The organism is Desertivibrio insolitus (assembly GCF_017355965.1).
GTDB lineage: Bacteria > Actinomycetota > Actinomycetes > Actinomycetales > Microbacteriaceae > JAFIQW01.
This window is the reverse complement of record NZ_JAFIQW010000002.1, coordinates 207,170-264,840: the sequence shown is the minus strand read 5'-3', so window position 1 is coordinate 264,840 and position 57,671 is coordinate 207,170. Positions and strand designations below refer to the sequence as shown.

Here is a 57,671-nt window from a genome sequence, read left to right as displayed (position 1 = left end):
CCGATCTCGCGAAGCGTCTTGACCCTGAAGGTTGCAGCCGTGCCAGTAACGACCAGACACTTGCCCCGCAGCCGTCGAACGTCGCGGCCGTATCGTGCGTACTCGTTGCGCTGAAGGTGCCCCAGGAAACCCGCGCCCTCGCCGCCTCGGAAAGTACCTCCGATCGCGCCGAAACGGCGGTCGTGCAGGTAGCCCTCCGCGCATTCGAGAAAGCCCTCGTCGAGCGCCGAGTCGGCGTCCTGCACGAGAACCACATCGTCGTCCGCCAGCGTGGGCAGGAGTGCCTCGAGAGCCTGATTCAAGGCGCCCGCCTTCTTGTGACGGTTGCCCTTCGTCTCGACGATCTCGGCGCCCTCTGCCAGCGAGATGGCGATGGTTCCGTCCGTGCAGTTGTCCGCGACCACCACGATCCGGTCCGGCGGCCGCGTCTGATTCCGCAGTCCGCGGATGGCGTCCGCAATACCGTCTTCCTCGTTGTGCGCCGGAAGCAGAGCGACGATGGTCGCAGCACGGTCACGGGTGCGAGCACTGCCGTCGGCGACCTCCGCCAGCCAGGCGGTGAGCTCGGCGTCGAAGTCGGCGGGGTCGCCGAACCAAGGGCCGGGGCGGTCGAAGCCGTTGACCACATCGCGGAGGACGGATCCCCGGATCGCCTCAGCGCCGCCGACGCCCGACCAGGTGCTGTGTTCGCTGCCGAGGAGCTCGCGCACGCATTCTTCGACCGAGTTCGCGGGCAGCGCGACGTCCTCGGGCACGGTCAACACGACATCCGCTACTGCCGCGTACTGCGCCCACGCCTGATTGAACGCGACGGAGGCGTCGTCGCCGGAGGCGAGAGCGACGTCCACCACATCCACGGGGTAGGAAGCGACGAGTGAAGCGGCGCCCGCTAATCCGGTGGGCACGACGACGACCTCGGGCACGAAGGTTTGGTCGATCATCGCCTCGATGGTTCCGGCGATGCCGGCAGCCTCGTCGTGCGCGGGGATCAGTGCGACGACTCTCGGTCGAGCGGGGAGGAGTTCGAGGTCGACGGCCTCGGTCTTGGTGCTCAGCATCGGGTCTGCTTCGGGTAAGCGTGTGGGCTACGGTCGCGTCCGGCGGAGGCGATCGCCCGTCGATCCGCCGGCGGTGCGTTCGGGCGCACCGCCGGCGGAAGAGCGTGAAGTTCGGCATTCGGGTTCCGCGCACTTCACGACTGGTCCTCAGGTCCCGCTCCGCGTGCTCCTCAGGCGGTTGGGGGGAGAACCGTCTGAGGAGCTCGGGCAGCGTGACCTGCGACCGGGCCGCCGTTCGGGTCGGCGACGGGCTCAAGCATGCCGGGCCGGGGAGCGCCGGAGAAGCGAAAACGGGCTTTCCTGCGGCCGCGCGCAAGCGGTTTGCGGAGGTGCGGATCCCCGCATCGCCGAGGTGCCCGGCGCGGAACAGCGGGGGTCCGTTCCGCGCCGGGACTGATGGCGCCCGAGCGCCGAGGGAGGGTCGGACCGGGGAGGTGGTTCTCCCCGGTCCGGCACGGGTGCCGTCCCGCAGCCCGTGGGACACGCGGTCCGCGGAGCTCCTCAGGCCCGGGGGGAAGCCTGAGGAGCCCGCGCACATCGCGCGTACCGGCGAGCAGTGCCGGCGGGCGGTGCCGTTCGGGTCGGCACCGCCCGCCCCGAGCGCCGACGCGGTTCGGGTCCGCGTCGGTTCTCGGTCGGACTGTTCTCAGTGGGTGGAGGCGGTTCGGGTCTCCGCTTCCTTGGGCGTCGTCTCGACGGGTGCCGAGGCGAAGTCGATGGTGAGCTTGTCGGCGACGCGCACCTTCGTGTAGTCGCCGGTGCCCTCCGCGGTCTCCATCGAGATCTCCATCTCGACGATGAGCTCGAGACTGTCGGATGCCGTGGGGCCGACGACGATCGTCGTGAAGTACGAGAACGGCGGGGTGATCTCGTAGTTCCCGATGTCCGACACCAGCTGGGCCTCGGTGGTCTTCGCCGAGAACGCGTTGATCGTGTAGCGCGCCTTCGGGCCGGCGTCGCCGATCGTCACGTTGAGGTACACCGGCACAGAGAGGTCGTTCGTCCACTCGGCGGGGTTCTGGTTCGTCCAGTAGTTGAGGTGGACGGTGCCGCTGCCCGCGGGGATCGTGTGGGCGACGGAGCCGCTCGCCAGGTCACCGGTCGGCGCCTGCAGCGCGACGAGCGCGTTCTCGGTGGCCTGCGCCGCCGGGGTCGGCTCGGGCGCCGTCTCCTCGGACGTCGCGTCGGTCGCGGACTCGGCGGTCTCCTCGGCCGTGGGCTCGGCCGAGGGCTTCTGCTCCTCGGCGACCGCGTCGAGCGCGGCCTGAGCCTGGGTGATGCCGAGCACGTCGGCCGCGGAGCATCCGGTCATCGTCAGCATCACCAGGGTGCCGGCGGCGGCCAGGGCGATGCGCTTCTTCTTGTTGAGCATGAGGTTCGGGTTCTCTCAGACCTTGAAGCCGCGGTGGCGGCGAACGAGCAGACGGAACATCGAGACGGTGAGTCCGACGGTGAAAACGCTGAGCAGGGGCCAGCCGAGGGCGAGGATGAGCGACCGCGTGAAGAGGTCCATCATGTTCCAGCTGATGATGGCGACCGCGGCGGTCACGACCGCCCCGATGATCGGCCAGGTGAGACCGTTCGAGCCGCTGCCCGACTCGGCGGATGCCTGGGCGCCCCAGTTGTCGTGCTCGACGCGCGCCAGCGACCGGTACCACGACGTCACGAAGTGAGTGATCCTGAGCCACATGTAGAGCTCCGCGGGGAAGAACAGCACCGCGTAGATCACGTCCCAGGCGGAACGGTTCTGCATCGACAGCATCGTGCGGATGTTCAGCAGCCACGCGATCACGGGCGGCACGAGCCACACCCAGTTGAAGACGAAGGCGTTGATCGACAGCGAACCGACGAGCAGCAGGGCGAACATCACGCGGGTCGAGATGTTGAAGAGCATCTGGAAGTTCTCACGCCAGCGCAGCCGCAGGTTGGGGTGGAACGGCTTCGCGCGCATGAGCTCGATCGCGCCGACGGTCCACTTGATCTGCTGGGCGTTGAGCGCGCGGACGGTGGTCATCGCGCCGACGTTCGCCCGGGCGTGGGCGCTGATCTTGGTGAGGAAGCCGACGGACTTGATCTGCAGCGACAACAGCGAGTCCTCGACCTCGGAGTCACGCACCCAGGGGTAGTCCTGGCGGTAGTGCTCCATCGTCGACTTCAGCGCCGTGGTGCGGAACAGCGAGCACTGGCCGCCGAGCACCGCCATGTCGCGGTTGCGGACCAGGTTGTCCATGTTGAAGCTCGCGAACTGGGCCTTCTGGCCGGCGACCAGGAAGTTGGCGCCCCAGCCCTTGATCTTCTGATCGTCGATCGAGTAGATCGCGGAGAGGCCACCGATGCGCGAGTCATCCGTCATCTCGTCCTCGAGCCACTGCACGCACTTGGGGTCGAGCGTCGTGTCGCCGTCGACTCCGAGGATGAAGTCGTACTCGCGGGAGAGCTCCCACCCGAAGTTGAGCGCGCCGACCTTGCGGTCCGCGTTCTTGCCGATGTCGTGCACGTGCACGTGAGTCACGTAGTCGGTGCCGCGGTAGTGCAGCTTGTGCTCGCCCTCGAACTGGCGGGCCTCGTAGACCGTGTTGTCGGTCGTGTTGTTGACGATGACGTGGATGACCTCCGGCGGCCGCGTCTGGGCGAGCAGACTGCGGAGGACTTCGGCGATCGTCTCCTCCTCGTTGTAGGCGGGGATGATGCAGGCGATCGTGGCGTGGCGGCGCTGGTAGGTCGTGACCTGCTCGATCTCCGCGAGCGAGTGGCTGCGGGGAACGAACACGTCGATCGGATCGATGACGGTGCTCATGGGTGGCTAGGTCTCCTTCGGATCGGGCGACTTCAACCTCCCGTGCCGGCCGGGGGACGGTCAACGGAATCCGCGCCTTCGTGCGGGTGCCTGCGGGCTTCTGGCGGATGCTGCGGGAGTCCGCAACCCCGCGAGCGATCGGCCGACGGGCGCGACCGCATGCCGGGACCACCGGCGAACGCGCGCGACACGGAGAAGCTGCCAGCAACCGCGACGAAGGAGGGCGGCAGACAGCGGGGCGAACGCCGCGCGAGGGCGACTCCGGGCGCGCAGCTACGCGGGGGTCCTCAGTGCGAGCGGCGCGCGTTGATGGCCGTGAAGCCGAGGAGGCCGAGTGCGAGCACCGAGCCGCCGACCACGGCGTCCCGCACGACGGCCTCGGCCTCAGCGGCGGAGGCGGCCTCGACGTGCTGCGTGATCACGACGGCGTGCGCAGGAGAGGCGAGCGCGAGAGGGGCGGCGATCGCGACCGACGCCGCACCGAACGCGAGGGCGCCATAGGCGAGGGCGGACCGTCTGCTCATCATTCCTCCGACGTTGGTGGTGTGCACCAAAGATGCAGTCGATGCAGCGGTCCCGGCAAGCTGGATCGCGGGTTCGTGCGGCATCCGTCGGGTTTTGCGGCGACCCGCACTCACTGCACCCCGCTCGTCGTCACGATCCTCGTCCAGGGCCCCTCGGGCACGTCACTCTCGTCGACGAACCGCCAGTGCACTCGGTCGTTCTGGCCGTTCAGGTCCTCGAAGCCGAGACAACCGTTGAGCGCGGGTGAGACGTCGAGCCCGGCGTTGTTGAAACGCGTGCTCGCAGGGCGCGCATCGTCGTCGCCGAACACGTACTGGGCGTCGTCGTACACGGCCGGACCCGCGTCCTGGATCTGCCCGAAGCAGACCGCGTCGCCCTTGCGCAGCTCGACCCACCGGTTCTTCATGAGGCTGAAGCCGCGGTCCGCGACGCGCGATGCGTAGGGCTCCTCCCCCGCCCACGGCACGACGTCCCCGCGCATGGCGAAAGCGGCATCGTTGTTGACGTCGTCGAAGGGGAGGTCGAGATAGAAGGGATTCTGCAGCGGCGTCATGCTCGTCGGGAACCACCCGTTCTCGGCCGAGCGGGCCTCGGTGCCGCAGACCCCGTCGACGACGATCCCGTCGCACCCGCCGTAGCTCTCCATCCACCGGGAGTCGTAGGCCGAGATCTCCTGGCTGCCGTCGGACGCCGCCGGATCGAGGATCTCCCCGACCCAGAACGTCGTGGACACGATGTCGGTGTGCCACGGGTAACGCCCCTCAGGCAGTTCCTCGGTCACGCGCTCGACCTCGGGCTCCTCCGCCGAGCATCCGGCGATCATCAGCGACGCGAAGACGATCGCGGTGGCTCGTCGACGCCCGGTCATGCCCCCGAGTCTGCTCCCTCTCCCCCTCCCGGCGCAGCAACCGAGATCGAGTGATCGTCGACGGTGAGCGTGCCCACCTGCGCCAGCGAGAGTCCGAAGCTGATGCCGGTGAAGCCGGGCGGGATCTCGGGCGTCGTCCACTCGGCGCGGCGCCAGTCCTCCGACGCCGGCAGGGGCGGGCCGTAGGCCCAGGGGAACCAGCGGCCGTCCTCATGCCTGAGATAGACCGAGAAGCCGGTCTCCGCCGTGGAGCGGTACCAGGCGCCGAGCTCGTAGCGGCGGCCGGGTTCGACGGCGGGGGCGCATGCGCCGACGTCGAGATCCGGGACGACGTTGGCGGCGCCGTCGGAGTACTCCTCGATCTCGACCGTGACACCTACGTCGCTCCGACGGCCCTCCGTGAAGGTGATGCGCCCGTCGTTGTCACCGTGCACGCCCTGGGTCCAGCATTCGACGTCGCCGTCGACGTCCTCCTGCTCGAAGCCAGGGTTGCGGACGCCGTTGGAAGCGGACGAGACGGGCTCGAGCGCGTACGACGCCTCGTCGACGAGTGGCTGCACGTCGCCGCCCACGACCTCGTCGACGGTCTGTACGACGGTGCCGTTGCTACCGGCTCTGGGCTGCAGCCAGTCGAGGAACGCGTCGAACAGCTCGACCGTGACCCCGATGTCGCTGCACCCCTGCTGCTCGCACAGCTCGTGGAAGGTGATCGGCACCCAGCCACCCACGGCCTCGGCGTCGGTGACGAGCTTCTGCAGGTCCTCGAGCGTCCACTGGTCGCTCACCTGCGCCGGCGCGCGGATGAGGAACGGGTCGGGAGGGGGCACGCTCTCGGCGGCGCCGCAGTCCGCGCACCCCTCCCGGCTCGCGAGGTCGCCGAGGTCCCGCGCGCTGTTGTAGCCGCATTCGCGCACCTGCTCGCGGATCTCCTCTGTCCAGCCGGCGAACGGGTACGCGAAGCTCGTGACCTCGTAGCCCCAGCGCGTGAGCGTGGCGCGTGACGAGCAGAGCTCGAGCTTCGCCGCCCGCGGCTCCATCTCCCTCAGGTCGGCGTGGGTCACCGTGTGCCCACCGACCTCGTGGCCGACGTCGTGGATGGCGTCGAGTTGCCCGCGGGTCAGGTAGCGATCGAGGCCGATCAGCCCGGATGAGATGTAGAACGTCGCAGGCATTCCGTGCTCGTTGAGAGCGTCGAGGGCGAGCATCTGCGACGCCCAGCCGTCGTCGAAGGTGAGACTCACGCGCGTACGGGGAGCGTCGGATGTCCCGCGGGGCGCCATGGCGGGCAGGGTGACCGTCTCGTCCGAGCCGTCGCTCACCACGGGAACCGGCGGCGCCGAGGGCACGGTGTCGGCAGGCTGCTGCTGCGTCGCCGTGAGGACGGCGCCGCCCGTGATCAGGAACACGACCGCCACGGAGGCGGCCGCGAGCCGGAATCTCATACCGGCACCGGCGACTCAGTCCGGGTCCGGAGGTCCTCGGCCACGGCGTCGATGATCGCGTCGATCGAGGTACGCGGGACGAATCCCACGAGGCTCCCCGAGCGGGTGTTGTCGGGCACCCGGCGCCGCATGTCCTCGTACCCCGGTCCGTATGCCTGCTCGTAGGGCACGAGCATGATCTCGCTCGTGCTGCCGAGGCGTGCGACGATCCGTTCCGCGAGCTCGAGGATCGACACCTCTTCGGCGCCGCCGAGATTGAACACCTGCCCGTACGCCTCCGGTCGCTCGGCGATCGCGACGAGCGCGGGCACGATGTCGCCGACGTACGAGAAGCACCGGGTCTGCAGGCCGTCCCCGAAGACCGTGATCGGGTCCCCTCGCAGGGCCTGACCGACGAGGTTCGGAACGACCATCCCGTACCTGCCGGTCTGGCGCGGTCCGACGGTGTTGAAGAGACGCACCATCCCGACGCGGAGCCCGTGCTCGAGGTGGTAGGCGTGCGCGAACGACTCGTCGATCCCCTTCGCCGCGGCGTAGGTCCATCTGGACTTGAGCGGTGACCCGAGGATCCGGTCGGAGTCCTCGTGCAGCGCGTCGGAGGTGTTCTTGCCGTAGATCTCGCTCGTCGAGGCGAGGAGCAGCGAGGCATCCGCCGCGAGGCACGCGTCGAGCACGTTCTCGGAGCCGTGGATGTTGGTGCGGAGGCTGTCGAGCGGTTGCTCGATGATCCGGCGCACCCCGACGGCGGCGGCCAGATGGAAGACGCGGTCGGCGCCGTCGATCTCGCCCAGCACGGCGGCGCGATCGAGAATGGATGCCTCGACGAACCCGAACCGAGGATGCGCGACGACGCCGGCGAGGTTCGCCATGGATCCCGTCGAGAGGTCGTCGATCACGACGACCTCGTCGCCACGGTGCAGCAGGTATTCGACGAGGTGGCTGCCGATGAAGCCGGCGCCGCCCGTGACGACGGAGCGGATGGGGAGTTCGGTCATGGGACTGCCGCCTCTCAAGGAACGATTCGCTGGCCGACGCCGACCTCGCGGTAGGTCGCGTCGAGCACGAGCTGGTCCGGTCGCACCCAGCTGAGGTCGGCGTCCGAGTGCCGGGTGTGCAGCAGCACGAGGTCGGGATCGAAGGCGACCGGATCGTCGACCCTCTCCACCACCGTGCCGTCGTGCAGTTCGAGAGCCGAGGCGTGCGGATCGAGGAACGCGACCACGGAGCCCTCGCTGTGCAGCCCGGCGAGGATCTCGAGCGCGGGCGATTCGCGCAGGTCGGCGACGTCGGGCTTATAGGTGACACCGACGACGAGCACGCGCGCGCCGGCCGGTGGCACTCCGATGCCGGCCAGGCTCTCCTTGGCGCGCGCGACGATGCGATGCGGGCGCGCCGCGATCTCCGTCATCGCCGACGTGATGACGGGAGCAGCGACTCGCTGCTCGCGGAGCTGCCAGAGCAGGTAGTGGGGATCGCAGGGGATGCAGTGGCCGCCGACCCCGGGGCCGGGCGAGAACTTCATGAAGCCGTAGGGCTTGGTCGCCGCCGCGTCGATCACCTCCGTGACGGGGATGTCGAGCGTGTTGCAGATGTCGGCGAACTCGTTCGCGAGAGCGATGTTGACCGCCCGGAAGGTGTTCTCGAGCAACTTGGTCATCTCCGCCGCTGCGAGCGAGTGCACCCGGTGCACGTTCTTCGTGCTCCTGCTCAGAAGATCGAAGGCGAGCTCCTCGCACTGGGGCGTGGCCGCTCCCATGACCCGTGGGACCTCGTCGTGATCGAAGCGGGCGTTGCCGGGGTCGATCCTCTCCGCACTGAAGGCGACGAAGACGTCGTGCCCGATCTCGTGCCCTCTGCTGCGCAGCGGTTCGACGATGAGATCCTCGGTGCTACCGACGTAGGTCGTCGAGGTCAGCATGATGAGCTGACCGCTGACCGCCACGTCGACCACCATCGCGCAGGCCGACTTCAGCATGGTCAGATCGGGCGTGAGGTGACTGTCGACCGGAGTCGGCACGCAGATGACGATGGCGGCCGCGCGCACGAGCTCGGCCGGCTCGTCGGTGAGCAGCCACCCCTCTTCGTCGCCGACGGTGGCGGCGAGGCGCCGGTGATCCACGTCGAGCAGGTCGACGTCACCGGACCTGATGGCGGAGATCCGGCGCTGCGAGATGTCGAGGGCGAGCACGCGGCTGCCGGTGGAGTGGAAGGCGAGCGCGGTCGGGAGTCCGACGTAGCCCAGCCCGACGATCGCGACGTCGTAATCGAACTGACGCCGGCTCGTGGGGATGTGGAGGGGTTGGGTGGCGAGCGTGGGTTGCGCGTCGCCAGGTCGCGTCGTGAGGGTCACGAAGAGACTCCTTCGAAGGTCGTGTTCGGGTCCGACGATCGGGCTCGGGTCTGTCGACACCAACCGTCCGGGGGCGGAGCGACCTGGTCAACGGGCAAAACCGCAACATGCGGGCGGGTTTGCGGGCTCGGATTTTCGTTGCGGTTAACCGCAACGAATCTTGCGGGCCGGACGCCGGACCCGTGGTTACGGTGGCCGGAGATCAACGAGGGAGACCAATGCTCACCGCGCTCGTGGTGCTGGTGCTCGTCATCGGCCTGAACACGCTCTTCTGGGGCGCCGTGGGAGTGGTGCGCCTGTTGGCGGACCGCCGACCGCCGAGGACCGGCGGCGTGCCGCTGCATGCCGTCGCCGTCGTGATCGCCGCGCACAACGAGGAGGCGGTCATCGCCTCGACGCTGAAGTCCGCGGCGCGGCTGCTGCCGGTCAACCAGATATTCGTGGCATCCGACGGCTCGACGGACAGAACCGCGGAGTTGGCCCGCGGCGCCGGGGTGAACGTGCTCGAACTGAACCCGAACCGCGGCAAGGCGGGGGCCCTGCTCGCGGCGCTCGAGCACTTCGACATCTACTCCCGCTTCGAGGTGGTCACCTTCCTCGACGCCGACACCCGTCTCGCCTCCGACTACTTCGAGACCGGTCTTCCCCTGTTCACCGACGACGTCGTCGCCGTGGCGGGGTGCGCCCGTTCGCAGCTGGACCCGGCGCCGCGCACGCTTCTGGGCCGGATCCTCGTCGCGTATCGCGAACGCGTCTACATCGTCATGCAGTACTTCCTGAAGTTCGGTCAAGCCGCTCGGGCTCTCGACGTGATCGCCATCGCGCCCGGCTTCGCCAGCATGTACCGCACGAGGGCGCTCAAGCACATCGACATCGCCGCCGAGAACCTCGCGATCGAGGACTACAACATGACGTTCGAGGTGCACGCGAAGCGTCTCGGTCGGATCGCGTTCCACCCGCGTGCGGCGATGGCGTACACCCAGGACCCCGACACCCTGCGCGACTACGCCAAGCAGGTGCTCCGGTGGAACCTGGGGTTCTGGCAGACCATCCGGCGGCACGGCTTCCGGCGTGGCCGGTTCTGGGTAGCACTCGCGGTGTTCACCTTCGAACTCGTGGTCTCGAGCGCCATCCTGCTCGCGCTGATCCCCGCCATCCTCATCACGGGCGTCGCGGCGGTCGTCGCCTCGACGCCGGGAGTCGGCACCGCCGACCTTCTCGTGACCGCGCTCCCTCCGCTCGCGCTTCTCGTCGGCCTCGTGCTGCCGGACTACGTGCTGACCGTCATCGCCGCCGTCGTGGCGAGACGACCGTCGTTCCTGCTGCTCGGGCTCGCCTTCCCCCTGACGCGGATGCTCGACGCGTTCCTCTGTCTGGGCGCGCTGGAAGAGGCCTTCACCCGCACGTCCTCCGGGCGCTGGACGAGCCCGACGCGTCGGCCCGCAGAGCTGACCCGGGCGACGTGACGGCGCGGTCAGGCGGAGCGGTGCAGCAGCGGCTTCACCCGGATGTCGAACAGGGTCGCCTGGATGAACGCGTCCACGGCCGTGCGGGGCAGGAACTCGTCGACATCCGGCCGGCGCTCGATGGACGTCACGACCGTGTCGGCCCCTTCGCCACCGAACACGATCGTGCTGCGGCTACCGGTGTAGGCGACGACCCGCTGCGCCAGGGCGATGACCGAGGTCTGCTCCTCGGTGATCAGGTACGGGGTTGCCGCGGCCTCCCCTCGCTCGGCGACGGCGACGATCACCGGCACGACGTCGTGCAGGCACGAGAAGCAGACCGGCTGCGTCGCGTGCCCGGGCAGCAGGATGTCCTCGTGGCGCAGGGCGCGCTGGACGAACAGCGGCAGGAGGGTTCCGAGGCATCCGACCCCGGTGCACGCCGAGAGCTCGGGCAGCGTCACGGTGGCGACCGCGAGCCCGTACTTCTCGTGATACCGGCGGACGCTCGACGCCGCGAAGCGCTGGAGCGCGGTGCCTGACCTGTAGCTTCTCGGGTCCTCGGGGATGTCGGCACCGGAGGGGGTCACGACGACGAGGGTGGCGCCGGCCTCGAGGCATCCGTCGAGCACATTGATCGTGCGGCGGACCACCCCGTCGAGCCGCTCGAGCGCTCCTTCGGCGCTCACCGGAAGACGGCGAGCCCCGGAGACGAGGAAGACGCGATCGATGCCCGCGAGTTCGGCGAGAGCCTCGGTGCGCTCACGCAGGGCGGTGCGCACGAAGGTGAAGCGGTGGTGCCGAACGACGGCGGCGCGCTGCTCCGCTTCGGGCGGCAGCGTCTCGCCCAGCAGGATGACGTCGTCGCCCTGCTCGAGGAGCCGCTGCGCGAGCTCGATGGCGAGTTCACCGAGGTCACCGGTGACGACGGAACGGACGGGGAAGGACATGGGGCCTCGCTAGGGAACGCCTGCTCGTCGGGACGAGGCAGACGGGTGATTCGGGTGTCACCACGTTCCCGCCAGGTCGGCCGCCCGGTCAACCGCCGCCGCACCTTCGTGCGGACCCTTTGCGGACCCCTCGTGCTTTGCGGGACCCCGCAGCCGGCTCAGGCGCTCTGCGAGGCGCTGAGCACGGCGACCAGGTGGGCCCGCGACTTCACGCCGAGCTTGCGGTAGACGCGGGTCAGCCGGAGCTCGACCGTGCGCAGGGAGATGAAGAGCGCGGCGGCGATCTCCCCGTTCCTGTGGCCCAGCCGTACCCGTTCGACGATCTCGCGCTCCTCGTCGGTCAGCGCCGCGAGAGTCGGAACGACCGCCTGCACCCGACGCACGGCCGTCGCCGGAACGGACGCCGCCGTCACGAGCGAGGCCCATCGAGGGGCGCCCGCTGCTTCGAAGGCGGCGCGGGCCGCCGCGTAGGTGCGCTCCGCCTCGGCGGCGACACCGAGCGACTGCAGGCGTCGGGCGTAGGCGAGGAGCGTGCGTGCGTACTCCAGGGGCGAGTCCTGCGGCTGGAACTCGCGCACCGCCGCGCGGAACGCCGACACGGCCTCGAGATCGCTGCTCACGATGGCGCGGGCTCGGGCGAGCGCGAGGGTCGCCCAGCGGGACGGATGCTGGGTGACACTCTGCTCGAACTTGGCCAGCAGCCCCCGAGCGTCGTTCATCCTGTCGAGCCCGGCGTACGTCTCCACGAGGTCGGCACGGTGCCGGAGCATGTTCGGGTCGGGGTAGTTCACGACGAGCGATTCGAGCCATTCGAGGGGCTCGAGCGCGTCGTCGAAGCGCGCCCCCAGCACCGCCAGCGTCGCTCGGAGCGACAAGGCCCGCGCGATGACCTCCGGGTTGTGCTCCGCGGTGGCGTGGCTGTGGCTCACGTCGAGCAGGTCGGCGACCAGCGCGCCGTCGGCGAGGGACGCGGCGGTGGCCCGCAGCAGGGCCCGGCGCGAGCCGTATCGCGCGGTGGCGCGGGTCGGCCAGTCGGCGTCCACCGCCAGCACCCGGTGCAGCTCGCCGGCGCGGATGTCGTTCTCGATGCCCACGAGGTTGACGAAGTCCGACCACAGGGGCGCGACCGAGCGGTTGCGGCCGAGCACGAGCGAGATCACGCGTCGCGCCTCCGTGTAGCGCTCCTGCAGCGAGAGGAACTGAGCCAGCACCAGCAGTTCGACGGTCGGCCGGCGCACCAGGTTCGTCGCGTCGACGGGATTCGTGAGCGAGGAGGTGCGCCCCTGCAGACGGTCGACGAGAGCCGTCGTGACGGTCCACAGCGAGGTCGGCTTGAGGCCGGCGTCCTCCATCAGCACGCTCGCGCGGGCGAGGTTGTACTCCGCGTCGTCGGTCCGCCAGCGCACCGCGTGCAGTGCGGCGGCGAAGGTGAGCAGCTTCGCCGAGGCGACCGGGTCGAGGTGCTGGTGCAGGTCGACTGCGGTAGAGATGTCGTCGTCGGGCGCCACTCCGGTGCGGACGAACTGGGCCGCCGCGCTCGTGAGCAGCAGCCCGATCGCTTCCGCGGGAGCGAGGTCGTCCATGCGGGCGAAATACAGGAGTCGCTGGCCGAGCGCGGCCTCCCCGGCCTTGAGCAGCTGCTGGGCGAGCCGGATGACGGCGGCGGCGTCGCTGCGGCCGCTCTCCATCGCGATCAGCGCGCGCTCCGCGTACTCCGCGGCGGGGCGCTCGAGCCCGGCGGTGAACAGCACCTCGGCCGCCCGAGCCAGTTCGGCGGCTCCCCCGTGCCCCGCGGCATCCGCGTGCCAGGCGGCCACGACGTCGTCACCGCCGACCCGCTCGAGCATCTCCTCGTGCATGCGTCGCCGATCGGCGTGCCGGATGCCCCAGTACAGGACGGAGCGGACGAGCGGATCCGCACACGAGACGAAGCGGTCCTGCCGCTCCAGCAGTCCCTGGTCGAAGAGCTCCTCGAGCGCATCGACATCGTCGTCGCTGCGCTCGAGGAGGTCGTCCCAGTCGGACACGGGCGACAGCGCGACGGCACGCAGCAGCTCGAGTTCGCTCTCGCTGCGGCCGGCGAGCCGGTGGGCGACGATCGCCTTCACGGCCGACCCCGGTCGCATCGGCAGCTCGAGCGGCGCGCGACCGGCGAGCTGTTCGCCGCTGATCTTGCGCAGGGCCGTGACCAGGGCGAGCGCGTTGCCGCCACCCTCCTGCGCGATCAGCTGCAGCGTGCCCTCGTCCGCACCCGGCCCCGATGCCGCCGCGAGCAGCTCCATCGACTCGAGCGGGGTCAGCGGCTCGAGTGTGAGGGAGGTCATGCCGGCCAGCACGCCCTCGGCAGCCGTTGCCGAGGCGATCAGGCGGATGCCGGTGCCGGCGACGCGGCCGGCGATGAAGCCGAGGATCTCGCGGCTGTCGGCGTCCATGCGGTCGACGTCGTCGATGAACACCACGGTGGGCAGGAGGTCGAGGGAGCGCAGGCGCGCGAGGAACTCGTTCGCGGCGCCGAAGAGCGCCGTGCGGTCGGGCGCGCCGATGGCGAGGTCGGCGGCGGCCTGGGTGATCTGCGGGTCGCCGACGGCGCTGAAGACCGCGGAGAAGCCGCTGAGCGGCACGGCCGCTTCGGCGGGATTGGCGCGCACGAGCACGGGCCGGATGGCGGAGCGGGTGTAGGCCGACATCAGGGCGTTCGACTTGCCTGCGCCGCGCTCACCCAGGATCAGCAGCGAGCTCTCGGAGCCGTGGGCCGCGACGGCGGTGATGGCGTCGATCGCGCTCCGGCGGTCGCCGGTGACGGTGGTGGAGCGGCTCTCGACCACGACCTGGGTCGGTGCGGTGGCCGGGCTCTGCTCGGCGAGGGAATGCAGGAAGGCAGGGAGAGGAATCTCGCCTGTTTGCGGGCGCGCTAGGGACACGGTCGGATCCGTTCCGTCCTGCGAGGCCGGGTCACCCCGCAGACGACACCATCGCCTTGATCCGGAGGAGGTCGAATGGCTTTCGGGTCGCCAGCTCGCACCCCCCGGAGCGATCTGTGTCGTCTGTCATTGTGGCGGAAATACGGCGGATTTCACAATGACGAAATCGCCCCCGTTCGAGGGTCAGGCGAAGGGATTCGGCGTCATCGTGTACTTGGTTTCGAGGTATTCGTTGATTCCCTCGAAACCGCCCTCGCGCCCGATACCCGACTGCTTGACCCCGCCGAACGGCGCCGACGCGTTCGAGACGACGCCGATGTTGAGTCCCATCATGCCGGTCTCGAGGCTCTCGATGAGCCGCTGACCGCGTGCGAAGTCCTCGGTGAAGACGTAGCTGACGAGGCCGTACTCGGTGTCGTTCGCCTGCCGCACGGCATCCGCCTCGTCGGTGAACGTCGTGATCGAGATGACCGGTCCGAAGATCTCCTGCCGCAGGATCTCGCTGCCGGGGCGGATGCCGCTGAGCACCGTCGGCTCGAAGAAGGTGCCGGGCCCCTCGACGCGGTCGCCACCGGTGTGCAGCGTCGCACCGCGGTCGAGCGCGTCGCGGATGAGCGAGCCCACCTTGTCGATCGCGGCCTCGTTGATGAGCGGCCCCACGGTGACGCCGTCCTCGGTGCCGCGGCCGATGCGCAGCGACTCCACCCGCTCGGTGATGCGACGGGCGAACTCCTCGGCGACGGACTCGTGCACGAGGAACCGGTTGCCCGCGGTGCAGGCCTGACCGATGTTGCGGAACTTGGCGAGCATCGCGCCGTCGACGGCCTTGTCGAGGTCGGCGTCCTCGAACACGAGGAACGGCGCGTTGCCGCCGAGCTCCATCGAGGTGCGGAGCACGTTGTCCGCCGCCTGCTTCAGCAGCTTGACGCCGACCGGCGTGGAGCCCGTGAAGCTCAGCTTGCGCAGCCGCGGGTCGGCGATGATCGGCTCGCTCACGGCGCCGGACGAGGTGGTCGTGACGACGTTGAGCACGCCGTCGGGAAGCCCGGCCTCCTGCAGCAGCTTCGCGATGTACATCGTCGTGAGCGGCGTGAGCTCGGCCGGCTTGATGACGACGGTGCAGCCCGCGGCGAGCGCGGGGGCGATCTTGCGGGTCGCCATGGCGAGCGGGAAGTTCCAGGGCGTGATGAGGTAGCACGGCCCCACGGGGCGCTGGCTGACGATCGTGCGGCCGGTGCCCTCCGGGTTGATGCCGTAGCGGCCGTGGATGCGGACGGCCTCCTCGCTGAACCAGCGGAGGAACTCGCCGCCGTAGGCGACCTCCCCGCGGGCCTCCGCGAGCGGCTTGCCCATCTCGAGCGTCATCAGCAGGGCGATGTCGTCGGCCCGCTCCTGCACCAGGTCGAACGCGCGGCGCAGGATCTCGCCTCGCTTGCGCGGCGGCGTCGCGGCCCACTCGGCCTGTGCCGCGACTGCGGCGTCGAGCGCGCGGATGCCGTCCTCGGGCGTGGCGTCGGCGACGGTCTTCAGTACGGCACCGGTCGACGGGTCGAGCACGCCGAACGTGGCATCCGTCGTCTCCCAGCGTCCGCCGATGAAGAGTCCCTCGGGGACATCCGCGAGCAGTTCGGTCTCGGTTCTCATCGGTCCGCCGCCTTCCGTGCCACGTCTGCGCTCGATGCGAGTTCTCCCCCGGCGGCGCCGACCTCGTCGAGAGCGCGCTCGCTCGACTCCGGCGCGACGCCGGCCACGAGGTCGGTCAGTACGCGCACGGTGCGGTCGGCGCCGAGCGCGTCGAGGGCGGATGCCCGCACGCAGTAGTCCGTGGCGATGCCGACCACGTCGACGTGCGTGACGCTCAGGTCGTCTAGCACCCGGGGAAGGGTCGCTCCCTCGTCGGTCGTGCCCTCGAAGATCGAGTAGGCGGGGCGCCCCTGCCCCTTCTTGATGTGAACGTCGATGAGCGAGGTGTCGAGGGCGGGGTGGTACTCCGCCCCTGAGGTGCCGGCGACGCAGTGCCGGGGCCAGGTGTCGACGTAGTCCGGCTCGCCGCTCGCGAAGTGGCCGCCGTTGTCGTTCTCGCCGTCGTGCCAGTCACGGCTGGCGATGACGACGTCGTAGACACCGGGGTTGTCGCGGAGGTAGCCGGTCACGTGCTCGGCGACGGCTGCTCCGCCGTCGACGCCGAGAGCGCCGCCCTCCGTGAAGTCGTTCTGCACGTCGATGATGAACAACGCCTTGGTCACGCGGTCAAGCCTAGGACGGGCGGCGGTCAGTTGGCCGCGAGGTTGGCGCCGCAGCGCCACACCCCCGTGGCGAGGTTGTCGAGCGCCTGGCGGGCCGAGTCCTGCACGCCGTCCCCGACGGCGTAGAAGGCGAAGGACAGCGTGCTGCCGTCCTCGGCGTGGACGATCCCGGCGAGCGTGTACGCGGTGTCGATCCAGCCGGTCTTCGCGTTGATCGCGCCGCGGGCCACCGCGTTGGGGCCGGTGAACCGCGAGGCGAGAGTGCCCGTCTGACCGGACACGGGCAGGGCGTCGTAGACGACCCCGAGCCCGTTCTCGCCGTTCAGCACCTTGACCATGAGCTGCGCGACGTACGACGGCGGCACGCGGTTGAACTCGCTGAGTCCCGAGCCGTCGCGGATGACCATGCCGTCGGTCGGGATGCCGTAGGTGTCCGCCAGCACGCGCGGGATCGTCTGCGTGAGCGAGGCGAAGCTGCCGTCGCCGCCGGCGTCGAGGGAGACGAGGCGGGCGAGCTGCTCGGCGAGGGTGTTGTCGCTCGTGAGCTCCATCTGCCCGATGAGGGTCGACACCGGCTGCGAGAACACCTCGCCGAGCACGGCGGCGTTCTCGGGGGCGGCGGCGCGGGTGATCGTCGCGTTCGGCACCCCGAGGGCGTCGGCGAAGGCCTGACCGGCGCGGCCGACCGGGTCGGTGCTGCGCGGGCTGGTGCCGACCGAGGGGTTCTGCCGGTCGCCGTCGACCTGCAGCGCCGTGACGAGGGAGCTGTAGCCGATGGTGCGCTGGTCGGCGTCCCAGCTCTCGTCGTAGTTGTCGTCGGGGTTCCACAGCGTCGCGTCGAGCACGAGCTCGGTGATCGGCTGCCCCGGGTTCGCGGCCTGATAGGCGGCGAGGGCCTGCGCGGCGAGGTCGGAGAGCTTCGGCGCTCCCTCGTAGAAGCTGTTCGACACTGCCGAGATCGTGGGGTCTCCCCCGCCGACGAGCACGATCTGGCCGGGGCGGTCGCCCTGCACGACGCGGGTCGGGATGCGGTAGTCGGGCCCGAGCGCGGCGAGGGCGGATGCCGCGGTGAGCACCTTCAGCACGCTTCCGGTGCGCTCGGGGTCGTCGCCCTTGCGGTCGAAGAGCACCTCACCGGTCTCGGTGTTGCGCACCTGGCCCTGGAAGTTCGCGAGCCGCGAGTCGGCGGCGAGCTCGGCGACGGAGCAGGTGCGGAGGGTCGCCGGTGCAGGGGCCGCGGTCGGCACGGCCCGCGGAGGTTCCACCGTGACGGTCGCCGTGGGGGTGGGGGCGGCTTCGGGGGTCCCGCTGCCGACGGACGCTCCGGCCGCGAGGGCGCCGGAGCCCAGCAGCGCGAAAGCGGCGACGGACGCGGCGGTGATCCACGCGACGCGGTGCTTGGCGAACGCGGCGCGCAGCCCCGTGGCATCCGCCCCCTCGCCGTCCGCTCGGGGCCCCTGCTGCGGCGTCGTCGGTCGGTCGTCCGGCTCGGTCACCGAGCCAGTGTAGGCACCCGGGAGCGGGTCCCGGGACGGCTAGCGCTCGCTCGGGTAGGTCAGGCCGATCTGCTCACGGATGGTGTCGAGGGTGCGCATGATGGCGACGGTCTCCGCGGGCGGGAGGATGTCGCCCTCGAGCCTGCCCTCGGCGACGAGCCGCTCCAGCTCGGCCGCCTGGTACTGCATGCCGCGGCCGTCGACAGCACCCGAAACGGTCTGCAACACGGTGCCGTCGGCGTCGTAGACGGTGAAGTCGACCGCGTTGTACCAGGTGGGCTCGATCTCGATCCGGCCCTTCGTACCCATGAGCACGGCACGGTTCGGACGCGCCATGTCGAGGGCTGTGTGCAGGAGCGCCTGCCGTCCGTCGGCCCAGCCGAGGAGGATCGAGGTCGACCGGTCGACGCCGGTGGGCGTCGGGGTGGAGATCGCGTGGATGACGTCGGGCACACCGAAGATGTCGTGCGCGAACGAGACGGGGTAGATGCCCAGGTCGAGCAGTGCGCCGCCACCGAGTTCCGGCGACTGCAGCCGGTGCGACGGATCGAGGGGCAGGCTCTGGTCGTGGTCGGCCTGGATCAGCCGCACCTCGCCGATCACGCCTTCCGCGAGCAGTTCCCGCAGCCGCACCATGTGCGGCAGGAAGCGCGTCCACATCGCCTCGAGTACGACGAGGTTCCGCTCGGCGGCGAGCGTGACGAGTTCTTCGGCCTCGCGGGCGTTGAGGGTGAAGGGCTTCTCGACGAGCACGTGCTTGCCGTGCTCGAGCGCGAGGCGCGCCCCGGAGACGTGGAACGGGTGCGGGGTGGCGACGTAGATCGCGTCGACCTCGGCGTCGGAGACGAGGTTGTCGTACGACCCGTGCACGTTCGGGATGCCGAACTCGTCGGCGAAGGCGCGGGCGGAGTCCTCCGAGCGCGAGCCGACCGCCGTCACCGTGTGCCCCGCGAGCAGCAGGTCCTTTGTGAAGGCGCGGGCGATGCCGCCCGGCCCGAGAATTCCCCAGCGCACGCGTCCGCTCATGCCCGTCCCTCCGTCAGTGGATGTCCGGTGCTGAGCCTAGGGGGAAAAGGACGAGGCCGTGGGATCGCTCCCACGGCCTCGTCCTACAGGTCGGCGTCGTCAGCCGAGCGCGGCCTTCGCCTCGTCGAGCGTGCGGAAGAGACCGAGCGACCGGCCGAGGCAGGTCGTCACCTCGAAGCCCTTGCCCCAGCGCTGCTCGATCATGCCGGCGACCACACCGTCGCGGCGGGCGATCCAGAGCCCTGCCTGCACTGCCTGGAATACGAGCTCATCGGACTTCGTGGTCCGCGGAGCCGGATCGGCGATTGTCGTCATGTCCAACCTCCCCAACTTCGACCGCCGCCCGGGTGGGGCGGAAAAATAGCGGTAAAGGGAGTGAACAACAAGACATCGGTGTCAGCAAAGTTTTTCAGTCATCTAGCAGTTAGACGAACCGAGGGGATTGCCAGGGCCGAAAGGGTGTGATCAGGCCGGATTTTATTGATCTTGTGGAGCCGCCTTGGGGAATCGAACCCCAGACCTTCTCATTACGAGTGAGATGCTCTGCCGACTGAGCTAAGGCGGCGTGACGTCCGCTGACGCGGCTGGCACGAGAGAACAGCGTAGCGGATGACGCGGGGCTCGTGTGCAACGCCCCTCCCCTCGATCAGCTGACGACGGTGCGGAGATCGGTGAACGCCTGGCGCACGAAGTCCTGCAGGTCGCCGCCCTCCTGCTCCACCCAGTTCGCCCAGGCATGACGTACCGCCGCGAACGCGACGAGGGTGACGAGGTGCGCCCGCGCCCGCAGCGCGGGGTCCGACGCCGGCGTGCCGGTCTGCACCTCGAGGCGCCGGAGGACGATCTCCATGAGGGCCTCCTCGAAGGCCCGCATGGTGGCGAGGCGGCGGTGCATCAGTTCACGGTGCTGCCGGAGCAGCTGCTTGCGCAGCTGCACGACGGCGCGTTCGGGCTCCGCGTCGTGCGAGGCCGTCGCGAGCAGATCGCCGAGGTCGTCGAGCAGCGCGTGCGGGTCGTCGCCCGTGTCCCGTCCACCGGCGATGAACTCCTCGACGAGCGCGTCGTCCGCCACGAGCGGCGGGTCGCCGAGGATCGCGTCCTCCTTCGAGGCGAAGTAGTTGAAGAAGGTCCGCGGCGAGACATCCGCCTGCCGGGAGATGTCGTCGACGGTGACGTTCTCGAAGCCGCGCTCGAGCGCGAGGGACAGCACGGCCATGCGGATGGCGCGTCGCGTCGCGAGGCGCTTGCGCTCACGCAGCCCGGGCTGCACTGCTTGATCGGTCACGGCCTCGATAGTTGCAGACCCTGAAGAGTTGCACAAGGGTGGCGAAACGTGCAGCGAGACCGAGGCGTCAGAAGTTGCACTCCGGATCCGACGCGGGAACGTCGCCGTCGAGCAGGTAGTCGTCCACCGCGCCCAGCACGCAGGCATCGCCGTTGTCGTAGGCGATGTGGTCGTCACCCTCGAACGAGACAAGCGCCGCACTGTCGAGCTGGTCGACCAGGGAGAGCGCCTCGGCGTACGGGGTGGCCGGGTCGCCCGTCGCGGCGAGCACCAGGATGGGCGCGGCGCCGTCGGCGCTCACGGCACCGAGTTGATCCTTCGACGGGAACGGGAAGAACTGGCAGAACGGGTCGTTCGTCTCCGTCGTCACCTCGAGGGTGGAGGTGGTCGTCGGCGCGGCCTCCTTGAGGTCCTCGTAGAACTGCTCGAGCACCGCCGGATCGGTCTCGATCGGGTAGTCGAGGCAGTTGATTACGGGGAAGGCTTCGGAGGAGTTGTCGGCGTACGTGCCGTCTGGATTGCGGCCGTTGTAGAAGTCGGCGAGCAGGAACCCGGTCTCGGCGTCGCCCTGCTCGAGCTCGCTGAACATCTGCGACAGGAAGGGCCAGGACGACTCGTCGTAGAGCCCGCTCGCGATCGCGGTGTCGAGGGTGAAGTCGTAGAACGTGCGGCCGTCGGACCCGGGGATCGGCGACGCGGCGAGGTCGACGTAGAGCTGCGAGATCGAGTCCAGCGCGTCGTCGAGGGAGCCGGAGAACGGGCAGTCCCGGGACGACAGACAGTCCTCGGCGTAGGCGCGAAGTGACCCCTCGAACCCCTGGTTCTGGAACACGATGCGGTCGAGCTGGGACGCGCTCGCGTCGACGACCCCGTCGAGCACGAGCCGGCCGACGTTCTCGGGGAACATCTCGGCGTACTGCGAGCCGATCAGGGTGCCGTACGAGAAGCCGAAATAGTTGAGGGCGGGGTCGCCGACGAGCGCGCGCATGAGGTCGAGGTCCCGCACGGTGCTCAGCGTGTCGACGTACTGCAGCACGGGCCCGGTGCGTTCGAGGCACTGCTGGCCGACCTGCGTGTAGTAGGCCTCGACCTCGGCGTCGTACTCCGGCGTGCCGGGCTCCGCGAGCGTCGCCTCCTCGTCGTAGAGGTAGACGTCGAGCTCCTCGTCCGTGAAGCAGTCGACGGGAGTCGAGCGCTGCACCCCCCGGGGATCCCAGCCGACGATGTCGTAGCCGTCGAGGATCTCGCCGCTGAAGGTGGTCTCGGCGCCGTTCTGCACGAAGTCGACACCGGATGCCCCGGGGCCGCCCGGGTTGGTGAACAGGCTGCCGCGCCCGCCGGGCCCGTCGTCGCCCTGGTAGCGCACCATAGCGAGCTCGATGTCGCCCATGGTCGGGTCGTCCCAGTTCATGGGCGCCGTGATCGTCGCGCAGTCGTAGCCGGTGACCTCGCAGTCGGGCTGCCAGTCGACCTGCTGCTCGTAGTACGGCAGCAGGGCCTCGGGCACGCCGGCGGTGACGTCCTCCGCCTGCGTCTCAGCCACGCGGGGCAGCGGGATGCAGCCGGTGAGAGCGAGCACGGCCGCCCCACCGAGAGCGAGGAGTGAGAGACGACGACGTGCAGCCACGTGTCGAGGGTAGCCCGCCGACCTCAGCGGCGGCCGCCCCCGTCCACCGGAGTGCGCCGGACGGCCGAGACGAGCATCGCCTCGAGCGCGAGGGCGGGTGCGACGTTCGCCTCGATGCGCTCGCGGGCGGTGGCGATCGCGTCCATCGTCGCGAGGGTCTTCTCGGGCGGAGCCGCCGCGGCGGCCGCCTCGAGCTCCTCGCGGAGGCTCGCGTTGATCGGTTCGCCGGGGGCGCCGAGCTGCATGAGGAGCACGTCGCGGTAGAGCGAGAGCAGGTCGACGAGGATGCGGTCGATCCCGTCCCGGAGGCTCCGCGTCGCGCGCCGCTTCTGGTCCTCCTCGAGCGCCTTCAGCTGCGAGCGGAGGGCGGGCGGCACCGTGCCGCCGGGTTCGACGCCGAGGGAGCGGAGCGCCTGCTCGCGCTCCTCCGCGTCGCGCTCCTCGGTGATGGCCTTCGCGTCGGCGCCCGCGATCTCGAGCAGGCGCGCGGCCGCGAGCACGGCGCCGGCGACCGACCGGATGCCGAGGGCGGCGCGCAGGGTCTCCTCGCGGCGGTCGCGCGCTTCGGCGTTCGTCGCGAGGCGGTGCGCCATGCCGATGTGGCTCTGCGCCTCGCGGGCGGCCCGCACGGCGAGCTCGTGGTCGATCCCGGTGCGGCGCTCGAGCAGGTCCGCGACGTCCTCGACGCTCGGCACGCGGAGGCGCACGGTGCGGACGCGCGACCGAATCGTCGGCAGGAGGTCCGCCTCGCTCGGAGCGCAGAGGATCCAGATCGTGCGGGGCGGCGGCTCCTCGAGCGCCTTCAGCAGCACGTTCGAGGTGCGCTCCGACATCCGGTCGGCGTCCTCGATGACCATGACCCGGAACCGGGCGACGGACGGGGAGTACGAGCTCGAGGAGACGAGGGAGCGCACCTCGTCGATGGAGATGATGACGCGCTCCGTGCTCAGCACCGCGAGATCCGGATGGGTGCGGGCGGCGACTTGCGCGGAGACCGCCTCCTCGCTCATGCCGCTGCCGCCGGCGAGCAGCGCCGTGGCGAACGCGTAGGCGAGGTTCGACCGCCCCGAGCCGGGAGGCCCGGTGATGAGCCAGGAGTGAGCGACGGGTCCTCCCCGGGCGGCGCTCTCGGCGGCCGCGCGCACGACCGCGATGGCCTCAGCCTGCCCGGTCAGGTCCTCCCACACGCTCACCCGGAGGAGTCTAGGCGCGACCGGTGACGGGGGCGCCGGTCCTGCGCCTCAGTCGGCGAGGAGCGCTGCGACCCGCTCGCGGATCTCCGCGGCGAGCTCGTCGACCGCGCGCGTGGCGTCGAGCACGAGGAACCGCTCGGGCTCCGCCGCGGCCAGGGCGAGGTAGCCGGCGCGCACGCGCTCGTGGAAGTCGGCCGCCTCTGACTCGAGCCGGTCGAAGCCGCCGCGGTGGGCGAGGCGGTGCGTCAGGGCATCCGCGGGCAGGTCCAGCAGCACGGTGAGATCGGGCAGCAGTCCCTCGGATGCCCACAGCGAGAGGTCACGCACCTGCTGACCGTCGAGCACGCGGCCGGCGCCCTGGTAGGCGACGGACGAGTCGAGGTAGCGGTCCTGCACGACGACGTCGCCCCGCTCGAGGGCGGGACGGACGCGGGTCGCGACGTTGTGGGCGCGGTCGGCCGCGTAGAGCAGCGCCTCGGCCCGCGGGGCCACGTGATCGCCGTGCAGCAGCAGCTCACGGATCGCCTGGCCGAGCTCGGTGCCGCCGGGCTCGCGGCCGAACACGACGGTGCGCCCCTGTTCGGTGAGCCAGTCGGCCAGGCGTGACGACTGCGTGGTCTTGCCCGCCCCGTCGCCGCCTTCGAAGGTGACGAAGAGTCCGCGCACGCTACTTCTTCTTCGCGGGGGCGCGCTTGGTCGTGCTGCGGGTGGTCTTCGCCTTCGGCTTGGCCGGTCCCTTCGCACGCTTGTCGGCGAGCAGCTGCACGGCGCGGTCGAAGTCGATCTCCTCGACGGTCTCGCCGCGCGGGATCGTCGCGTTGGTCGTGCCGTCGGTGACGTACGGCCCGAAACGGCCGTCCTTGACCTTGATCGGCTTGCCGCTGACGGGGTCGGCGTCGAACTCTTTGAGCGCGCTCGAGGCGCGGCGCGCGCCGTACTTCGGCTGGGCGAAGCGCTCGAGGGCGCCCGCGAGGTCGATGTCGAAGATCTCGTCCTCGCTGTCCAGCGAGCGGGTGTCCGTGCCCTTCTTCAGATAGGGCCCGTAACGGCCGTTCGCGGCCTGGATCTCCTCGCCCGACTCGGGGTCCGTGCCGACGACGCGGGGCAGGTCGAGCAGCTTGAGCGCGGTCGCGAGGTCGATCGAGGCGGTGTCCATCGTCTTGAACAGCGACGCGGTGCGCGGCTTGTCGGCGGTCTTCTTCGCCCGGGTCGTCTTCTTGGCGGCGACCGGCTGCGTCTCGGGGTCGGCGTCGTCGCTCGAGGACTCCGCTGCCGGGGCATCCGCCGGCTCCTCGATGTCGACCTCGGTGACGTACGGCCCGTAGCGGCCGTCGCGGGCGACGATCTGCTTGCCGTTCTCCGGGTTGACGCCGACGATGCGGTCGCCCTGGACGGGCGCCTCGATCAGCTCGCGCGCCTTGGCGGGGGTGAGCTCGTCGGGTGCGAGGTCCTCGGGGATGTTGACGCGGCGCGGGGTGTCGCCCTCGGCGCCCTGCATCGTCTCGAGGTACGGCCCGTACCGGCCGATGCGGAGGGTCACGTCGTCGGCGAGGCGGATCGAGTTGATGTCGCGCGCGTCGATCTCGCCGAGGTTGTCGATGACCTCGCGCAGCCCTCGGTGCTTGTCGCCGCCGAAGTAGAACTCGCGGAGCCAAGCGACGCGGTCCTGCTGGCCCTCGGCGATCCGGTCGAGGTCGCTCTCCATGTCTGCGGTGAAGTCGTACTGCACGAGCTCGGTGAAGAACTCCTCGAGCAGCCGCACGACGCTGAACGCGATCCAGTTCGGCACCAGTGCGGTGCCGCGCGGCGTGACGTAGCCACGGTCGACGATGGTCGAGATGATCGACGCGTAGGTCGAGGGGCGGCCGATGCCGAGCTCCTCGAGCGCCTTGACGAGGCTCGCCTCGGTGTAGCGCGGCGGCGGCGACGTCTCGTGCCCCTTCGGCTCGACCTCGGCGACCGTCACGGTCTGGCCCTCGCTGAGCGAGGGCAGCTTCGACTCGCTGGGCTCGTTGTTGCCGTGCCGCTCCTCGTCACGCCCCTCCTCGTACGCGGCGAGGAAGCCGCGGAAGGTGATGACGGTGCCGGAGGCGGTGAACTCGGCCCTGTTGTCGGTGGTGGTCGCCGTCAGCACGACGGAGGCGGTCGAGCCGCGGGCATCCGCCATCTGCGACGCCACGGTGCGCTTCCAGATGAGGTCGTAGAGACGCCACTCCGGTCCGCGGAGCTGACCCTCGAGCGAGCCGGGGGTGCGGAACGTCTCGCCGGAGGGGCGGATCGCCTCGTGCGCCTCCTGCGCGTTCTTGCTCTTGCCGGCGTAGACCCGCGGCTTCTCGGGCACGCTGTCGGCGCCGTAGAGCGAGGCGGCCTGCGAACGCGCGGCATTGATCGCCTGCTGCGAGAGGCTCGCCGAGTCGGTACGCATGTACGTGATGTAGCCGTTCTCGTACAGCGACTGCGCGAGGCTCATCGTCTGCCGGGCCGAGAAGCGCAGCTTGCGCGCGGCCTCCTGCTGCAGCGTCGAGGTGGTGAACGGCGCCGCGGGACGGCGCGTGTACGGCTTCGACTCGACGCTCGTGACGGCGACCGTGGTGCTCTCCGCCCGCAGAGCGTCGGCGAGGGTCGTCGCGGATGCCTCGTCGAGCACGACCGCGTCGCTCTTCAGCTTGCCGTGGTCGTCGAAGTCGCGGCCGGATGCCACGCGCCGGCCGTCGAGGCGTGCGAGCCGGGCGGTGAAGCCCTCGCCCGCGGTCGTCGCGAGCTGCGCGGTGATGTCCCAGTAGACCGCCGCGACGAAGGCGAGCCGCTCGCGCTCGCGGTCGACGACGAGGCGGGTGGCGGCGGACTGCACGCGACCGGCCGAGAGCCCGGGGCCGACCTTGCGCCAGAGCACCGGCGACACCTCGTAGCCGTAGAGGCGGTCGAGGATGCGACGGGTCTCCTGCGCGTCGACGAGGGCGTTGTCGATCTCGCGGGTCTGCTCGCTGGCACGCTGGATCGCGTCCTTGGTGATCTCGTGGAAGACCATGCGCCGCACGGGCACCTTGGGCTTGAGCTCCTGCAGCAGGTGCCACGCGATGGCCTCGCCCTCGCGGTCTTCATCTGTCGCGAGGTAGAGCTCGCCGGCATCCTTCAGCGCCCGCTTGAGCTCGGAGACGGTCTTCTTCTTCTCGTTGGAGACGACGTAGTACGGCTCGAAGCCGTTGTCGACGTCGACGGAGAACTTGCCGAGGGAGCCCTTCTTGAGCTCCGGCGGGAGGTTCTTGGGCTCGACGAGGTCGCGGATGTGACCGACCGAGGCCATCACCTCGTAGTCGTTGCCCAGGTACTGCCCGATCGTCTTCGCCTTGGCGGGCGACTCGACGATGACGAGCTTCTTCGTGCCTGGCACCGCTCTCCTTCCCTCGAAAAACATTGGACACCATACACAGTCGGCATCCACGGGCCGTCCTGCGCAACCGTCGGACCCCAGGGTTGCGGCCACTCCTTATATATGTGTGTCGTTCCGCTCACTCCTCGCTCGGTGGCCCCGCGGTCGCTGTGGCGGTCACCGGAAGCGCACCGACGACGGCGGCCGCTCGGACCGTCACGACCAGGCCCTCGACCAGACAGCCGTCGAGTTCGGCGCCGTTCGCGGCCGCCACTTCCGCGGCGGCGACGCACGGCACGCCGGGCAGCCGACCGCTCGCAGTGTCGGCGGCGGCGAGCGCGGCGGCATCCGCTGCTCCGGCGACCCTCTGTCGCACGACGAGAGCCCCGCCGACGGCGATGACGAGCACCGCGGCGAGCGCGATCGCCGCCGCGATCCCGACGACCGTGACGCTGCCCGCCCCGCGCGTGTCGCCCAGCCACGTCGCGACCGACCGGCCGGCGACCAGGGGGCGGGCAGCTCGCCACTTCGCGTTTCGGCCCCTGCTCGGTCTCATCGCCCGTCCGCCAGGGCACAGCCGGTGGCGCGCACCTCGATCGCGCCGAGCGGGCCGCCCACGCCGAGCCCTGGGGCGACGAGATCCGCACAGACGAGTTCGCCCGAGGAGCGGACGGAGTACGACGCGCCCCTCACCGAGGCGACCGCCGCCGAGCCGCTGTCCCCGCGGGCCTCGGCTCGGGCGGCGAGCGCCGCGGCATCCTGCAACCGCAGCTGCGTTCCGGCGACGGCGACGCCACCGAGGCAGCATGCCAGCACGAGCGCGACGGCCGGCAGCGCCGCCGCGAACTCGGCCGACACGCCGCCCCGGTCGGACGCGGCGGCTCGGTCAGCCGCCGTAGGAGAGCGCATCCCGCACGAGGCCGGTGAGGAGCTCCTGCACCTCGCCGCCCGACATGATGACGACGAGGAGCCCGGCGAACCCGACGGCCGCCGCAGTGGGGCCGAAGCAACATACTGGGACGATGACAACTCGGGTCGCGATCTACGGACGGCAGTCCGCGAAGGTTGCGGAGGGCATTGCTCAGCAGGCTGAAGCGTGTCGGAGGTATGTCGCGGAGCATGGCTGGCACCTCGTCGACGAGTATCTGGACAACGCGACTAGTGCGACGAAGCGCCGTGGGGAGCAGTCGCAGTGGGCGAGAATGCTGCGGGATGTGGACGCGGGACGAATCGACGCCGTGGTCGCGGTCGCGGTCGACCGACTCCTCCGCCGCGTCGTGGACGTCATCGAATTGACGTCCCGCGGGGTGCGCATAGTTATCACGCGTCAAGGTTTAGACACCAACGAAGCTATGGGGAAGGCCCTCCTCACTATCCTCGCTGCCATTGCTGAGGCCGAGATCGAGAACAAGGAGGAGCGCAACCTGCCCTACAGGGCCGCACGTCGCGAGGCGGGGCATCCGCCTGCAGGCAAAGTGCCCTACGGCTATCGCTGGGTACCACGAAGCGAGCGAGACGAGACGGGGACGCGCTACGCAGTGGTCCCCGAGGAGGCTGAGGTTGTCCGCTTCATTTTTCGAGAGTGGAACGCGGTCGACAAGCCGAGCCTGGGGGCTATCGCTCGCGAGCTGAATGCGCGAGGGATTCGTACCCGCGCAGGAGCCGATTGGGGCAAGAGCACCGTGCGGCGGCTGTTGCTATCGCCCTATCACGCGGGTCTCCTTCCTGAATCCCAGGGGCCGGGCAGCGGCACCTATCGCGCTGAAGCCGTCGATCTAAGTCGCTGCCAGAGGGGCTCTTGGGAGGCTGTTGTGAGCGAGGATGAGCTGCGCGCTGCCCGCGAAAAGCTGCTCGATCCGTCACGGCTCACTCATGCAGGCAACGCCCGAAAATGGCTTCTCTCGGGTTTAGCCACCTGCTCAGTTTGCGGAGTGCCAGTGCGCTCTGCTGTCACCAAGGATGGGCACCGGGCGTACCGATGCCGCGTGGGCCACTTTCAACGCATGGGGGGACTCATCGATGAGTACGTGGAGAGCGTCGTCAAATGGCGACTGACAATGCCCGAAGTTCGGGCGCAACTCGATCAGCCACGAGGGGACGTTGATGTTCCCGCCCTACGTCTCCACATGAGATCGATTCGGGGCAGACGCCTGGAGCTCCTCAAACTGCTCGATCACGGGTATACAGCCGATGACATCAGTCAAAAACGGGCGGAGTACGATGCCGAGCTGGCAGACGCGGAGCTGACATTGGCGAGAGTCCGAAGCTCTGATCCGTTGGCAGAGATCGTCAGCGCGGCCAACATCGAGGAGCACTGGGGCACGCTCTCCCTCGCGCGGAAGCGATCAATTCTGACCAGTCTGGGCACCGCGATCCAGATCGGTCCCAGCGGCAAGGGGAAGCGCTTTACGACGCAAAGCCTTCGTTACTCCACAGAGGGCTTCAATGTACTGGTGGGATTCCGCTTGAACGGCGACGTGCTGCAGGACGTTGAGGCCGCCCTAACCCTCGATCACGATCAACTCGAGCTCGCGAACCGCGCACTAGCTTGACGAGTTGCCGGCCTGCGGAGCCACTCGCCAGGGTGGCGTAGCAGCTGACGCGGACGTTACTGCTCTCCCGGCTCAGCGGAGCGTACCTCCGCGATGGAGGCGTTCTGCTCCATTCGCCATCCGCGGGCTTTCCGCTCGAAAGTCCCGGTCACGACCACTGGCTGAGACTCTTCATGCGCCGCAATAGCTACCCGATAGGCCTCGCCGCTGAGCGGAACCTTCACTCGCCGCTTCGCCTTGCCTACATAGCCTTCAACGACGACCTGGCCGTCTTCGGACCCTTCGGCACGCTCAAGGCGCACGACTTGGCCCAGAATCTGGTCGTGCTCAATCTCGGGTGCTTTCGAGAATCGCTCGATCACCACTCCCGCATCCACTGCATCTCCCCGGAGGAGTTCGATGCGCTGAGGAACGTCGGGTCTGACCGGCTCTGTCTTTGACCAGCGGAACGCCATATCGAGGGCGTGTAAGCCCTCGGACTGCGACATGGCCCGGACTGACTCCAGCATCTGGAGGGTTACGCCGGCAGACACTGCCTCCTCTAACGACACGTAGGACCCCGATGGTCCCAGCAGCTCCTTGGCCACCGACAGGCCGCTGGCCAAGGTGGACATGACCTGTCGCGGGAAGGGCACCAGTTCGTCGTCCTCCCCGTGCCGAACATCGTCGTCGCCGCTCCTCGTCGGTTGAGGGTGCTGTATCGCGTTCTGCCACTCGTTGCGGCGACGGGCTTCTTCTGCTGCGTCGGCAGCTAGGACGGTTATCACGAAACTGCCCCGCAGCGTGTGACCCATTCGGACGTCCTCGCGCATGAACTCGGTCACAATCGCGGGCTTTCGCCCGGCTGTCGACGCGCGGGGGTTCACAGTTGAAGCGGCAGCGCTAGACAGCATGGTCTGAACGCCATCAATAAGCCGCCTCGCTTCTAGAAACGGAATCGACCCGTCAACCGTCATTTGATCGGCACGCAAGAGGAAGATGTCCTTACGGGCAGCGACAATCTCTAGCGCTAGGGCCTCACCTTCCAGCCCCGTGATACCAGCTAGAATCTCGAGCGCTTCCCGATAACGTCTCCCAAAGTCCCGGAGCTTGACGTCGTACGGCAGGAGAATTTCCGCGCTCTCGTCTGCCGCTGACCATACGGCGAAAGTGCCCGCTCGGAGCTCTTGGCGCACCCATCCGGACAGCGATAGGAATTGTTCTACTGACCAGGGGGATAGGTCCTGTGTCTCGTCGAAGGACCGGGCGGCGGTTCCTGGCAGGAAGGCATTCACGGCTTACCTCCCTGACCGATCCTCTGCAGCATGTCGAGCAGCTGATCCACGTTGAACCTATTAGCCGCGGGCAGCAGAACAGTAGTGGACTGAGTTGTGATCTCCGGCTGATCATCCATCAGTACCCAGTACGCGGACCCCCGCATCAGCAGTTCGTCATTGGTAACAGTGAACCAGTCGTCAAACTCGTCCTCCACTACGAGGACGACGAGGATTTTCGCCGCAATGCCGCGTTCACGCAGGCCGTCGTACTGTTTGCGCGTGAGGGGAAAATGAACCCCGTCATCCTTCACGACATCTCGACTAGTGCATTTCAGCTGCACGTCAACCATGGTGCGCGAGTAGTGCAGATGTTTCGCTTTCTGGCGGATGGTGACGTCGACCTGTTCGTCGTCAACCTCCAAGCCCTGCACTTTGCACCGCGCTCGCGTTGCTAGGGCGTGCACGAATGCAACGCTGTATTGCTCCTTCGTGTGCCCGCTATGCAAATCACCGAACGGCGCGCCGTTGCTCGTGTAGCGGGGCCGATCCCACGTTGATATCGGTTGTGGCGCGCTCATCACACGTTCCTCATCTTGACCAGCGAGCCTCGACGCTAGCACCTTGCGTTCTTGAGCGAATCGAACCCCGCGGGTGAGCGCAAAAGCTTGAGTACGTCAAGCCGCACCTGTGCTTCTTCAGGCCCCAGCCGGCTCGTGCCCGAGCACCAACTTGAGTCAGCACAACGTGCACCAAGGCAAGAGGCGCTTCTGCGCTTCGGGGCCAGGGCGCTTCGCCTCGGACATCCGAACGTCGATTGACGCGCGGGAGAGCTAAGTCTGGAGGTGGGGACGTCTCCTGCCGATGGTAGGGAGTAAGCACATCGGTACACCGATTCAACCTGGGAGGTGACGTCGTGATCGTTGCTTCCATCGTCTCGGATGGCGCGCGAGCGGGGGGTGTCAGAAAAGCTAATCATCCCGCAGGGATGATGCCCATCGCAGAGGTCCTCGACGCGGCCCGTCGTGGCCGAGGTGCCAGGAAGTCGCTTCGGTTCCCGGCACTCCGACGGGCTTACGCGAGACGCAGGGTCAACGCGGATGGGGTCATCGTCGCCGCCGGACGGAGCTACTCAGGCGATGTCTATGTTTTCCTTCTCAAGCTCGGGCTCCGGGCACTGAACGACTTGGCTGCACTGGGTGGGCCGATGCCTTCCGAAGACGAGCTCGCCGACGCGTTCAGCGAGGTTGTAGAGCGGCGAGGGCACGTTTGGCATCCGTACGACGGCCCGTCCGTTAGAGGAGCGATGCGTTTGGACCGCGCGGAAGCGACGGCAGCAGCCGCAGCCCGCATGGCGCTCGAGCTCTGGGACCCGAGCTTCATCAAGGACGCAGCACAGGCCGGCGCGGAAGGCGGGAGGCGCAGTCGTCGCGGACCGAAGTTCACCCTTGACGATCTAGCGGGTCTGGACGGCTTGAGCAAAGCCCATCAGGCGCGAATCTTGGGATGCTCTGAGTCGACCGTCGCTCGCCTACGGAGGCAGCGGCGGGTGGCGGCGGAAGTCGCGACCCACCGGATGAGTGGCCCGGAGTGCTCGAAGCTCGAGCACCGCGGTACTCGCAACGCCCGTTCGAAAAAGGAGGAAGCAGCTTATGCGAGTGAGCATGCGAATGGCACTGGAATCTTTGAAGGAGCAGGTCGAGGCCGTACATCAGGCGGAAGCAGAGCTGCAGGCAGCGCGGCTGGAGCGCGACAACCTCATTCGCGACGCGCGCGACGCAGGGGTGAGCATGAAGGCTCTCTGCTCGACGACCAGATTGAGCCGGGAGCGCATCTACCGGATCGGCCTCATGTCCAAATCCTCGGAAGCGTGGTGACACCGCCAGGCATCCAGGCGGGAACGGGCATGGCTTGCGCACACGGATCAAGGGCTGCGAGTTCGCCGCGCGAAACGAAGCCGAAGAATTCCTCCGACCGTGCAACCGCGTCGGCGAGCCACGTCGGCTTCCACTCCAGCCATTCAGCACCGTTCCAACGAAGCAGAAGGTATAGGCGCGCGTTCTCGAGGAGAGCGTAGGTGGCGACGTGATGGTGACTGTCGCCCGAGAAAGCGGCGATGTATTGAATCCTCATTGGATACCCTGCTTCCATTTCAAGCATATCGGCTCCTGGGTCACCGGAAGCGCTAAGTACCAGCGACTCAACGGGAAGACTCGATAAGTGAGAGGGAGGGACTGTCTCAACTGACAAGTCAGTTGAGACAGGGTTGCGATGCGATAGTGGGCGCGGAATCTCGCGGCTGTTCGCGTCACAAGCGCAGTTTCTGAAACAATCGCCTCAGGTGGAGTCACAGTCGCACAAATTGGTACAATTATCGCGTGGCAACGAAATACGCAAACTCGCGCACATTTGGGTACCGCCGCGTGTCGTCAGTGCATCAGTCCTACGAGCGACAGACCGCTGCGCTCTACAATGCCGGCATCGACGAGGGCGACATCTTCGAGGACAAGCTCTCTGGATCAACGATGAATCGCCAGGGGCTAGATGCGTTGAGGCGCGTCGCCCGACCAGGGGACGAGATAGTCGTCTCCAGCCTCGACCGTCTCGGACGCACAGTCCTCGGCACTCTTCGAACCATTGAGGAGTTGGAGACTCAGGGCGTTTATGTGCGGTCTCTGAAGCCCGGAGAGTCGTTCGAAGGGCCAACAGGCGTGCTAATGAGGCAGATAATGCTTGCTATCGCCGAGTGGGAACGTGAGAACACCCGAGAACGCGCCGCCGATGCCCGTGCCGCGAGGACAGCTCTAGGCACTCATAAGGCGAGAGGGAAGAGTGTCCTCACGGCGGGGAAGATCGACCTGGTTCGGAAGCTTCGCGCGACCGGAATCGGTGCAACGCTCATCGCGAGCGAGGTCGGCATCAGCCGCGCCAGCGTCTATCGCGCGTTGCGCGCCTAAACAATCTCGAGGGGTGGCAGCCCCTTGATAATGTTCACCGTCTCGACGCTCACGGTTACGACTCGTGCGAGAAGGTCCAGAACGTAACGAGGATTACCTTGCTCTGCCGCCCAGTCATTCGGGTCGTTCATAATCCCCGAGGCTTTGTCGGGCTTTGCCTGGTATCGCTCTATCACCCAGTCAACCGCCGAGCGGGAGCCGAGCACGTACTCGTGCGCCGCGTCCGGAATGCCTGCGACGGTGATGTCGCTGTTGTAGATGATTGTCGACTTGTCGGTGGCGCGTCCGAGCTTGCCGTATCTCATTCTCGAGACGTGGTAGCTGGCCCCGACGGTCTGTTGCTCGCTTAGCGGGTAAGGCTCAACCTGCTCGTAGTCGAGGTGCAACTGCGACAACTTGCGTCCCGCATCGCTGAATGCACGGAATTCCCGCACCTTCGGGATGCGCGGCAGCATCTTCTGCAAGTCGCCCTCAAACTGCTCGCGATAGTCGCTGGAGTGAAGGAGCCCATAGAGGTAGAAGAAGATGTCGTCCTTCGTGACCTCTGCCCCAAAGGTCGCCTGGTAGTCGGCGAGAATCTCGTCTGTCACATTGTCGATGCGACGGTATGGCGCGACGTCGTCCTCGAGGCTTGCGAGAAGGTCGCCCTCAAACGTTTGCGCCTCGTAGCTGTATCGGGGGAAGAACTGTCCGCTCCCGGAACCCCAGAACGCAAGATCGGGAAGTTGCCCGACAGCGAGGACCGAGAAGCGATGCCCGGCTCCTGGCGCGGTGGTGTAGAAGCCCCAGTTCTCGACGTCCGGAGACGGGAAAAAGCGCGGCGTCTGAGACCTTTCGTGATTGAGGTAGGGGTCGAAGTACACGTGTTGCTTCGAGAACGGGCGATAGTTGGCAAGATACTCGCCGTGAGCTGCGACGAACGAGATAGCACGTTCCTTCACCAGATGCCCTCGCAGGCTTCGGGTCCAGCTGATCGCGGCTGAGTCTGTCGTGATGAAGTCCTCGACCGGGAGCGGGCGACCAGCACGGACCCAGCGATCAACCTCGCTCGAGTAGGTTTCGACGCTGCGATTCACGTTGCTAAGCAACCGCGTCTTCGAGTAGTTGTATACCCAGGCGTCGCGTCCCGATTCTAGGCCTCGAGAGTAGGTCTGAAGAGCTCGCGCTCGGTTGGCATCGCGACGCTCCTTCGAGGCCAACAGAGTGAACGAGTCAAAGGCACTGTTGCGCTGATTGACCCAGTCGCCCTGTTCGTTCGGCTCGATGCGTGTCCAATCGACCCTCGTGTAGCTACCCGCGTCGCGGATCGCGTCGAGCTTCTGCTGCCGCGTCAGGTAGTCCCCGATGTCGTTGTAAAACACTTTGCCGGGGCTCGTGTCGTTGGGGTTCTTGACGAGTAGATAGATCGCAGCGGTAGTGCGGGTTCCCTGACCGAAGACGTTGTCCTTCTCTTTACGCCGCTGCTCGCCCGCTGTGCGTGCGTTCCCTCGGAGGTTGAAGACGTAGATGCTGCTGAACTCAATGCCGAAGGTCTTGCGAACGCCATCAGCGGTGTTGCCGTCGATGAAGCCTCCGTTGGACACAAACGAGACGATGCCCCGGTCGCCGATTCGATCTGACGCCCAGCGGATTGCACGGATGTAGGAGTCGTAGAGGTTGTTCTTGTTCTGAGCGGTAGATCGGGCGGCGTAGGTCGCTGCGATCTTCGCGTCGAGAGTCGGGTACTTCAGGTTCTGATTGTTGTCGTTACCGGACTCTTGCCCCTTCGAGTACGGCGGGTTCCCGATGACGACTCTGATGTCCAGAGCTTTCTGGGCCTCGGCGCGCTCGTTGTTCTCAGGGAAGACGCCGTGATCGTCGAGTTCGTCATCAGTCTCGTTCATCTGGAAGGTGTCCGTCAGGACGATGCCTTCGAAGGGGACGTAGTCCCCGCCCGCGAGGTCGTGGTACGTCGCTTCGATGTTGATGGCGGCGACGTAGTAGGCGAGCAACACGAGCTCATTCGCGTGTAACTCGTACCGGTACTTGTAGTACAGGTCTTCCGGCCTGACGAGGCCGGATTGGAGAAGTCTGACGATGAACGTGCCCGTTCCGGTGAAGGGGTCGAGTACGTGTACCCCCTTGTCCGAGAGGCTCGCGCCGAACTCCGCCTTCAGCGCGTCATCTACTGAATGAATGATGAAGTCCACGATCTCGTTGGGCGTGTAAACGATGCCAAGGCGGTCGCTGGTGCCAGAGAAGGCGGTCTGGAAGAACTTCTCGTACAGCTCTTTCACGATGTGCTGCTTGGCGGCGGCATCAGTGATGCCGGCGGCGCGAGTACGGACGGAGTCGTAGAACTTGTCGAGCCGCTCGGTCTCCTTCTCCAGATGCTGCTGTTCGAGCGCATCGACCATCCGCTGCATCACCTGCGACACGGGGTTGTGATCGCTAAACGCGTAACCCTCGAACAACGCGTCGAACACGGGTTTTGTGATGAGGTGCTGAGAGAGCATCTCGACTGCGTCGCGCTCTGTGATGAAGGGGTTGAGGTTGTCTTGCAAGCCCTTCAGGAAGCGGGCGAACTCGTCGTGAAGGGCAGCGTCTGAGCCGTCAACGAGTGCTCGAATGCGGGTGATGTGATCGGAAGCGATGCCGGCGACGTCCTTCGCCCAGTTCTCCCAATAGCGTCGCTCGCCGACCTTCTCGACGATCTTGGCGAGGATTGCCTCCCGCCACTGGTCCAACTCCGGGAAGTCGAGAGTGACTGAGCCGTGATCGGCGCTGGAACCAGATTCGCGCTCAGAGCTTCCCTTCTTGCCTATGAGGCCCACCTGTAGGCGGTCAGTCCTCTTGGTCAAATCGATCTTGTTGACTTCGGCGTCGAAGCGTTCATCGTGCGCCCGGAGCGCTTGAAGCACCTGCCAGACAACGCGATATTTCTTGTTGTCCGACAGGGCAACGCTCGGGTCCACATCAGCAGGAACCCCGATAGGTAGAACCACGTAGCCGTAGTTCTTCCCCTCGAGCCTGCGCATCACTCGTCCTACAGATTGGACGACGTCGACGACCGAGTCTCGTGGATTGAGGAACATGACCGCGTCGAGAGCAGGCACGTCAACACCCTCAGAGAGGCAGCGCGCGTTGGTGAGTAGGCGAGCTTGCCCCTCCCCGGGGTCCTCCTTGAGCCAGTCCAGCTTCTGGTTGCGAAGCAACACGTTGTAGGTACCGTCGACGTGCTCGGCCTCAACGGAGACCAGGTTCTGTGAACCCTCCTCCTCGGCATCAATGAGCTCGATCTCGCGATTGACCACGTGCTCGAACAGCCGTGAAATCTTCTTCGATTCAGCAATGTTGCGGGCGAACGCGACTGCGCGCTTCATCGGCTCTGGGTCCAGAGCGAACTCGTCTTGGGTGAGCGCGCGCTTGGAGAGCCCATTCCAGCAACCCACGATCTTCGCTGCGTCGTCCAGCGTTAGCTCGTTGTTCTCGTCGGCTAGGAGCCTCTGGAAGCGCTTGGACACGTAGCTCTCGTCCACGGCGAGCACGAGCACTTTGTAGTCGGTGAGCCGCCCTATGGACACAGCCTCCCCAAACCCCAGCCGGTGAAATTCCTTTCCGAAGAGGGCCTCGTTGTCCATGTCCGCGAGTACCGCCCCAGCTTCCTCCGCCTTGGTGCGGGAAACGTCGGCGTAAATACGGGGAGTTGCCGTCATGTAGAGGCGCTTTTTGCCCTGCACGTAATTCTGGTCGTGCACACGAACGAAGGCAGACTCCTCCTCGCCGGCGAGCGTTACGCCGGTGCTGCGGTGAGCTTCGTCGCACACGATCAGGTCGAACTCGGGCAGCCCCTGCTTCTGAGCCTGGGCAACAACCTCAATGGATTGATAGGTCGAGAAGATGACGGTGACAGTGGCCGGGTCTTGCGGGGGAACGAAGAACTTGTCCACGAGCTTCTGCGTGCTTGTCGTGGCGGGGTAGGCAAGGTCAACTACGGGCGTGTCCTCGTCGCCCTTCCTCTTCCCGACCGAAACATCGGAGCAGACGGCGAAGGAACGAAGGGGGCGGCTCGCCTCGACCGTCCACTCCTTGAGCGTCTGCGAGAGGAGCGCGATGCTTGGCACGAGGAACAGGACGGTTCCACCCGCAGGGACCATCCGCTCGACGATATTGAGCGACGTGAAGGTCTTCCCTGTCCCGCACGCCATGATCAACTTGCCCCGGTCCTCAGACTCAAAGCCATCGAGCACCTTCTGGATTGCCGTCTCCTGATGAGGGAACGGCTGTTTAGGGGCCTTCCGGCTGAGCTCGCTCGGTGCGTTGAGGGTGAATCTCGACCAATCAATGGATGACTCGTCGAGGTCCTGTACACGGAGACGAGCCACCGGCGGATTCTGATTCTCGACGGCCTCCTCGGCGTTGCTGCCCCAGTTGTCACTGGTGGAGATGACCATCCGGGCCGCAAACTCGGGCTTTCCCTCCAAGGTCTTGCCCGAAGCGGCAAGGAACGAGTCCAGCATTGGCTTCGTCACGGTGGTGGAGGGATCAAAGAACTTGCACTGGATTGCGGTCAGCTCCCCTGTGCCGCGCGTTCTCGCCACGAGGTCGATGCCGGTGTCGCGCCTCCCGTTGCGCTCCGGGTAGTCAATCCACATCCAGACCTCGTCGTACAACTGGGCGTACTGCGGCTCCGTGGACAGGTACGACTGCATCAGTCGTTCGAAGCGGTCGCCCTTGTCTCGCTCGTCATACGCGGCTGAGCGCAGTTGGCGCAGGATTTCGTGAATTGTGACGGTCAAGCTAGTGCCCCCAAAGCGATTGCTGCTGCCACGGTATCCCTACGACGGGACCTCTCTTGCGGAGCGCCGCACCGCCGAGGGCTCGCCACCGTTCCTCTCTTCCGGATTCATCGCCGGTCAGGTCGGATGGTCGACCCCACTCCCAAGGCGAGGTGAGATCGACCCCCCTACGAGGGATTGACGCCGCCCGAAGAGGAGAGGAGAGGGAAGTACGTCCTTTCGGCCACACGGTAGCCATGATGACGACCGCGTACTCAGCGGTGGCGGCTCCCTCCTCCGCGACGAGCCTCCGGCGGACTCGGTCGATGGTGTTCATGGATCTCCTTCCCGGGCCTCCGCCCGTGCTCGTGCTCCGCGGGCAGCGGAACGGGGTCAGTCTTCGCGTCGGGTCGGTGCGACGAACCGTGCCGGTCGCAGCTCGTGGAGACGACTCATCCGAGCTGGACTGTTGAGGAGACGACGGAGTACAGCAGCGGCAGCACCGCGACCGCGACGAACGCCGGCAGCACGCAGACGCCGAGCGGCAGCATGAGACGCACGCCGAGTGCTGCCGCGCGCTCGGCGGCGCCCGCGGCCGTCTCCCGGCGCTCCTGCTCGGCCTCGCTCCGCAGCAGCGCCGCGGCGGGCACGCCCGCGCGCCGGGACAGCCGGAGCACCGACTCGAGGGCCGCCGGAGGCACGGGATTGAGACCGAGTTGCGCGAGCGTCTCGTCGACGACCGCGACGGCGCGGTCGAGCGCCCCTCCCCCGCCGAGCGCGACCGCCACGAGGTCGAGCCCCAACCCCGGTGAGGTCGAGCCGCGTTCCGCCGCGCCGACGAGGGCGCGGTTCCACCGCAGTGCGACGAGCATCAGCACGGCGCCGACCACGAGGCACCCGAGGCCGACCGGGGTGGTGAACAGCACGGCGAGCGTGTCGAAGCCGAGCAGTGCGCCGAACAGCACCCCGACGGGCGGCAGTGCGAGCACGAGCCGCACGGTCGCCTTGGGCCCGGCGAGGGCCACGCGGATGTCGCGGCGCGCCTGCGCGAGCGCGCGCAGCGACCCGGCGAAGTCCGTCAGCGTCGCGGCGAGCGGCGCGCCCGCGATCGACGCCACGCGCCAGGCCGCGGCGAGCGCCAGCCACGGCTCGCGCGCCGTCGGCGGAGACGGCCCCGCGGCCTCGGCGATCGCCGCGGGGAACGACTCCCCCGCCGCGACGCGCTCGGTGACGACGACCGCGGCGTCGTCGCCGCCCTCGGCGAGATAGCGCCAGGCCCTGTCCGGCGGCACGCCCGCGGCGAGCAGCACGGCCAGGCGGTGCACGGTCGCGGCGACGCCCGCGAGGCGCGCCGCCTCGTCAGCCCGCATGAGGCGAGCCCCGCCGGGCCGCCGCCTCCCGTCGGGTGAGCGGCTGCGGCTCCGGCGGCGGCGCCTCCGGCGGCGGACCGGGCTCCGCCGGTTCGAGTGGTTCCACCACCAGGCGGTCGCCCTCGAGAGCGAGCCGCCCGACCGCGGCGAGGGTGCGGCGCCCCTCGCGCCGTTCGAGATGCAGCACGAGGTGGAGCGCGCTCACCGCTTGGCGCGCGACGGCCTCGGCGCTCATGCCGGCGAGGGCGCCGAGCGCCTCCAGCCGGGCGGGCACGTCGTTGAGGGAATTCGCGTGCAGAGTACCGGCCCCGCCCTCGTGGCCGGTGTTGAGCGCCGCGAGCAGTTCACGCACCTCGGCGCCGCGCACCTCGCCGAGCACGAGCCGGTCGGGTCGCATCCGCAGTGCTTCGCGCACGAGCCGGACGAGCCCGATCTCGCCCGCGCCCTCGAGGTTCGCCTGCCGGGTCTCGAGCGACAGGTAGTGCGGGTGTGCGACGCGGAGCTCCGCGACGTCCTCGATCGCGACGATGCGCTCCCCCGGGGCCGCGAGTCCGAGCAGCGCCGCGAGCAGCGTCGTCTTGCCGCACCCGCCGCCTCCGGTGATGAGCACGTTGCGCCGGGCCTCGATCGCACCGCGCAGCAGTGCGCCCTGGTCGGGCGTCACCGTGCCCGACTCCGTGAGGTCGTCGAGGCTCGGCTGCTGCGGCCGGGGCGCGCGGATGGAGACGAGCGTGCCGCGGGGCGCGATCGGCGGCAGCACGGCGTGGACCCGGATGCCGTCGGCGAGATGCACGTCGACGGCGGGCGTCGCCTCGTCGATGTGCCGCCCGCCCAGGGCGATGAGCCGCACCGCGAGGTCGCGCAGCTGCGGCTCGGCCGGCGCGGCGCCCTCGAGCACCGCCCCGCTCCCCCGGTCCACCCAGCAGCCCCCGGCACCGCCGTTGAGGAAGACGTCGGTGACATCCGGATCCTCGAGCAGGCGGCCGACCCGTTCGAGCGTGCCGGTCAGGAGCGGAGGCGGGATGACCCGGCGCGGCGGGCCCGCGTCATCCGGCTGCCCCGGCCGGCGGGCGACGAACGCGGGAACAGGCGCGGTGCTCACGCCGGAACGCTAAGCAGCGACCGCGAACAGCGGACCGAAGAGGCGGACGACTGCGGAGAGGACTCGACGCGGAACGGCTGTGGAGGAGACGCCGGTTAAACAGAAGGGGCGGCACCTATTGGGGGGAACAGGTGCCGCCACGACGGAGACGACTGGGGGGTATCGCCGGACCGCCGCGTCGAGCCTAGAGCGCGACCGGCATCACGGTAGTGCAGTCTCCGGCGCGTCGCAGCGGATTGACGCATCCGGTGCAGATTTCACACCGGAACCCGAAGTAGTGGAGGGATTTCCACCAACTGCGACGGCTCGCGACGCGGCCGGTTCCCAGGCCGCGTCCGCTGGTTAGGATCGGAATCATCAATGACGATGGCGCGCGAGCGCTCCCGCTCCGAGGGGAATCTGGATGACGACGTCCGAACAGTCCATCGACAGCCTTCTGCGTGAGAACCGGCGGTTCGCCCCGTCGCCCGAATTCGCGGCGTCCGCCGTCGCGACCCCGGACCTCTACGAGGCGGCGAAGACGGACCGGCTGGGGTTCTGGGCCGAGCAGTCGCGCAATCTGCTGCACTGGCACCAGCCGTTCGAGCAGGTGCTCGACTGGTCGAACCCGCCGTTCGCGAAGTGGTTCGCCGACGGCAAGCTCAACGTCGCCTACAACTGCCTCGACCGGCACGTCGAGGCTGGCAACGGCGAGCGCGTCGCGTTCCACTGGGAGGGCGAGCCGGGCGACACCCGCACGATCACCTACGCCGAGCTCACCGCCGACGTGAAGCGCGCCGCGAACCTGCTGCTCGGCCTTGGCATCCGTGCCGGCGACCGCGTCGCCATCTACATGCCGATGATCCCCGAGACGGTCGTCGCGATGCTCGCCGTCGCCCGCATCGGGGCCGTGCACTCGGTCGTGTTCGGCGGCTTCAGCGCCGAGAGCCTGCGCGCGCGGATCGACGACGCGGCCGCGAAGCTCGTGATCACCGCCGACGGCGGATACCGCCGCGGCTCGGTGGCCCCGCTCAAGCCCGCCGTCGACGCCGCGCTCAAGGACGGCAAGAGCACCGTCCAGCACGTGCTCGTGGTGCGCCGCGGCGAGAACGACGTCGAGTGGACCGAGGGTCGCGACCTCTGGTGGCACGAGGAGCTCGGCAAGGTCGACGCCGAGCACGAGGCCGAGGCGTTCGAGGCCGAGCACCCGCTCTACATCCTGTACACCTCCGGCACGACAGGGAAGCCGAAGGGCATCCTGCACACCAGCGGCGGCTACCTCACGCAGGTCGCCTACACGCACCGCAACGTCTTCGACCTCAAACCCGAGGCGGATGTCTACTGGTGCTCCGCCGACGTCGGCTGGGTGACCGGCCACAGCTACGTCGTCTACGGGCCGCTCGCCAACGGCGCGACCTCGGTGATCTACGAGGGCACGCCCGACCACCCCGAGCCCGGCCGCTGGTGGGACCTCATCGAGAAGTACCGCGTCTCCATCTTCTACACGGCACCGACGGCGATCCGCTCGTTCATGAAGGCCGGCCGCGAGATCCCGCTCGCCCGCGACCTCTCGTCGCTGCGCCTGCTCGGCAGCGTCGGCGAGCCGATCAACCCCGAGGCGTGGGTCTGGTACCGCGAGATCATCGGCGGCGGGCAGACCCCCGTCGTCGACACCTGGTGGCAGACCGAGACGGGCGCGATCATGATCTCCGCGCTCCCCGGGGTCACCGAGACCAAGCCAGGCGCCGCTCAGGTGCCGCTGCCCGGAATCTCGATCGGCATCGTCACCGACTCTGGCGAGCCCGTGCCCGCGGGCAGCGGCGGGCTCCTCGTCGTGACCGAGCCGTGGCCGTCGATGCTCCGCGGCATCTGGGGCGACCCGGAGCGGTTCAAGGAGACGTACTGGTCGAAGTTCGCCGACCGCGGCTACTACTTCGCCGGCGACGGCGCCCACCTCGACGAGGACGGCGACATCTGGCTGCTCGGCCGCGTCGACGACGTGATGAACGTCTCCGGCCACCGCCTCTCGACGACCGAGATCGAGTCGTCGCTCGTGTCGCACCCGATCGTCGCCGAGGCGGCGGTCGTCGGCGCGAGCGACGAGACGACCGGGCAGTGCGTCGTCGCCTTCGTGATCCTCCGGGCCAAGAAGGCGAAGTCGGTCACGCCGGAGGAGGCGAGCGAGAAGCTGCGGGCGCACGTCGCCGAGCAGATCGGCCCCATCGCGAAGCCGAAGAAGGTCTTCGTCGTGCCGGAGCTGCCGAAGACCCGCTCCGGCAAGATCATGCGCCGACTCCTGCGCGACGTCGCGGAGGGCCGCGAGGTCGGCGACACGACGACCCTCGCCGACACGTCGGTCATGCAGGTCATCGCCGAGGGTTACCGCAAGCGCGGCGGCGAGGAGGACTAGGCGGGACGACGGATTCCGCCGGGCCGGCGCTCCGCGGCATCCGTCGTTTCCGCGACACTCGGGCTGCGACGGAAGCCGACGCGTTTGGCGTGACCGTCTAGGGTGTCCGGCGTGGTGAGCGAGCTTTTCGAGATGCAGGACACGCCCCGGCGGGAGACCCGGCCGCCGAAGAAGCGCAAGCGCGTGCTGCTGATCGTGCTCGCGAGCGTCGCCGCGGTGGTGCTGCTCGTCGCGGGCGGCATCGGCCTGTACGCCTTCAATCTGGCGCGAAGCTTCGACGAGCAGACGAAGAACATCGAGACCGCCTTCCCCGAGGAGGCCGCCCGTCCTGCTCCCGTCGAGGGCGAGGCCGCGCAGGCGCAGAACATCCTGCTGCTCGGCTCCGACACGCGAGGCGAGCTCGGCGACGACCTCGACGCCGTCGACGGCGCCCGGGCCGACACGATCATGGTCGCCCACATCCCCGCCGAGCGGAACGCCGTGCAGGTGCTGTCGATCATGCGCGACAACTGGGTGACGATCCCCGGCCACGGCGAGGCGAAGATCAACGCCGCTCTCTCCTACGGCGGCGTCCCCCTCATGGTGCAGACGGTCGAGGAGTACATCGGCGTGCGCATCGACCGCGTCGCGATCATCGACTTCGAGGGCTTCGAGGGCCTGACGGACGCCCTCGGCGGGGTGACCATCAACAACGAGGTCCCCTTCAACTCCTCGCACATGACCGGCAAGACCTTCCCCGAGGGCCCGCAGCAGGTCAGCGGCAAGGAAGCCCTCGCGTTCGTGCGTGAGCGGTACGCCTTCACCGACGGCGACTACCAGCGCGTGCGCAACCAGCAGGTCTACATGAAGGCCGTGCTCGAGAAGACGCTGAGTGCCGAGACCCTGACGAACCCGGCCCGCATCAGCGACGTGTTCGGTGCGTTCGCCCCGTACCTCACCGTCGACGACGGCCTGACCGCGCAGTACCTCGCGGGCCTCGGCACGGGCATGGCCTCGATCCGCAGCTCCGACGTGACGTTCTTCACGGGCCCCACCTCGGGCACCGGCATGGTCGGCTCGCAGTCCGTCGTCTTCGTCGACGAGGGCAAGCGGGAGCAGCTGCGCGAGGCGTTCCGCAGCGACACCCTCGAAACGTACCAGCCGTTCTGATACCCGGAGACGACGGATGCCGCGGGGCGAGCGCTCCGCGGCATCCGTCGTTCTGCAGGTCCTACTCGAACTCGGCGATGAGCTCCACCTCGACGGGCACGCCCTTGGGCAGCGCGGCGACGCCGACGGCGGAGCGCGCGTGCTGGCCGGCCTCGCCGAAGACGTCGCCGAGCAGGTCGGAGGCACCGTTGACGACGGCCGGCTGGCCTTCGAAACCGGGGGCGGATGCCACGAAGCCGACGACCTTGACGATGCGGGTGACGCGATCCAGGGAGCCGATCGCACCCTGCACCGCCGCGAGGGCGTTGATCGCGCAGAGCCGGGCCAGCTCGGCGGCATCCGCCTCGCTGACCTCGGCGCCGACCAGTCCGGTCGCGACGACGGCGCCGTCGCGGATCGGGATCTGCCCGGACGTGAACACGAGGTTGCCGGTGACGACGGCGGGGATGTAGCTGGCGACCGGAGCGACCGGCTCGGGGATCGAGATGCCGAGTTCGGCGAGGCGCGTGGTGACGCTCACGCTCACGCCGCCTTCGGGCGCTTCAGGTAGGCGACGAGCCCGCCCTCGGGGCCCTGCACGATCTGCACCAGCTCCCAACCCTGCTCACCCCAGTTGTTGAGGATCGCGGCCGTATTGTGGATCATCAGCGGAGTCGTGACGTATTCCCATGTCTGCATAACGGCGCTTCCTTCAGCGTGGTCAGTGGTCATCGCGTACCCTGTGGCCCATGTCTCCCCAGAGCTCCAAGCCTAGTGGCGTGCTCTCCGGCGTCGTCGGTTTCCTCGGCTTCAGCGCGCTCGCGGGCGTGCTGTCGACCGTGCTCATCGCGCCCTTCATCGCCGTCGGCGGAGTGGCGGCGTCGAGCTCCATCGGGCTGTTCGAAGACCTTCCGGAGTACATCGAGATCGGCCAGTTGCCGGCCCGCAACGCGATCTACGCGAACACGGCCGACGGTCCGGTGCAGATCGCGACGGTCTACGACCAGAACCGCGAGGAGCTCGCCTCCGACCAGGTGAGCCAGTTCCTGAAGGACGCCGCGGTCGCCGGTGAGGACCGCCGCTTCTTCGAGCACGGCGGCGTCGATGTGAACTCCGTCGCCCGCGCCGCAGTCGGCAACGTCACGAGCGGGGACATCCAGTCGGGCGGATCGACGCTCACGATGCAGCTCGTCAAGAACATCAAGGTGCAGCAGGCGGAGCAGTCGGGTGACGAAGCCGCCTACAATGAGGCCGTCGAGCAGAGCCTCGGGCGCAAGCTCGAGGAGATGAAGCTGGCGATCGGCCTCGAGAAGACGTACTCGAAGGACGACATCCTCCTCGCCTACCTGAACATCGCGAACTTCGGATCCGCGACCTATGGCGTGCAGGCGGCGGCGCAGCGCTACTTCTCCGTCAACGCCTCGGACGTCACGCTCGCGCAGGCCGCCAGCATCGTCGCGATCGTGCAGTACCCCAACGCGCTGAGCCTCGACAAGCAGGAGAACTACGAGGGCAACAAGGTGCGCCGTGACTTCATCCTCGGGATGATGCTGAAGTCGGGCTACATCGACCAGGCGCAGCACGACGAGGCGGTCGCGACCCCGATCCAGCCGACGCTCTCCGACCCGAAGAACGGTTGCATGTCGGCGTCGTACAACGCGCAGTTCTTTTGCGACTACGTCGTCAAGTCGGTCAAGGACATCCCGGGGCTCGGCAACAGCCCCGAGGAGCGCCTCGCGAACTGGAAGCTCGGCGGCTACGACATCTACACGACGCTCGACGCCGACATGAACGTCGTCGCGCAGAACGCGATGAGTGACAACGTGCCGAAGTCGGTCGCCACCCTCGACCTGGGCGGCGCCGTCTCGAGCGTCGAGGTGGGCACGGGACGGGTCCTGTCGATGGTGCAGAACAAGGACTACGACAACACCCTGGACGCCGATCCCGCCACCGAGACCGCCTTGAACTTCAACACCGACAAGGCCTACGGCGGCTCGAGCGGTTTCCAGACCGGCTCGACCTACAAGATCTTCACCCTGGTGAACTGGCTCCAGGCGGGGCACGGTCTCGAGGAGCAGGTCGACGGCACGCAGAAGGCCTGGAACGCCTCGGTGTTCGAGGACAGCTGCGCAGGCACCCACGGCGGCACCTGGAACCCGAAGAACTCCGGCGGCGGCACGTTCGGCTCCATTTCGGCCCTCACCGCGACGTCGCAGTCGGTCAACACCGCGTACGCCTACATGTCGTCGCTGCTCGACCTCTGCGACATCCGCACCGCCGCCGAGTCGCTCGGAGTGCACCGCGCCGACGGCAAGCCGCTCGAGACCGTGCCTTCCGCGACGCTCGGCGTGAACGAGATCGCCCCGCTCACGATGGCCGCCGCATTCGCCGCGATCGCCAACGAGGGTGTCTACTGCGCCCCGATCATCGTCGACCGCGTGGTGAACGCCGACGGCGTCGAGGGCCAGGGTCAGCCCCAGCAGTGCAACCAGGGCATCGAGCCGAACGTCGCCAACACCGTCGCCCACGCCATGGCGGCCGTGATGAACGGCGGCACGGGCGCGGCGTCGAACCCGTCGGGCTCGACCCCGATCATCGGTAAGACGGGAACGACCGACAACTCGACCCAGACCTGGATCGTCACCTCGACGACCAAGGTCGCGACCGCGACGTGGGTCGGCAACATCACCGGCAAGGTGTCGATGCGCAACCTCTCCGGCGGCACCTCGATGCGTCACCGCATCACGAGCGAGCTGATGGGCGCTTACGCCGCGCGGTACGGCGGCGGTCAGTTCCCCGGACCCGACTCCAGCCTCATGCGCGGCACCAACAACGTCACGGTTCCCTCGGTCGAGGGCCTCAGCTACGCCGACGCCGCCGCGCAGCTGCAGGGCGCGGGCTTCAAGGTCAGCGACGGCGGCAGCGAGCAGAGCGGACTGCCCGCGGGCTCGGTCACTCGCAGCACCCCCGGCGCAGGCACCCCGGTCTTCAAGGGCGCGAGCATCACGCTCTACACGAGCGACGGCACGCAGGCGCAGACACAGGTTCCGGATGTCACGGGGCAGCCGCTGTCGGCGGCGGTCGGCACCCTGGGCGGTGCGGGCTACAGCTCACTCACGACCCAGTTCGTGCCGGGCGCCCCCGAGCAGCAGTGCACCGTCGCGGGAACGAACCCGGGCGCCGGCAGCGCCACCGCCCCGAACACACCACTCACCGTCACGGTCCACGGCAACCCCGCGGGCCAGGATCCGGGGAACTGTTGAGCAGTCAGCGTTCAGTAGGCGGCGCCGCCGCACAACTCGCCGTGGGCGCGCTGGCGGTCGGTGCCGCCGGCGCCCTCGCCTGGGGCACCGTCGTCGAGCGGAACATGTTCACGGTGCGGAACGAGACCGTGCCGGTGCTGCAGCCGGGCTCGCGCCCGGTGACGGTGCTGCACCTCTCCGACCTGCACCTCGCGCCGTTCCAGACGAACAAGCAGGACTGGGTGCGCAGCCTCGTGCATCTCGAACCCGACCTCGTCGTCTCGACCGGCGACCTGCTCGGACACGAGGACGCGATCGGCGCGATCGCACACACGCTCGCGCCGTTCGCCCACGTGCCCGGCGTCTTCGTCCACGGCTCGAACGACTACTACGCGCCGGTGATGAAGAACCCGTTCACGTACTTCACCGGCCCGTCGAAGCAGACGCGGGAGCTCGCCCGCCTCGACACCGCCGAACTCGAGCGCGTGCTGACCGAGGACCTCGGCTGGCTCGACCTGAACAACAAGGCGCGCGCCATCGAGCTCCGGGGCTCCCGGTTCGAGTTCTTCGGCGTGAATGACGCCCACCGCAACTGGGACCGCCTCGACAAGCTCCCCGGCAACATCGAGGAGCTGCGCGAGAACGTCGGCTGGCAGGACGAGGAAGGTCCCGAGCCGGTGACGATCGGCGTGACTCACGCTCCCTACCAGCGGGTACTGAACTCGTTCGTGACGCACGGCGCCGAGCTCATCTTCGCCGGGCACACGCACGGCGGCCAGGTGAACGTGCCGGGCTTCGGGGCCCTCGTCACCAACTGCGACCTCCCCCGCGACAGAGCGAGCGGCTTCGGCGTGTGGCACCACGCGCTGCGCACGGCCTACCTCAACGTCTCTGCGGGGCTCGGTACCTCCATCTACGCGCCCGTCCGCTTCGCCTGCAAGCCCGAGGCCGTGCTCCTCACGCTCACGGCGCGGGCGTGACATCCGCGCTGTGAACTTCGGCTATCCTTGACGAGGTTCATCCGCGGTGCGGATGTTCCGGGGTGTGGCGCAGCTTGGTAGCGCGCCTCGTTCGGGACGAGGAGGTCGTGGGTTCGAATCCCGCCACCCCGACATGAGAAGGCCCCTCCGCGAGGAGGGGCCTTCGTCGTTCCTGCAGGTCGCGCCAGCAGAGCCGGCAGAGCCGAGCCAGGGAACTCAGACGGCCGTTCAGGCAGGCTGTACTGTCGCCTCAGGCGCCGACGAGTGCACTCGCTGCTCCGAGGGCGGATGGCGGAGAAGAACGCCTCAGCGGCCGAGCAGCGCCTGAATGCTCGGCGCGATGCGCTCGGCAAGATAAACCTGGCCGTCGTCGTTCGGGTTGACCCCGTTGGCTGCGACGAGCTCCGGATCTTCGGCGGCGAACCAGTCCTCAGCCACCGGGTCAACGAAGGTCAGGCCCGCGGCGACGGCGGCGTCTCGGATCGCGTCGCGGTTCGTGATCTCCTCCGACGAGAGTCCCTCGGCGGATTCGAGGTACGCGGGGCCGATGACCAGCACGGGCGCATCTGGCGAACGCTGCGCGAGGGCCTCGTACAGCTCAGCGGCCGAGGCGTAGAGCTCGTCGTAGGTGGCACCGCTGTCGTTCGAGCTACCGAAGACCACGATCGCTCCGGTGGCTGGGTCGCTCTCCTGCACGAGGTCGAGGAAGGTCGACCCGCTGCTGCCGCTCGCGACGTAGCCGCTTCCGGGAGCACCGGCCGGCCTCGTCTCGACGGCGAACTGCTGACCGATGAGGGCGGGCCAAAGAGCATCCGGGCCTGAGTTGGCGCTCGAGCCGCTCGTCCAGCCGTCACCGATCACGGTGATGTTCGTGATGGCGGGCGCGGACGGCGCGGTCTCGACCGGTGCCGCGGGCTCCGACGGAGGCGCGGATGCGATGGGCGCGGCAGTCGTAGGTTCGGCAGCCGGCTCACCGGCGGCCGTGGACGGCGCCTGACGCGGCAGGAAGGCCATGACAAGCAGGGCCACTATGCCGAGCGACATCAGCACCCCGAGCGCAACCCGGATCCAGTCCTTCATCTCGAGCCCGGATCCTCTCCCCCAGCGAGCCACGCAGTCAACCTAGCGGAGTTCGAGCGTTGCGTGGCGACGCGCCGAAACCTTCTTCGCACGCGATCAGGCGACCGCTGAGATCTCAGCCCGGAGCCGGGCGGAGACGGTGCGCACGGCGCGATCGATGGTCGCGCCGACGTCCTCGTGCAACTGCGCACTCTGCTTGTAAGGGTCGGCGATATCGGGATTCGCCGAGCTCACCCGGAAACGCGACTGCGACGCGAGAGACACCAGCTCGCGGAGCTGCTCGGGCACCGTCTGCGCGACCGGAGGCAACGGGGCGAGCGTCTCGACGAGTTCCGCGAATTGGAGCAGGGTGAAGGCCTTGCGCGTCGCGCGCGGGTAGTCGCGCGTGAGTTCGCCGAGCTGAGCGACCGTCATCACGAGGATGAGGTCGGCCCCGTCCACGAATCGGTCGTGCAACTGCTTACCCACCGCACCCGTCGGGTCTCCGCCGAGCCGGCGCGAGATCTCCGTGGGGTGTGCATCCATGGGCGAGCCGGACATGGCGCGCAGGCCCGCGCTGGCGACGATGACATCCGGATGCCCGCCGAGATCGCGACGCAGGAGCTGCTCTGCGAGCGGCGACCGACAGATGTTGCCGGTGCAGACGAACAACAACCGGAACGCCTCGCGGCGTGGAGCAGGAGTGGTCACCAGTCCGCCGGCACGAAGAGCTCGTCGGTCTTCTTCGAGGTGTAGTTCGACTCGTAGTAGCCGTACTGAGTGGCGTTCGAGCCCTTGCGCGGAACGCGGTTGAGCACGATACCGATCGCGTGTCCGCTTGCGCGCTGCAGGTTGCCGAGCGCCTTCTCCAGCTCGTCCGTGCGCGTCTTGCCAGCCGATATCACGACGATGGCACCGTCGCAGCGGGCGGTGAGGATGGCGGCATCCGTCACCGGCAGCAGCGGCGGAGCGTCGATCAGCACGAGAGCGCTGCGCGAGAGCTCCTTGACCAGCATCTGCATCGCGTGCGACGAAAGCAGCTCGCTCGGGTTCGGCGGAATGGAGCCCGCGGGGAGCAGGTAGAGATTGCCCGTGTCGCCCCAGGGCTGGAGCACGTCGGCGAGCTCGGCTCGGCCGATGAGCACATCGCTGAGGCCCGCGCCCTCGACGAGGTGGAACGCGGTGGCGAGCATCGGGCGGCGCAGGTCGCCGTCGATCACGACGACGCGCTGACCCGCGGCGGCCAGGGCGATGGCGAGGTTCGAGGTGATGGTCGACTTGCCGTCGCCGGGAAGCGGACTCGAGACGACGAGCACCTTCATCGGGTTGTCCACGTTGGTGAACTGCAGGTTCGTTCGCAGCTGACGCAGCGCCTCGGACACGGCCTGGTCCTCGGCACCAGAATGGCCGCCGGTGTGCGACCGCTTGAAGGCGCTCGCCGCGAGACGGTCCTCATGAGTGAAGTTCGGGTCGACGGGAATCGTGCCCAGAACTGGAACGTCGAAGTTGCGCTCGATCACGTCGACCGACCGGATCCGCTTGTCGAGCGTCTGCCGGAGGAAGGCGTAGGCGAGTCCGGCGGCAAGCCCGAGCGCCAGCCCGAGGGGCACGATGACACGGGTGTTCGGCGACGACGGAACGGTGGGCAGGACCGCGGGCTCGTAGACGACCAACTGAACGGTGACCGTCGACGTGGTCTCCTCACCTGTCGTCTCATCCACCACTGTGGCCACCTCGATGGTGGAGATCTCGGCAGCGAGCGAGTTGATCCAAGCGTCAGCGAGCTGCTGGGCTTCCTCCGGCGTGCTCCCCTCGGCGGTGACCTGCATGACCGAGGTGTTGAGCGGTACCGAGGCGGAGATGCGCGAAGTGAGCGCCGAAGGGCTGTCCTCGAGGCCGAGCTGCTCGATGACACGCTCGGCGACGGTGCGGGATTGCGCGAGAGTCACGTAGGACTGAGCGCGCGACTTGGCGAGCTGGTCCGCCTGGACCGCGAGCGACGCGTTCTCGGTGGTATCGCTGCTAGCGGTCACCAACCCGCTCGAATTGGCGGTGTACACGGGGTCCTGAATCAGGGTCCAAGCGAAGGCGGCGAGTCCGCCGATCAGCGTGGTCGCCAGCAGCGTAAGCCAGTACTGACGCGCGATCCTCAGGATGTCTGCGAGTTCTATGAGCCGGTCCTCTCCCCATGAACCGATCCGAGGCGCGGAGAAGCTCCTGGGAAGCGGTGGGGTCATCCTAACCGGACGACATTCGCCAGGGTGGTCGATTTACGAAATCGAAACGCGACGACGGTCGCTCGCCAGAACGCCCTTGGACTCGTCGAGATAGCAGGCTCCGCACAGGGACTCGTAGGTGACGTTCTCGCCGTCGATCGCGACCTGGTCGCCGGCGAAGACGAAAGCCTCGCCGATCCGTCGAGCGTTGAACACGGCTTTGCGCCCACACCGGCAGATGGTCTTGAGCTCTTCGAGGGAGTGCGCGATCTCGAGCAGGCGACGGCTGCCGGGGAACGCGACAGTCTGAAAGTCGGTGCGGATGCCATAGGCCATCACCGGGATGCTGTCGAGAATCGCGATGCGAAGCAGGTCGTCGACCTGGTCTCCCGAGAGGAACTGCGCCTCATCGACGAGCAGACAGGCCACGCCGTGTCCCGTCGCCTCCTGCACCCTCACCCGGTGACGCTGGAATTCGCCGTAGACGTCGTCGTTCGGGCCGATCGTGAAGTCCACTTCGCGCGTCACGCCTAGGCGGGACACGATGAGGCGGTCGCCTTTCGTATCGACGAGCGGCTTGGCGAGCAGCACCATCTGACCGCGCTCCTCGTAGTTGAAGGCCGCCTGCAGCAGGGCCGTCGACTTCCCGCTGTTCATCGCGCCGTAGCGGAAGTACAGCTTCGCCACTACTGCAGGTAGCCGTCCTCCGCCGCGCGGCGGATGAGGTCGGCCTTCTTGCTCGCGGGTCGATCGACCTTCGCGTACTTCTCTCGCACCCGACGAAGATACGTCTTCGCCGTCTCGTACTGCACACCCATCCGCTGGGCGACCTCGTTAGTCGAGAGCCCCGAGACGTAGTGCTTCAGCGCGTCGAGTTCGCCGGGGCTCAGCTTCGGCCGGGTCGGCAGAGTGGCTCCGATGGGCAGCGGGCGCCAGTCCCGGGGCTCGCCCGGCGCAGGCTCGACGCCCATCACGTTGCGCGCCGCGGCCATGACATCCCGCATCGACATCGTCTTCGGCAGGAACGCCGAGGCGCCGGCCTCGAGGGCACGGGTGCGGGCTTCAGGGGTGTCGAGCCCGCTGAGCACGAGCACCTTCGCGCCGGCCGCGCGGCAGGTGCGGACGCGCGCCTCGATGGAGACGGGCTCCTTCAGCTGGAAGTCGATGAACACGAGGTCCGTCGGGAACTTCGGACTGTGCACGAGCTCGATCCACGAGCTCGCGCTGAGCACGAGTTCGAAGTCGGGCGCGTTCGCTGCGATCCAGCTGCTCAGCGCGTCGAGAAGCACCTCGTGGTCATCCAGCACCGCCAGGCGGATCGGGGTGAGGCGACCGCTCGGAGCGACACTCTTCGGGTTAGTGCCAGTCATGAGGGAACCTTTGCTGTCGGGCTTCAGCGTGAGCCGGATGCCCGCGCCGTCGGGCTTCCCGGGAGGTGCGCCCAACCGCGCCTCCGCCTGCTCGATCTGTCGAGTATTACACCGATGCGAGTCGGGCTGTACCCCGAAAACGAGGGGGAAACCGCAAGAGAAACCGCACGATGTCGGGCGACCCGCACGAGGGCGCAGTCGTTTGCGTCGCTCTTGTCCCCCTCAGAAGAGCGTGGGCTGGGGCTGCGGCGGAGCAGCCGCCTCGCGCATCGCCACTCCCCCGGTCACCGGGTCCTCGCGGCCGAGCTGGAGTCCGTGCTTTCTCAGCAGAGGCTGAATGCGCGCCCTGAGCCAAGCACGGTAGTCCTTCGGCGCGTAGGCGCCACGCGCATACAGCTCGCGATACTTCGGCACGAGCTGCGGATGTTCGCGCTCCAACCACAGCAGGAACCACTCCTTGACGCCCGGCTTCAGGTAGAGGGCGTTGTGCAGGACGCGGGTCGCGCCCGTCTCGGCGATCATCCCGAACGCCCTGTCGAGGTGGGCGACGGAGTCGGTGAGCCACGGCAGGATCGGCATCAGGAAGACGGTCACCTCGAAGCCGGCCTCCTGCGCCGCTCGCACAGTGGCGAGCCGCGCTTTCGTCGTCGGGGTGCCGGGCTCGACCGACTGCTGCAAGTCGTCGTCGTAGACCGCGATCGACATGGCCAGCTCGATCGGCACTCGCTCTCGGGCACGCACGAGGCTCGGAAGGTCCCGCTTCAGAAGCGTTCCCTTGGTGAGGATGCTGAAAGGGGTGCCGCTCTCGGCCAGGGCTTCGATGATGCCGGGCATGAGCCGGTACCGACCCTCAGCCCGCTGATACGGATCGGTGTTCGTGCCCAGCGCGATCGGCACCCGCTCCCACGACGGCCGGCGCAACTCTTTGCGAAGCACCTCTGCGACGTTGATCTTCACGATGATCTGACTGTCGAAGTCGCGACCGGCGTCGAGTTCGAGGAACTCGTGGGTCGGCCGGGCGAAACAGTAGGCGCACGCGTGGCTGCAGCCCCGATACGGGTTGATCGTGTGCCCGAACGGCAGCGCCTTCACCGCGCCGGGGACACGATTGATCGCACTCTTCGCGAGCACTTCGTGGAACGTGATGCCGGCGAACTCGGGAGTCTGCACCGAGCGCACCAGGTTGGAGAGCTTGACCAGACCCGGCAGGGCGCCTGCCTGCTCGGCGGCGACAGCCTGCCCACTCCATCTCATTACGCTATTCGAACATACGTTCTAGACGCTTACAACTCCGAGCCTGCGATCTCGGTCAGCGACCTCAGAGCGCCTCGCCTACCGCCTGCGAAACAGCCTGACGAGCCGATTGAGCAAGCTGCGGGGAAAGCGCCGTACGTAAGCGCCGGGACCGTGCAGGGGAACGAGCTCCGTCACGTGATCCAGGCGCTGCGAGACCGCGTCGAGACGCTGGAGCACCTCGTCGATGCGGTGATGCAGATCGAGCGTCCGCTGGTCGATGAGGCTAGTCAGATGAAGAGGCAGACCGACGCCGTTCTCCTGCGCATACCGCCTCAGATGCTCATCACGAAGCAGCGCATCGAAACGTGTGTGGTCATCCCGTCCGACGATCACGGAGTTGCCCATCACGCCGCCGAGTCCAGGACGCTGATGCCAGAACGCGAGCGGCTCTCCCGGCACGAAGTCGATGCGATGCGCGGAGAGGAATCTCAAGTGGAACTCGTAGTCGCCTACGACCGGAAGGTCCTCGCGGAAGTACCCGATCTGTTGGTGCACAGCGCGCCGGTACACGAACGAGATCGGCACGAACCGGTTGTAGTGAAGAGCCGACGCCAGGGTGAGGTCGACCGCACCGCCGCCGAATCGCTCGCGCTCGAACTCGACCACCGAGTTCCCGTCGATGCGCTCCCAGACAAGCATGGTGCTCGCGACGACTCCCATGGTCTCCGGATGATCCTCGAGGTGACCGACCATGCGCTCGAGGAAACGTGGGTGCCAAGTGTCATCGTCGTCGTGAACGACGATGTAGCGGGAGCGCGAGTTGCGGATCGCGGCGTTGGATGCCGCCTCCATCCCTATCGACGTGGGGTTCTCGATGATTCGGAGCCGCTCGCCGAGCGCGTCGCGGAAGGGCTCGAGAGTGCGGCCCAGAGCGTGCGGATCGCCTCCATCGTTCACGAGATGTAGCTCCCAGTCGTCGGAGGTCTGCGCCAGAACGTCTGCGAGCGCGCGCTTGAGCAGAAGAGGGCGGTCCTTGGTCCTCATGATGATGGCGATCACGGTCTCAGATTCCTCAGCGCCCAAGGAGTCGACCCCGACCACGGTGGAGGAGATTGAGCGAGCGATACGTCCTGGACGAGCGGTATGCCGTGATCTCCCTGTCTGCAGCAGCCGCGAGCGACCGGAAATAGTCGCGATCGACCTCGGCCTGCTCGCTCTGTGCACTGCGGCGCATGAACGGCATGTGGCCGTCGCGAACCTCGAGCAATTCCGGCGGGGCGGAGTGCCCGACAATCTCATTCTCGAGGTGCTCGGAAGTGCCCGAATGACCGTCGACAGCAGCGAGCAAGCGATCACGGTCGTTCCGTGATCGCGCCCATGCCGTTTCCTTCAGCCCCGACAAGTGACGCCGGTAATCGGCTTGATCCCGTGTCATGGCGTCGGTCAACCTTGCGGACTCGTGACTGAGGAGAGCGGGAGCCGGAAGCACATATCCGTCGACGCCCCAGTTCTGCATGACGCCCTCCATCCGGGCGTATGCGTAGCCCGTCGAGGCGAGCGCGAGCACCGCGGCTCCGTGGCGCAGCCCGAAGACGGCAGGGTGGAAGCGTGACGTGACGACGAACTCGGCATCCGACAGGATTCGAGCGGAGGTGACCGCGTCCGTGATCGTCATCAGCTCGGCTGTTCCGGCAGTCATTTCTGCCGCAATCCTCCGGTGCACCTCCTCGTCGCCGTCGCCCTCACCCGGGGTCGCCATGTGCGGCACGAATGTGACCGGCGCGTTGGCATGCTTTGAAAGCCGTATGAGGAACTGGGCGAGGGCCGGAATGATCCGGTGACCCGCTCGCTCCTCGAGATCGCTGGAGAACGTCGCTACCAACTTGGGCCGGCGATCCGGATCGGACCCGTCTCCTGCCAGGTCGACGTAGGTGGCGTCGTCCAGGGAGAGCGACGGAGCCACCTCCGGTGCCAGATCGCGCGCCAGCTGCACGGACGCGTAGTCCCGGAACGACACGTGGCTGAGCAGGGGAAGAACCTGAGCGATGTCGGCCCGGTCTCTCTCGTTGAGGGCGGGGCCCAGAGTCTGCCCCCCGAGGGTCACGCGCTTTCCGAAATGAAGCGCAATCAACGCTGTCGCGATCCGTTCGCTGAGCAGCCACCCGTACTGAGAGTTCAGGTTCCCACCGCCGCCGATGTGCATGGCGTCCAATTCGCGGATGGCCCGCACGGTCTCAGCGAAGCCGTTCCGCATACCCCAGCCGTACGCGTCGCCGGCGGCGAGGGCGGTGCGCAAGTCCTCGACCAGCGACTGCCGCTCGTCCGGATCCCACGGAAACGCCATCGAGGGAGCTGTGGCGAAGCGCTCCGACATCCAAAGCCTGGTGTGGGCAGGATCGCGCGTGAACAACACCGGTTCGTGACCGCGAATCTGCATGTCATGGGCGATCGCGTGACCGATCGCTTCGTCACCGACGTGATAGACCGCCTGACCGATGTCGGCCAAAACCCCGATGCGCATCGCGATGCCCCCCTGCTGTTCGGCCATCGATCGTAGTTCACAGCATCAGTCGTCACTCGAGATGCGGAGCCACCTCGCTGCGCGGAGGAATTGGACGAACGAAGCGGTCGCGCTGGATCGAGCATGACCCTCGTTCGGCCGACCTCATGACTGATCCACCTAGTGACGCCCGCTGCCAAGGACGGGCACTGACCTACCGCCCTAGATTCTCGGACCACTACCCCCTGGGAGCGGCTTGACTTCTCTTCCGATCGCTACGGCTAGTTCTTCATCAACCTGTACATGAACGCAGCCATAGCGTCCCGCGCTACGGGCTGCAGAGGCCGGTACGTACGCGATCCATCGGCTTCCGGCCAGCCCGTCGAAACACCTCTGGCGGCGAGCCAGCTGATCTCCTTGTAAAACTGATTACTGCTTTGTACATCAGCGAAGCTGGCCGCAGCCGGAGGCTCATAGGCTGGCGATTTGTCGAATCGATACATGAAGGCCGCCATCGCATCGCGATTCACCGGATCAAGGGGACGGAATGTGCGCCGGCCATCCGCTTCCGCATAACCCGTAGAGATTCTTTGGTCGGCAAGCCAGGCGATTTCCTTGTAGTACATGTTCGTGCGCGGCACATCCGAGAACGGCGACTCGCTGGGGGGCGTGAAGTCCGGCCGGCCGGCAAGCCGGTACAGGAACGCGGCCATCGCGTCTCGTTTGACCGTCTCGAGAGGTCGATACGTACGAGAGCCGTCCGACTCGGTCCAGCCGGTGGAGATGCCCTCGCTTGCAAGCCAGGAGATTTCCCGGAAGAACATATTCTGCTCAGGAATGTCGGAGAACGCTGGCAGCGCGCGGGCAGTGACCGGCGCACTCGCCTTGGTCGCGGACTCGTACCCGGCCTTCGACCCGGTCACCTCCACCGTGACCGACGTACCAGCATCAGCGGCCACCA

General features: G+C 67.9%; 46 protein-coding genes, 2 tRNA genes and 1 pseudogene (1 of these 49 cut by a window edge). 9 read left to right on the top strand and 40 right to left on the bottom strand.

Going from position 1 to position 57,671, the window contains the following annotated elements; genetic code table 11:
* The 8 genes from JUB10_RS05290 to JUB10_RS05255 all read right to left on the bottom strand — a co-directional run.
* Positions 1–1,058, bottom strand: the 5' portion of a protein-coding gene (locus JUB10_RS05290; protein WP_242682166.1) for a glycosyltransferase family 2 protein. 541 nt of this gene lie to the left of the window's left edge; the window shows 1,058 of its 1,599 coding nt (coding positions 1–1,058); it begins with the start codon at positions 1,056–1,058; its stop codon lies off the left edge, out of view.
* A 646-nt stretch (positions 1,059–1,704) separates the two neighbouring features.
* The gene (locus JUB10_RS05285; RefSeq protein ID WP_207454624.1) at positions 1,705–2,430 is read right to left on the bottom strand and encodes a hypothetical protein; all 726 of its coding nucleotides are present in this window, start codon (positions 2,428–2,430) and stop codon (positions 1,705–1,707) included.
* Positions 2,431–2,445: 15 nt separating this feature from the next.
* The gene (locus JUB10_RS05280) at positions 2,446–3,855 is read right to left on the bottom strand and encodes a glycosyltransferase family 2 protein (protein ID WP_207454623.1); all 1,410 of its coding nucleotides are present in this window, start codon (positions 3,853–3,855) and stop codon (positions 2,446–2,448) included.
* Between the two features lie 287 nt (positions 3,856–4,142).
* Positions 4,143–4,379, bottom strand: a complete 237-nt coding sequence (locus JUB10_RS05275; RefSeq protein WP_207454622.1) for a hypothetical protein — start codon at positions 4,377–4,379, stop codon at positions 4,143–4,145.
* 110 nt (positions 4,380–4,489) lie between these two features.
* Positions 4,490–5,248 carry a hypothetical protein gene (locus JUB10_RS05270; RefSeq protein ID WP_207454621.1) on the bottom strand — a complete coding sequence of 253 codons (759 nt, stop codon included), beginning with the start codon at positions 5,246–5,248 and terminating at the stop codon, positions 4,490–4,492.
* On the bottom strand, positions 5,245–6,690 hold the full coding sequence (locus JUB10_RS05265; RefSeq protein ID WP_207454620.1) for a polysaccharide deacetylase family protein: 1,446 nt from the start codon (positions 6,688–6,690) through the stop codon (positions 5,245–5,247). The genes JUB10_RS05270 and JUB10_RS05265 overlap by 4 nt, the downstream gene beginning before the upstream one ends.
* A complete protein-coding gene (locus JUB10_RS05260) occupies positions 6,687–7,685 on the bottom strand; it encodes an NAD-dependent epimerase/dehydratase family protein (protein ID WP_242682165.1) in 999 nt (332 codons plus the stop codon). Before JUB10_RS05260 ends, JUB10_RS05265 begins: the two co-directional genes overlap by 4 nt.
* Before the next feature lie 14 nt (positions 7,686–7,699).
* Complete coding sequence (locus JUB10_RS05255) at positions 7,700–9,040, bottom strand: nucleotide sugar dehydrogenase (protein WP_307859103.1); 1,341 nt, start codon at positions 9,038–9,040, stop codon at positions 7,700–7,702.
* Positions 9,041–9,258: 218 nt separating this feature from the next.
* On the opposite strand from JUB10_RS05255, the gene JUB10_RS05250 reads away from it, so the two are divergent.
* Positions 9,259–10,506 carry a glycosyltransferase family 2 protein gene (locus JUB10_RS05250; RefSeq protein ID WP_207454619.1) on the top strand — a complete coding sequence of 416 codons (1,248 nt, stop codon included), beginning with the start codon at positions 9,259–9,261 and terminating at the stop codon, positions 10,504–10,506.
* Positions 10,507–10,514: 8 nt separating this feature from the next.
* Here JUB10_RS05250 and JUB10_RS05245 read toward each other — a convergent pair whose 3' ends face one another.
* From JUB10_RS05245 to JUB10_RS15135, 16 genes are all read right to left on the bottom strand, one after another.
* On the bottom strand, positions 10,515–11,435 hold the full coding sequence (locus JUB10_RS05245; RefSeq protein WP_207454618.1) for an NAD-dependent epimerase/dehydratase family protein: 921 nt from the start codon (positions 11,433–11,435) through the stop codon (positions 10,515–10,517).
* 158 nt (positions 11,436–11,593) lie between these two features.
* A complete protein-coding gene (locus JUB10_RS05240) occupies positions 11,594–14,260 on the bottom strand; it encodes a helix-turn-helix transcriptional regulator (protein WP_207454617.1) in 2,667 nt (888 codons plus the stop codon).
* 279 nt (positions 14,261–14,539) lie between these two features.
* On the bottom strand, positions 14,540–16,000 hold the full coding sequence (locus JUB10_RS05235) for an NAD-dependent succinate-semialdehyde dehydrogenase (protein WP_207454616.1): 1,461 nt from the start codon (positions 15,998–16,000) through the stop codon (positions 14,540–14,542).
* The gene (locus JUB10_RS05230; protein WP_207454615.1) at positions 15,997–16,602 is read right to left on the bottom strand and encodes an isochorismatase family protein; all 606 of its coding nucleotides are present in this window, start codon (positions 16,600–16,602) and stop codon (positions 15,997–15,999) included. The genes JUB10_RS05235 and JUB10_RS05230 overlap by 4 nt, the downstream gene beginning before the upstream one ends.
* Positions 16,603–16,628: 26 nt before the next feature.
* A complete protein-coding gene (gene dacB, locus JUB10_RS05225; RefSeq protein ID WP_307859102.1) occupies positions 16,629–18,098 on the bottom strand; it encodes a D-alanyl-D-alanine carboxypeptidase/D-alanyl-D-alanine endopeptidase in 1,470 nt (489 codons plus the stop codon).
* 39 nt (positions 18,099–18,137) lie between these two features.
* Positions 18,138–19,124: a Gfo/Idh/MocA family protein gene (locus JUB10_RS05220; RefSeq protein ID WP_207454614.1), complete on the bottom strand. Its 987-nt coding sequence runs from the start codon at positions 19,122–19,124 to the stop codon at positions 18,138–18,140.
* A gap of 99 nt (positions 19,125–19,223) precedes the next feature.
* Entirely contained in the window at positions 19,224–19,439 is a 216-nt protein-coding gene (locus JUB10_RS05215; RefSeq protein ID WP_242682163.1) for a hypothetical protein, read from the bottom strand.
* Positions 19,440–19,613: 174 nt separating this feature from the next.
* Positions 19,614–19,689, bottom strand: a tRNA-Thr gene (locus tag JUB10_RS05210).
* Between the two features lie 81 nt (positions 19,690–19,770).
* Complete coding sequence (locus tag JUB10_RS05205) at positions 19,771–20,409, bottom strand: TetR family transcriptional regulator (RefSeq protein ID WP_307859101.1); 639 nt, start codon at positions 20,407–20,409, stop codon at positions 19,771–19,773.
* A gap of 67 nt (positions 20,410–20,476) precedes the next feature.
* Positions 20,477–22,036: an alpha/beta hydrolase gene (locus JUB10_RS05200; RefSeq protein ID WP_207454613.1), complete on the bottom strand. Its 1,560-nt coding sequence runs from the start codon at positions 22,034–22,036 to the stop codon at positions 20,477–20,479.
* A 23-nt stretch (positions 22,037–22,059) separates the two neighbouring features.
* Positions 22,060–23,229, bottom strand: a complete 1,170-nt coding sequence (locus JUB10_RS05195) for a DNA polymerase III subunit delta' (protein ID WP_207454612.1) — start codon at positions 23,227–23,229, stop codon at positions 22,060–22,062.
* Between the two features lie 48 nt (positions 23,230–23,277).
* Positions 23,278–23,895 carry a dTMP kinase gene (gene tmk / locus JUB10_RS05190; RefSeq protein WP_207454611.1) on the bottom strand — a complete coding sequence of 206 codons (618 nt, stop codon included), beginning with the start codon at positions 23,893–23,895 and terminating at the stop codon, positions 23,278–23,280.
* 1 nt (position 23,896) lies between these two features.
* On the bottom strand, positions 23,897–26,620 hold the full coding sequence (gene topA, locus JUB10_RS05185) for a type I DNA topoisomerase (RefSeq protein WP_207454610.1): 2,724 nt from the start codon (positions 26,618–26,620) through the stop codon (positions 23,897–23,899).
* A gap of 118 nt (positions 26,621–26,738) precedes the next feature.
* Positions 26,739–27,155, bottom strand: coding sequence for an Rv3654c family TadE-like protein (locus JUB10_RS05180; protein WP_207454609.1), 417 nt, complete (start codon positions 27,153–27,155; stop codon positions 26,739–26,741).
* Complete coding sequence (locus tag JUB10_RS05175) at positions 27,152–27,457, bottom strand: TadE family type IV pilus minor pilin (RefSeq protein ID WP_307859100.1); 306 nt, start codon at positions 27,455–27,457, stop codon at positions 27,152–27,154. The genes JUB10_RS05180 and JUB10_RS05175 overlap by 4 nt, the downstream gene beginning before the upstream one ends.
* Before the next feature lie 28 nt (positions 27,458–27,485).
* Positions 27,486–27,623 carry a DUF4244 domain-containing protein gene (locus JUB10_RS15135; RefSeq protein ID WP_374191693.1) on the bottom strand — a complete coding sequence of 46 codons (138 nt, stop codon included), beginning with the start codon at positions 27,621–27,623 and terminating at the stop codon, positions 27,486–27,488.
* On the opposite strand from JUB10_RS15135, the gene JUB10_RS05165 reads away from it, so the two are divergent.
* Positions 27,622–29,151: a recombinase family protein gene (locus tag JUB10_RS05165; protein ID WP_207454607.1), complete on the top strand. Its 1,530-nt coding sequence runs from the start codon at positions 27,622–27,624 to the stop codon at positions 29,149–29,151. The genes JUB10_RS15135 and JUB10_RS05165 overlap by 2 nt on opposite strands.
* A gap of 56 nt (positions 29,152–29,207) precedes the next feature.
* On the opposite strand, the gene JUB10_RS05160 is transcribed toward JUB10_RS05165, so the two are convergent.
* Both JUB10_RS05160 and JUB10_RS05155 read right to left on the bottom strand, forming a co-directional pair.
* Positions 29,208–30,425 (bottom strand): hypothetical protein, encoded by a 1,218-nt coding sequence (locus JUB10_RS05160; RefSeq protein WP_207454606.1) that lies wholly within the window; start codon positions 30,423–30,425, stop codon positions 29,208–29,210.
* Positions 30,422–30,985, bottom strand: a complete 564-nt coding sequence (locus JUB10_RS05155) for a DUF4365 domain-containing protein (RefSeq protein ID WP_207454605.1) — start codon at positions 30,983–30,985, stop codon at positions 30,422–30,424. Before JUB10_RS05155 ends, JUB10_RS05160 begins: the two co-directional genes overlap by 4 nt.
* A gap of 1,089 nt (positions 30,986–32,074) precedes the next feature.
* Between JUB10_RS05155 and JUB10_RS05150 the strand changes: the two genes are divergently transcribed.
* Positions 32,075–32,281, top strand: coding sequence for a hypothetical protein (locus tag JUB10_RS05150; protein ID WP_207454604.1), 207 nt, complete (start codon positions 32,075–32,077; stop codon positions 32,279–32,281).
* A gap of 501 nt (positions 32,282–32,782) precedes the next feature.
* Positions 32,783–33,361 carry a recombinase family protein gene (locus JUB10_RS14550; protein WP_207454916.1) on the top strand — a complete coding sequence of 193 codons (579 nt, stop codon included), beginning with the start codon at positions 32,783–32,785 and terminating at the stop codon, positions 33,359–33,361.
* Here the strand turns inward: JUB10_RS14550 and JUB10_RS05140 are convergent.
* The 3 genes from JUB10_RS05140 to JUB10_RS05130 all read right to left on the bottom strand — a co-directional run bounded on the left by JUB10_RS05140 (position 33,358) and on the right by JUB10_RS05130 (position 40,590).
* The gene (locus tag JUB10_RS05140; RefSeq protein WP_242682162.1) at positions 33,358–38,139 is read right to left on the bottom strand and encodes a DEAD/DEAH box helicase; all 4,782 of its coding nucleotides are present in this window, start codon (positions 38,137–38,139) and stop codon (positions 33,358–33,360) included. The genes JUB10_RS14550 and JUB10_RS05140 overlap by 4 nt on opposite strands.
* Positions 38,140–38,570: 431 nt before the next feature.
* Positions 38,571–39,488 carry a type II secretion system F family protein gene (locus JUB10_RS05135; RefSeq protein WP_207454603.1) on the bottom strand — a complete coding sequence of 306 codons (918 nt, stop codon included), beginning with the start codon at positions 39,486–39,488 and terminating at the stop codon, positions 38,571–38,573.
* On the bottom strand, positions 39,478–40,590 hold the full coding sequence (locus JUB10_RS05130) for a TadA family conjugal transfer-associated ATPase (protein ID WP_207454602.1): 1,113 nt from the start codon (positions 40,588–40,590) through the stop codon (positions 39,478–39,480). The genes JUB10_RS05135 and JUB10_RS05130 overlap by 11 nt, the downstream gene beginning before the upstream one ends.
* Before the next feature lie 403 nt (positions 40,591–40,993).
* Between JUB10_RS05130 and acs the strand changes: the two genes are divergently transcribed.
* Together acs and JUB10_RS05120 are read left to right on the top strand one after the other, a co-directional pair.
* Positions 40,994–42,979, top strand: a complete 1,986-nt coding sequence (gene acs, locus JUB10_RS05125) for an acetate--CoA ligase (protein WP_207454601.1) — start codon at positions 40,994–40,996, stop codon at positions 42,977–42,979.
* Positions 42,980–43,090: 111 nt separating this feature from the next.
* Positions 43,091–44,128, top strand: a complete 1,038-nt coding sequence (locus JUB10_RS05120; RefSeq protein WP_207454600.1) for an LCP family protein — start codon at positions 43,091–43,093, stop codon at positions 44,126–44,128.
* Between the two features lie 61 nt (positions 44,129–44,189).
* On the opposite strand, the gene JUB10_RS05115 is transcribed toward JUB10_RS05120, so the two are convergent.
* Positions 44,190–44,648 (bottom strand): RidA family protein, encoded by a 459-nt coding sequence (locus JUB10_RS05115; protein WP_207454599.1) that lies wholly within the window; start codon positions 44,646–44,648, stop codon positions 44,190–44,192.
* Positions 44,649–44,662: 14 nt separating this feature from the next.
* Positions 44,663–44,806: pseudogene (locus tag JUB10_RS05110) on the bottom strand (DUF4177 domain-containing protein); the annotation flags it as partial.
* A 50-nt stretch (positions 44,807–44,856) separates the two neighbouring features.
* On the opposite strand from JUB10_RS05110, the gene JUB10_RS05105 reads away from it, so the two are divergent.
* The 3 genes from JUB10_RS05105 (at position 44,857) to JUB10_RS05095 (ending at position 48,461) form a co-directional block, all read left to right on the top strand.
* Complete coding sequence (locus JUB10_RS05105; RefSeq protein WP_207454597.1) at positions 44,857–47,370, top strand: transglycosylase domain-containing protein; 2,514 nt, start codon at positions 44,857–44,859, stop codon at positions 47,368–47,370.
* Positions 47,367–48,329, top strand: a complete 963-nt coding sequence (locus JUB10_RS05100; protein ID WP_242682161.1) for a metallophosphoesterase — start codon at positions 47,367–47,369, stop codon at positions 48,327–48,329. Before JUB10_RS05105 ends, JUB10_RS05100 begins: the two co-directional genes overlap by 4 nt.
* Positions 48,330–48,387: 58 nt before the next feature.
* Positions 48,388–48,461 (top strand) — tRNA-Pro (locus JUB10_RS05095).
* A 174-nt stretch (positions 48,462–48,635) separates the two neighbouring features.
* Here JUB10_RS05095 and JUB10_RS05090 read toward each other — a convergent pair.
* The 9 genes from JUB10_RS05090 to JUB10_RS05050 form a co-directional block, all read right to left on the bottom strand.
* Complete coding sequence (locus JUB10_RS05090; protein WP_207454596.1) at positions 48,636–49,409, bottom strand: SGNH/GDSL hydrolase family protein; 774 nt, start codon at positions 49,407–49,409, stop codon at positions 48,636–48,638.
* A gap of 96 nt (positions 49,410–49,505) precedes the next feature.
* A complete protein-coding gene (locus JUB10_RS05085) occupies positions 49,506–50,063 on the bottom strand; it encodes an arsenate reductase/protein-tyrosine-phosphatase family protein (RefSeq protein WP_207454595.1) in 558 nt (185 codons plus the stop codon).
* Between the two features lie 32 nt (positions 50,064–50,095).
* A complete protein-coding gene (locus JUB10_RS05080; RefSeq protein WP_207454594.1) occupies positions 50,096–51,625 on the bottom strand; it encodes a polysaccharide biosynthesis tyrosine autokinase in 1,530 nt (509 codons plus the stop codon).
* 33 nt (positions 51,626–51,658) lie between these two features.
* On the bottom strand, positions 51,659–52,291 hold the full coding sequence (locus JUB10_RS05075) for a thymidine kinase (protein WP_207454593.1): 633 nt from the start codon (positions 52,289–52,291) through the stop codon (positions 51,659–51,661).
* Positions 52,291–52,974: a response regulator transcription factor gene (locus JUB10_RS05070; RefSeq protein WP_207454592.1), complete on the bottom strand. Its 684-nt coding sequence runs from the start codon at positions 52,972–52,974 to the stop codon at positions 52,291–52,293. The genes JUB10_RS05075 and JUB10_RS05070 overlap by 1 nt, the downstream gene beginning before the upstream one ends.
* 222 nt (positions 52,975–53,196) lie before the next feature.
* On the bottom strand, positions 53,197–54,228 hold the full coding sequence (locus JUB10_RS05065) for an Rv2578c family radical SAM protein (RefSeq protein WP_207454591.1): 1,032 nt from the start codon (positions 54,226–54,228) through the stop codon (positions 53,197–53,199).
* A gap of 78 nt (positions 54,229–54,306) precedes the next feature.
* The gene (locus JUB10_RS05060) at positions 54,307–55,269 is read right to left on the bottom strand and encodes a glycosyltransferase family 2 protein (RefSeq protein ID WP_207454590.1); all 963 of its coding nucleotides are present in this window, start codon (positions 55,267–55,269) and stop codon (positions 54,307–54,309) included.
* Positions 55,270–55,282: 13 nt separating this feature from the next.
* The gene (locus JUB10_RS05055; protein ID WP_207454589.1) at positions 55,283–56,758 is read right to left on the bottom strand and encodes a polysaccharide pyruvyl transferase family protein; all 1,476 of its coding nucleotides are present in this window, start codon (positions 56,756–56,758) and stop codon (positions 55,283–55,285) included.
* Positions 56,759–56,991: 233 nt separating this feature from the next.
* Positions 56,992–57,671 (bottom strand): S-layer homology domain-containing protein (locus tag JUB10_RS05050; RefSeq protein ID WP_207454588.1); only part of this gene is annotated, 680 nt, incomplete at its 5' end.

Bases quoted from the DNA above. Each gene is read 5' to 3' on its own strand.
- JUB10_RS05285 (WP_207454624.1), bottom strand. From the start codon at position 2,430: ATGCTCAACAAGAAGAAGCGCATCGCCCTGGCCGCCGCCGGCACCCTG.
- JUB10_RS05280 (WP_207454623.1), bottom strand. From the start codon at position 3,855: ATGAGCACCGTCATCGATCCGATCGACGTGTTCGTTCCCCGCAGCCAC.
- JUB10_RS05275 (WP_207454622.1), bottom strand. From the start codon at position 4,379: ATGAGCAGACGGTCCGCCCTCGCCTATGGCGCCCTCGCGTTCGGTGCG.
- JUB10_RS05270 (WP_207454621.1), bottom strand. From the start codon at position 5,248: ATGACCGGGCGTCGACGAGCCACCGCGATCGTCTTCGCGTCGCTGATG.
- JUB10_RS05265 (WP_207454620.1), bottom strand. From the start codon at position 6,690: ATGAGATTCCGGCTCGCGGCCGCCTCCGTGGCGGTCGTGTTCCTGATC.
- JUB10_RS05260 (WP_242682165.1), bottom strand. From the start codon at position 7,685: ATGACCGAACTCCCCATCCGCTCCGTCGTCACGGGCGGCGCCGGCTTC.
- JUB10_RS05250 (WP_207454619.1), top strand. From the start codon at position 9,259: ATGCTCACCGCGCTCGTGGTGCTGGTGCTCGTCATCGGCCTGAACACG.
- JUB10_RS05245 (WP_207454618.1), bottom strand. From the start codon at position 11,435: ATGTCCTTCCCCGTCCGTTCCGTCGTCACCGGTGACCTCGGTGAACTC.
- JUB10_RS05235 (WP_207454616.1), bottom strand. From the start codon at position 16,000: ATGAGAACCGAGACCGAACTGCTCGCGGATGTCCCCGAGGGACTCTTC.
- JUB10_RS05220 (WP_207454614.1), bottom strand. From the start codon at position 19,124: ATGAGCGGACGCGTGCGCTGGGGAATTCTCGGGCCGGGCGGCATCGCC.
- JUB10_RS05215 (WP_242682163.1), bottom strand. From the start codon at position 19,439: ATGACGACAATCGCCGATCCGGCTCCGCGGACCACGAAGTCCGATGAG.
- JUB10_RS05180 (WP_207454609.1), bottom strand. From the start codon at position 27,155: ATGAGACCGAGCAGGGGCCGAAACGCGAAGTGGCGAGCTGCCCGCCCC.
- JUB10_RS05165 (WP_207454607.1), top strand. From the start codon at position 27,622: ATGACAACTCGGGTCGCGATCTACGGACGGCAGTCCGCGAAGGTTGCG.
- JUB10_RS05155 (WP_207454605.1), bottom strand. From the start codon at position 30,985: ATGAGCGCGCCACAACCGATATCAACGTGGGATCGGCCCCGCTACACG.
- JUB10_RS05150 (WP_207454604.1), top strand. From the start codon at position 32,075: ATGGCACTGGAATCTTTGAAGGAGCAGGTCGAGGCCGTACATCAGGCG.
- JUB10_RS05135 (WP_207454603.1), bottom strand. From the start codon at position 39,488: ATGCGGGCTGACGAGGCGGCGCGCCTCGCGGGCGTCGCCGCGACCGTG.
- acs (WP_207454601.1), top strand. From the start codon at position 40,994: ATGACGACGTCCGAACAGTCCATCGACAGCCTTCTGCGTGAGAACCGG.
- JUB10_RS05105 (WP_207454597.1), top strand. From the start codon at position 44,857: ATGTCTCCCCAGAGCTCCAAGCCTAGTGGCGTGCTCTCCGGCGTCGTC.
- JUB10_RS05090 (WP_207454596.1), bottom strand. From the start codon at position 49,409: ATGAAGGACTGGATCCGGGTTGCGCTCGGGGTGCTGATGTCGCTCGGC.
- JUB10_RS05080 (WP_207454594.1), bottom strand. From the start codon at position 51,625: ATGACCCCACCGCTTCCCAGGAGCTTCTCCGCGCCTCGGATCGGTTCA.
- JUB10_RS05070 (WP_207454592.1), bottom strand. From the start codon at position 52,974: ATGACTGGCACTAACCCGAAGAGTGTCGCTCCGAGCGGTCGCCTCACC.
- JUB10_RS05065 (WP_207454591.1), bottom strand. From the start codon at position 54,228: ATGAGATGGAGTGGGCAGGCTGTCGCCGCCGAGCAGGCAGGCGCCCTG.
- JUB10_RS05055 (WP_207454589.1), bottom strand. From the start codon at position 56,758: ATGGCCGAACAGCAGGGGGGCATCGCGATGCGCATCGGGGTTTTGGCC.